This window comes from Alcanivorax sp., from assembly GCF_002733835.1.
In the GTDB taxonomy this organism is placed as follows: Bacteria; Pseudomonadota; Gammaproteobacteria; order Pseudomonadales; family Alcanivoracaceae; genus Alcanivorax.
The window spans coordinates 113,863-170,090 of record NZ_NVWY01000004.1 but is presented as its reverse complement, the minus strand read 5'-3'; the positions used below and the strand labels follow the sequence as shown (position 1 = coordinate 170,090).

Annotated in this window: 54 protein-coding genes and 4 tRNA genes (2 of these 58 only partly in view); 40 read left to right on the top strand and 18 right to left on the bottom strand. The window is 58.4% G+C overall.

The window, feature by feature from the left end; genetic code table 11:
- Positions 1-894, bottom strand: partial view of a tRNA 2-thiouridine(34) synthase MnmA gene (mnmA, locus tag COA55_RS04025; protein ID WP_290500732.1) — the 5' portion only. 201 nt of this gene lie to the left of the window's left edge; only the first 894 of its 1,095 coding nucleotides appear in the window; the start codon lies at positions 892-894; its stop codon lies beyond the left edge, outside the window.
- Positions 895-900: 6 nt separating this feature from the next.
- The gene (locus tag COA55_RS04020) at positions 901-1,368 is read right to left on the bottom strand and encodes an NUDIX hydrolase (RefSeq protein ID WP_063519457.1); all 468 of its coding nucleotides are present in this window, start codon (positions 1,366-1,368) and stop codon (positions 901-903) included.
- 129 nt (positions 1,369-1,497) lie between these two features.
- Between COA55_RS04020 and moaC the strand changes: the two genes are divergently transcribed.
- The 3 genes from moaC to COA55_RS04005 are packed head-to-tail and all read left to right on the top strand — an operon-like array spanning position 1,498 to position 2,706.
- The gene (moaC, locus tag COA55_RS04015; RefSeq protein WP_063518667.1) at positions 1,498-1,980 is read left to right on the top strand and encodes a cyclic pyranopterin monophosphate synthase MoaC; all 483 of its coding nucleotides are present in this window, start codon (positions 1,498-1,500) and stop codon (positions 1,978-1,980) included.
- 1 nt (position 1,981) lies between these two features.
- Positions 1,982-2,236: a molybdopterin converting factor subunit 1 gene (moaD, locus tag COA55_RS04010; RefSeq protein WP_063518668.1), complete on the top strand. Its 255-nt coding sequence runs from the start codon at positions 1,982-1,984 to the stop codon at positions 2,234-2,236.
- Positions 2,233-2,706, top strand: a complete 474-nt coding sequence (locus COA55_RS04005) for a molybdenum cofactor biosynthesis protein MoaE (RefSeq protein WP_290500731.1) — start codon at positions 2,233-2,235, stop codon at positions 2,704-2,706. The genes moaD and COA55_RS04005 overlap by 4 nt, the downstream gene beginning before the upstream one ends.
- On the opposite strand, the gene COA55_RS04000 is transcribed toward COA55_RS04005, so the two are convergent.
- Positions 2,609-3,232, bottom strand: a complete 624-nt coding sequence (locus COA55_RS04000) for a pseudouridine synthase (protein WP_082872461.1) — start codon at positions 3,230-3,232, stop codon at positions 2,609-2,611. The two genes, COA55_RS04005 and COA55_RS04000, sit on opposite strands and share 98 nt — an antisense overlap.
- Positions 3,233-3,441: 209 nt before the next feature.
- Between COA55_RS04000 and COA55_RS03995 the strand changes: the two genes are divergently transcribed.
- Complete coding sequence (locus tag COA55_RS03995; RefSeq protein WP_290500730.1) at positions 3,442-5,664, top strand: NADP-dependent isocitrate dehydrogenase; 2,223 nt, start codon at positions 3,442-3,444, stop codon at positions 5,662-5,664.
- Between the two features lie 286 nt (positions 5,665-5,950).
- Positions 5,951-7,213: an NADP-dependent isocitrate dehydrogenase gene (icd, locus tag COA55_RS03990; RefSeq protein WP_290500729.1), complete on the top strand. Its 1,263-nt coding sequence runs from the start codon at positions 5,951-5,953 to the stop codon at positions 7,211-7,213.
- 57 nt (positions 7,214-7,270) lie between these two features.
- Here icd and COA55_RS03985 read toward each other — a convergent pair whose 3' ends face one another.
- The gene (locus COA55_RS03985; RefSeq protein ID WP_290500728.1) at positions 7,271-7,525 is read right to left on the bottom strand and encodes a cold-shock protein; all 255 of its coding nucleotides are present in this window, start codon (positions 7,523-7,525) and stop codon (positions 7,271-7,273) included.
- Between the two features lie 271 nt (positions 7,526-7,796).
- Here COA55_RS03985 and clpS point away from each other — a divergent pair, with 271 nt between their 5' ends.
- Both clpS and clpA read left to right on the top strand, forming a co-directional pair.
- Positions 7,797-8,153 carry an ATP-dependent Clp protease adapter ClpS gene (gene clpS, locus COA55_RS03980; protein WP_063521726.1) on the top strand — a complete coding sequence of 119 codons (357 nt, stop codon included), beginning with the start codon at positions 7,797-7,799 and terminating at the stop codon, positions 8,151-8,153.
- Positions 8,154-8,186: 33 nt separating this feature from the next.
- Entirely contained in the window at positions 8,187-10,451 is a 2,265-nt protein-coding gene (clpA, locus tag COA55_RS03975; RefSeq protein WP_290500727.1) for an ATP-dependent Clp protease ATP-binding subunit ClpA, read from the top strand.
- Between the two features lie 127 nt (positions 10,452-10,578).
- Here clpA and infA read toward each other — a convergent pair whose 3' ends face one another.
- The 4 genes from infA to trxB form a co-directional block, all read right to left on the bottom strand.
- On the bottom strand, positions 10,579-10,797 hold the full coding sequence (infA, locus tag COA55_RS03970) for a translation initiation factor IF-1 (protein ID WP_007149029.1): 219 nt from the start codon (positions 10,795-10,797) through the stop codon (positions 10,579-10,581).
- Positions 10,798-10,897: 100 nt separating this feature from the next.
- On the bottom strand, positions 10,898-11,626 hold the full coding sequence (locus COA55_RS03965) for an arginyltransferase (RefSeq protein ID WP_063521722.1): 729 nt from the start codon (positions 11,624-11,626) through the stop codon (positions 10,898-10,900).
- Positions 11,627-11,654: 28 nt separating this feature from the next.
- Entirely contained in the window at positions 11,655-12,383 is a 729-nt protein-coding gene (gene aat, locus COA55_RS03960) for a leucyl/phenylalanyl-tRNA--protein transferase (protein WP_290500726.1), read from the bottom strand.
- Between the two features lie 19 nt (positions 12,384-12,402).
- Positions 12,403-13,350 carry a thioredoxin-disulfide reductase gene (trxB, locus tag COA55_RS03955; protein WP_290500725.1) on the bottom strand — a complete coding sequence of 316 codons (948 nt, stop codon included), beginning with the start codon at positions 13,348-13,350 and terminating at the stop codon, positions 12,403-12,405.
- Between the two features lie 352 nt (positions 13,351-13,702).
- On the opposite strand from trxB, the gene COA55_RS03950 reads away from it, so the two are divergent.
- From COA55_RS03950 to cysG, 6 genes are all read left to right on the top strand, one after another.
- Entirely contained in the window at positions 13,703-16,021 is a 2,319-nt protein-coding gene (locus tag COA55_RS03950) for a DNA translocase FtsK (RefSeq protein ID WP_290500724.1), read from the top strand.
- Between the two features lie 9 nt (positions 16,022-16,030).
- A complete protein-coding gene (gene lolA / locus COA55_RS03945; RefSeq protein WP_290500723.1) occupies positions 16,031-16,660 on the top strand; it encodes an outer membrane lipoprotein chaperone LolA in 630 nt (209 codons plus the stop codon).
- 57 nt (positions 16,661-16,717) lie between these two features.
- Positions 16,718-18,049, top strand: a complete 1,332-nt coding sequence (locus COA55_RS03940) for a replication-associated recombination protein A (RefSeq protein WP_063519158.1) — start codon at positions 16,718-16,720, stop codon at positions 18,047-18,049.
- Positions 18,049-18,456 carry a CrcB family protein gene (locus tag COA55_RS03935; RefSeq protein ID WP_290500722.1) on the top strand — a complete coding sequence of 136 codons (408 nt, stop codon included), beginning with the start codon at positions 18,049-18,051 and terminating at the stop codon, positions 18,454-18,456. Before COA55_RS03940 ends, COA55_RS03935 begins: the two co-directional genes overlap by 1 nt.
- 63 nt (positions 18,457-18,519) lie before the next feature.
- Entirely contained in the window at positions 18,520-19,809 is a 1,290-nt protein-coding gene (gene serS, locus COA55_RS03930) for a serine--tRNA ligase (RefSeq protein ID WP_063538755.1), read from the top strand.
- Positions 19,810-19,937: 128 nt separating this feature from the next.
- The gene (gene cysG / locus COA55_RS03925; RefSeq protein ID WP_290500721.1) at positions 19,938-21,323 is read left to right on the top strand and encodes a siroheme synthase CysG; all 1,386 of its coding nucleotides are present in this window, start codon (positions 19,938-19,940) and stop codon (positions 21,321-21,323) included.
- 20 nt (positions 21,324-21,343) lie between these two features.
- Here the strand turns inward: cysG and COA55_RS03920 are convergent, their stop codons facing one another.
- From COA55_RS03920 to COA55_RS03900, 5 genes are read right to left on the bottom strand one after another with little or no spacing between them, the layout of a single operon-like run.
- Positions 21,344-22,333 (bottom strand): glycosyl transferase family protein, encoded by a 990-nt coding sequence (locus tag COA55_RS03920; protein WP_290500720.1) that lies wholly within the window; start codon positions 22,331-22,333, stop codon positions 21,344-21,346.
- 57 nt (positions 22,334-22,390) lie between these two features.
- Entirely contained in the window at positions 22,391-22,645 is a 255-nt protein-coding gene (locus tag COA55_RS03915; protein WP_063518623.1) for a hypothetical protein, read from the bottom strand.
- Positions 22,646-22,969, bottom strand: a complete 324-nt coding sequence (locus COA55_RS03910; RefSeq protein WP_290500719.1) for a hypothetical protein — start codon at positions 22,967-22,969, stop codon at positions 22,646-22,648. It lies immediately after the preceding gene.
- On the bottom strand, positions 22,962-23,333 hold the full coding sequence (tusD, locus tag COA55_RS03905) for a sulfurtransferase complex subunit TusD (protein ID WP_063518964.1): 372 nt from the start codon (positions 23,331-23,333) through the stop codon (positions 22,962-22,964). The genes COA55_RS03910 and tusD overlap by 8 nt, the downstream gene beginning before the upstream one ends.
- Positions 23,333-24,016 carry a Bax inhibitor-1/YccA family protein gene (locus COA55_RS03900; protein ID WP_063518968.1) on the bottom strand — a complete coding sequence of 228 codons (684 nt, stop codon included), beginning with the start codon at positions 24,014-24,016 and terminating at the stop codon, positions 23,333-23,335. The genes tusD and COA55_RS03900 overlap by 1 nt, the downstream gene beginning before the upstream one ends.
- A gap of 224 nt (positions 24,017-24,240) precedes the next feature.
- Here COA55_RS03900 and COA55_RS03895 point away from each other — a divergent pair, with 224 nt between their 5' ends.
- Together COA55_RS03895 and COA55_RS03890 are read left to right on the top strand one after the other, a co-directional pair.
- The gene (locus COA55_RS03895) at positions 24,241-24,924 is read left to right on the top strand and encodes a hypothetical protein (protein ID WP_290500718.1); all 684 of its coding nucleotides are present in this window, start codon (positions 24,241-24,243) and stop codon (positions 24,922-24,924) included.
- 103 nt (positions 24,925-25,027) lie between these two features.
- Positions 25,028-25,115: transfer RNA gene (locus tag COA55_RS03890), tRNA-Ser, on the top strand.
- Between the two features lie 101 nt (positions 25,116-25,216).
- Here COA55_RS03890 and COA55_RS03885 read toward each other — a convergent pair.
- The 3 genes from COA55_RS03885 to COA55_RS03875 are packed head-to-tail and all read right to left on the bottom strand — an operon-like array spanning position 25,217 to position 28,199.
- Positions 25,217-26,260 carry an ArsA family ATPase gene (locus COA55_RS03885; protein WP_290500717.1) on the bottom strand — a complete coding sequence of 348 codons (1,044 nt, stop codon included), beginning with the start codon at positions 26,258-26,260 and terminating at the stop codon, positions 25,217-25,219.
- A complete protein-coding gene (locus COA55_RS03880) occupies positions 26,260-26,526 on the bottom strand; it encodes a cory-CC-star protein (RefSeq protein WP_063518967.1) in 267 nt (88 codons plus the stop codon). Before COA55_RS03880 ends, COA55_RS03885 begins: the two co-directional genes overlap by 1 nt.
- On the bottom strand, positions 26,526-28,199 hold the full coding sequence (locus tag COA55_RS03875) for a carbon starvation protein A (RefSeq protein ID WP_063538990.1): 1,674 nt from the start codon (positions 28,197-28,199) through the stop codon (positions 26,526-26,528). Before COA55_RS03875 ends, COA55_RS03880 begins: the two co-directional genes overlap by 1 nt.
- Between COA55_RS03875 and COA55_RS03870 the strand changes: the two genes are divergently transcribed.
- From COA55_RS03870 to COA55_RS03765, 22 genes are all read left to right on the top strand, one after another.
- The gene (locus COA55_RS03870) at positions 28,186-28,323 is read left to right on the top strand and encodes a hypothetical protein (RefSeq protein ID WP_156501300.1); all 138 of its coding nucleotides are present in this window, start codon (positions 28,186-28,188) and stop codon (positions 28,321-28,323) included. The two genes, COA55_RS03875 and COA55_RS03870, sit on opposite strands and share 14 nt — an antisense overlap.
- A 149-nt stretch (positions 28,324-28,472) precedes the next feature.
- Positions 28,473-29,126, top strand: coding sequence for a UvrY/SirA/GacA family response regulator transcription factor (gene uvrY, locus COA55_RS03865; protein WP_063520781.1), 654 nt, complete (start codon positions 28,473-28,475; stop codon positions 29,124-29,126).
- 72 nt (positions 29,127-29,198) lie between these two features.
- Positions 29,199-31,031 (top strand): excinuclease ABC subunit UvrC, encoded by a 1,833-nt coding sequence (gene uvrC, locus COA55_RS03860; protein WP_290500716.1) that lies wholly within the window; start codon positions 29,199-29,201, stop codon positions 31,029-31,031.
- A gap of 93 nt (positions 31,032-31,124) precedes the next feature.
- A complete protein-coding gene (pgsA, locus tag COA55_RS03855) occupies positions 31,125-31,730 on the top strand; it encodes a CDP-diacylglycerol--glycerol-3-phosphate 3-phosphatidyltransferase (protein ID WP_290500715.1) in 606 nt (201 codons plus the stop codon).
- A gap of 95 nt (positions 31,731-31,825) precedes the next feature.
- Positions 31,826-31,901: transfer RNA gene (locus tag COA55_RS03850), tRNA-Gly, on the top strand.
- Positions 31,902-31,955: 54 nt separating this feature from the next.
- Positions 31,956-32,029 (top strand) — tRNA-Cys (locus COA55_RS03845).
- Between the two features lie 132 nt (positions 32,030-32,161).
- Positions 32,162-32,248 (top strand) — tRNA-Leu (locus tag COA55_RS03840).
- Between the two features lie 295 nt (positions 32,249-32,543).
- The gene (locus tag COA55_RS03835; RefSeq protein WP_290500714.1) at positions 32,544-36,233 is read left to right on the top strand and encodes a response regulator; all 3,690 of its coding nucleotides are present in this window, start codon (positions 32,544-32,546) and stop codon (positions 36,231-36,233) included.
- Between the two features lie 60 nt (positions 36,234-36,293).
- A complete protein-coding gene (locus COA55_RS03830) occupies positions 36,294-37,157 on the top strand; it encodes a protein-glutamate O-methyltransferase CheR (protein WP_063520039.1) in 864 nt (287 codons plus the stop codon).
- Positions 37,158-37,170: 13 nt separating this feature from the next.
- Positions 37,171-37,653 (top strand): response regulator, encoded by a 483-nt coding sequence (locus COA55_RS03825; RefSeq protein WP_063520038.1) that lies wholly within the window; start codon positions 37,171-37,173, stop codon positions 37,651-37,653.
- Between the two features lie 32 nt (positions 37,654-37,685).
- Positions 37,686-38,231: a chemotaxis protein CheB gene (locus COA55_RS03820; RefSeq protein ID WP_290500746.1), complete on the top strand. Its 546-nt coding sequence runs from the start codon at positions 37,686-37,688 to the stop codon at positions 38,229-38,231.
- A 7-nt stretch (positions 38,232-38,238) separates the two neighbouring features.
- Positions 38,239-39,375, top strand: coding sequence for a response regulator (locus tag COA55_RS03815; RefSeq protein WP_290500713.1), 1,137 nt, complete (start codon positions 38,239-38,241; stop codon positions 39,373-39,375).
- A gap of 33 nt (positions 39,376-39,408) precedes the next feature.
- Positions 39,409-40,881: a type II secretion system ATPase GspE gene (gspE, locus tag COA55_RS03810; protein WP_363969496.1), complete on the top strand. Its 1,473-nt coding sequence runs from the start codon at positions 39,409-39,411 to the stop codon at positions 40,879-40,881.
- A 15-nt stretch (positions 40,882-40,896) separates the two neighbouring features.
- Positions 40,897-42,114, top strand: coding sequence for a type II secretion system inner membrane protein GspF (gene gspF / locus COA55_RS03805; RefSeq protein ID WP_063538996.1), 1,218 nt, complete (start codon positions 40,897-40,899; stop codon positions 42,112-42,114).
- A gap of 9 nt (positions 42,115-42,123) precedes the next feature.
- Positions 42,124-42,549 (top strand): type II secretion system major pseudopilin GspG, encoded by a 426-nt coding sequence (gene gspG / locus COA55_RS03800; RefSeq protein WP_063521411.1) that lies wholly within the window; start codon positions 42,124-42,126, stop codon positions 42,547-42,549.
- A gap of 1 nt (position 42,550) precedes the next feature.
- Positions 42,551-43,273, top strand: a complete 723-nt coding sequence (gene gspH, locus COA55_RS03795) for a type II secretion system minor pseudopilin GspH (RefSeq protein WP_290500712.1) — start codon at positions 42,551-42,553, stop codon at positions 43,271-43,273.
- Positions 43,270-43,650, top strand: coding sequence for a type II secretion system minor pseudopilin GspI (gene gspI, locus COA55_RS03790; RefSeq protein WP_290500711.1), 381 nt, complete (start codon positions 43,270-43,272; stop codon positions 43,648-43,650). The genes gspH and gspI overlap by 4 nt, the downstream gene beginning before the upstream one ends.
- A complete protein-coding gene (gspJ, locus tag COA55_RS03785) occupies positions 43,647-44,306 on the top strand; it encodes a type II secretion system minor pseudopilin GspJ (protein ID WP_290500710.1) in 660 nt (219 codons plus the stop codon). The genes gspI and gspJ overlap by 4 nt, the downstream gene beginning before the upstream one ends.
- Positions 44,297-45,358, top strand: a complete 1,062-nt coding sequence (gspK, locus tag COA55_RS03780; protein ID WP_290500709.1) for a type II secretion system minor pseudopilin GspK — start codon at positions 44,297-44,299, stop codon at positions 45,356-45,358. Before gspJ ends, gspK begins: the two co-directional genes overlap by 10 nt.
- A gap of 131 nt (positions 45,359-45,489) precedes the next feature.
- Positions 45,490-46,629 carry a type II secretion system protein GspL gene (gene gspL / locus COA55_RS03775; protein ID WP_290500708.1) on the top strand — a complete coding sequence of 380 codons (1,140 nt, stop codon included), beginning with the start codon at positions 45,490-45,492 and terminating at the stop codon, positions 46,627-46,629.
- A complete protein-coding gene (locus COA55_RS03770) occupies positions 46,626-47,144 on the top strand; it encodes a type II secretion system protein M (protein ID WP_290500707.1) in 519 nt (172 codons plus the stop codon). The genes gspL and COA55_RS03770 overlap by 4 nt, the downstream gene beginning before the upstream one ends.
- 40 nt (positions 47,145-47,184) lie before the next feature.
- Entirely contained in the window at positions 47,185-48,468 is a 1,284-nt protein-coding gene (locus COA55_RS03765) for a hypothetical protein (RefSeq protein WP_290500706.1), read from the top strand.
- On the opposite strand, the gene COA55_RS03760 is transcribed toward COA55_RS03765, so the two are convergent.
- Positions 48,460-50,142: a CocE/NonD family hydrolase gene (locus COA55_RS03760; protein ID WP_290500705.1), complete on the bottom strand. Its 1,683-nt coding sequence runs from the start codon at positions 50,140-50,142 to the stop codon at positions 48,460-48,462. The genes COA55_RS03765 and COA55_RS03760 overlap by 9 nt on opposite strands.
- Before the next feature lie 47 nt (positions 50,143-50,189).
- On the opposite strand from COA55_RS03760, the gene COA55_RS03755 reads away from it, so the two are divergent.
- The 3 genes from COA55_RS03755 to COA55_RS03745 all read left to right on the top strand — a co-directional run bounded on the left by COA55_RS03755 (position 50,190) and on the right by COA55_RS03745 (position 53,884).
- Positions 50,190-50,939, top strand: coding sequence for a DUF1461 domain-containing protein (locus tag COA55_RS03755; RefSeq protein WP_290500704.1), 750 nt, complete (start codon positions 50,190-50,192; stop codon positions 50,937-50,939).
- Positions 50,940-50,990: 51 nt separating this feature from the next.
- A complete protein-coding gene (locus COA55_RS03750; protein WP_290500703.1) occupies positions 50,991-53,018 on the top strand; it encodes a PEP-utilizing enzyme in 2,028 nt (675 codons plus the stop codon).
- Between the two features lie 68 nt (positions 53,019-53,086).
- Positions 53,087-53,884 carry a DUF2189 domain-containing protein gene (locus COA55_RS03745; protein ID WP_290500702.1) on the top strand — a complete coding sequence of 266 codons (798 nt, stop codon included), beginning with the start codon at positions 53,087-53,089 and terminating at the stop codon, positions 53,882-53,884.
- Between the two features lie 57 nt (positions 53,885-53,941).
- On the opposite strand, the gene metH is transcribed toward COA55_RS03745, so the two are convergent.
- Positions 53,942-56,228, bottom strand: partial view of a methionine synthase gene (metH, locus tag COA55_RS03740; protein ID WP_063518942.1) — the 3' portion only. It continues 1,415 nt past the right edge of the window; 2,287 of the gene's 3,702 nt are visible here — the last part of the coding sequence; the start codon falls outside the window, past its right edge; it ends in the stop codon at positions 53,942-53,944.

The following is a 56,228-nucleotide window of genomic DNA, read 5'->3' as shown; positions in this document are numbered from 1 at the left end:
TTCCAGGGCGACCCATTGCATGGGCGCGCTGGTCAGTTCCCGGCTGTAGAGCAGCGGGTGGTCCGTGCCTTGTACGGCGATCAACACATTGCGATCCAGATCCTTGCCGGCCACGTACCAGGGGGCTTCGCTGGCACTGGCCAGGCCGCCAATGCCCAGCCCCTGGCGTTGGCCCAGGGTGTAGTACATAAGCCCGTCATGTTTGCCGATGACGTTGCCGTGGTCATCCTCAATGGTGCCGGGCTGGGCAGGCAGGTACTGCTCCAGGAAATCCTTGAAGCGGCGCTCACCGATAAAGCAGATGCCGGTGGAGTCTTTCTTCTTGTGGTTGTCGAAGCCTTTTTCTTCGGCAATGCGGCGAACTTCCGGTTTTTCCAGATCTCCCAGCGGGAACAGGGTGCGGTCGAATTTCTGGTAGTCCACCGCATGCAGGAAATAGGTCTGGTCCTTGTTGGTGTCCACCGCGCGCAGTAGCTGCGCTTTGTCGCCATGGCTGACCTGGGAGTAATGCCCGGTGGCGATGTAATCCGCGCCCAGGGTGATGGCGTGATCGAGGAATGCCTGGAACTTGATTTCCTTGTTACAGAGGATGTCCGGGTTGGGGGTGCGCCCGGCCTTGTATTCGGCGAGAAAGTGGGCGAATACGCGATCCCAGTACTGCTCGGCAAAATTGGCAGTGTGCAGCTCAATGCCCAGTACGCCGGCCACCTGCATGGCGTCGAGCAGGTCTTCCCGGGCGGTGCAGTAGTCGGTGCCGTCGTCCTCGTTCCAGTTCTTCATGAACAGGCCTTCGACCTGATAACCGGCATCAATCAGGCGGGCCGCAGCCACGGAGGAGTCCACACCGCCGGACATGCCGACGATCACACGAGTGTCTTTGGGGGCCTTACGCATGGCAAATCATCCTCTCTGCAGAGGCCAGGGGTGCTGATAAATGCTGTCCAGGGGCAGTCGTCGCCCGGACAGGTAATCATCCAGGCATTTTTCCACCAGGGCGCTGCGGTGCTGGTGCCGACGGGCGCGGAATTCATCCGGGGTCAGCCATTCGGCTTCGAGAATGCCGGTATCGAGCTTCTGTTTCGGGTCGTGGCTGACTGGCCGGGCCACGAAGCAGGTGCGGTAATAGACACCGGCGCCCTTGTGGGGCTGGAAGATATACCAGCCGAGCAGGTCGGTAATGTCTACCTGCCAGGCGCTTTCTTCGAGGGTTTCGCGGTAGGCCGCCTGCATCAGGTTCTCGCCGAACTCCACATGGCCCGCGGGCTGGTTCAGCACTTCCTCGCCCTTGCTCATTTCTCGGACAAACAGGAAGCGGCCGTCTTGTTCGACTACGCAGGCCACAGTAATGTGCGGCTCAAAGCTGTTCATAGCGTATCCTACCGGACAGGAAGCACCGGTTGCCGTCATGGGCCGGGGGCGATGCTTCATTCAATTCTGGAAAGGCGGGAATGGTAGCGCAGCGGCGCCACAGACAACAGAGCGGAGACACCTCTGAACATGACAGATCAACGATTTACCCACCTGGATGACAGTGGCCGGGCCCAGATGGTGGATGTCACCGACAAGGACAGCACCCAGCGTACCGCCACTGCGCAGGCGCGGGTGCGCATGCAGCCGGCCACGCTGGAAATGATACTGGGAGGCAAACACCCCAAAGGTGATGTGCTCGCCACCGCCCGAATTGCCGGCATTCAGGCGGCAAAGAAGACCTGGGACCTGATTCCTCTGTGTCACCCGCTGTTGCTAACTGGTGTCACTGTTACCATCGAACCGGAAGGAGCGGATGCGCTGTGCGTGCAGGCAACCTGCAAGCTCAAGGGCACCACTGGCGTGGAGATGGAAGCCTTGACCGCCGCATCAGTGGCCAGCCTGACGCTCTATGATATGTGCAAGGCGGTGGACCGGGGCATGGTGATTGAATCCGTGTGCCTGCTGGAAAAATCCGGTGGCCGCAGTGGCCAGTTCCGTCGGGAGGATTAAGGTGATCGAGATACGTTTCTTTGCTGCTCTGCGTGAGCGGGTGGGCAGTGACAGCCTGACGGTCACGCCGCCGGATGGTGTCGACACGGTGGCTGCCCTGGTCGCATGGCTGGCCGACGACAAGGCGTCGGTGGCCGGTGCGCTGGAGGCGACACCCCGCTATATGGTGGCGGTGAATGAGGTGCTCAGCCAGGAGCAGGCGGCGGTTCGGGATGGCGATGTGGTCGCCCTGTTCCCGCCGGTGACCGGCGGATGAAGGTTCATGTGGCCGTCACGGACACGTCGCTGGTGCCGGCGCAGCCGTACGGCTGGCTTCGCGACGCGGGTCTCAGCGGCGCCATGGTGCAGTTCAGTGGCCAGGTGCGCGATGAGCAGGGCAGGGTGGAGGCGCTGCATCTGGAGCATTACCCGGGGATGACGGAGGCAGTGTTGCGCACCATTGTCGATCAGGCTGGCCAGAAATGGCACCTCAATGGTGCCTGGGTGGTGCACAGAGTTGGCACCATGATGGTGGCTGATGACATCGTGCAGGTGGCCGTCAGTGCCCCGCATCGACAGGATGCGTTTGCGGCCTGCGCCTTTATCATGGATCTACTGAAAACCCGCGCGCCGTTCTGGAAGAAGGAGCTTATCGGCGGCCGCTGGGTTTGGGTCGAGGCCCGCCAGAGCGATGACGAGGCCGCCGCTGCCTGGCTGCAGGCGGCTTCGGCGCGTGAACCGTCATAGCGCGCCATTCTCCAGGGGCGAGAGCCTCAAGGTTCCAGTCGCCAATCTGCCAGCGAACCAGCCGCAGGGTGGGGTGGCCAATGGCTGCGGTCATTCGTCGCACCTGTCGGTTTCGACCTTCGTCTATGGTGAGCTTGAGCCAGCTATCCGGTACGGTTTTCCGCAAGCGGACGGGTGGATTGCGTGGCCATAACGCGGGCGGCTCGATCAGTTCGACCTTGGCCGGGCGCGTGGGGCCATCCTTCAGGGTGATGCCTTGGCGTAATTTTTGCAGTTCCTGCCCCCCGGGCCTGCCTTCCACCTGAACCAGATAGGTTTTGGGAAGCTTGAACCGCGGATCGCTGATGCGTGCCTGCAGGGCGCCGTCATCGGTCAGCAACAACAGGCCTTCAGAATCCCAGTCCAGTCGACCGGCCGGGTATACGCCGGGCATCGGCACGCACTCGCGCAAGGTTCGCCGGCCCTGGTCGTCGCTGAACTGGGAGAGGACCTGAAACGGTTTGTTAAGTAAGATCAATTGCGCCATGGGGTGAGTATCGATGACTGTTGCTGGTCTGCGGTTGCTACCGCTTGTCCTAACAAGGCTAAACGGTCGGTGCTATACTCGCCAGCTTATGCAGAATACAGTTTTATTCGGAGGGAGCACTCCTGTTGGGTGCCCGCTGATCTGACGGCCAAAAGCCGACTGATATCAGGCGGAAAGCTCTACCAATACAATTGGGACCTTGTAATTCTATGACCACGCCTAAAATTATTTACACCATGACTGACGAGGCGCCTGCGCTGGCGACCTATTCCTTTTTACCCATCATTGAAAAATTCACTTCGATCGCTGGCATTGAAGTTGAGAGCAGTGATATTTCCCTCGCTACACGCATTCTTGCCAGCTTTCCTGAATATCTGACCGACCAGCAGAAGGTGAATGACACCCTGGCCGAACTGGGTGATCTGACCCAGGATCCGGAAGCGAACATCATCAAGCTTCCCAATATCAGTGCTTCCATCCACCAGCTCAGAGCGGCCATCGCCGAACTTAACGAGCATGGCTACCCGGTGCCGGAATACCCGGATGAGCCGCAAAGCGAGGAAGAGGAAGACATTCTGGCCCGGTACACCAAAATTCTCGGCTCTGCGGTGAACCCGGTGCTCCGCGAAGGCAACTCCGACCGCCGCGCCCCCATTGCGGTTAAAAACTATGCCCGCAAGAACCCCCATAGCATGGGCTACTGGAGCCCGGCTTCGCGCACCCACGTGGCACACATGCGTGGCGGCGACTTCTTTTCCCATGAGACCTCCTCGACGATAGAAAAGGCCTGCAAGGTGCGCATCGAGTTCGAGGACGAAAACGGCACTGTGACGGTCAAAAAACCGGAACTTCCGCTTCTTGATGGCGAAGTCATTGATGCCATGTACATGAGCAAGAATGCGCTCAGTGAGTTCTTTGACAAACAAATCGAAGATGCCAAGAACACCGGCATGCTGTTCTCACTGCACGTTAAAGCCACCATGATGAAGGTCTCTCACCCCATCGTGTTCGGGCATGCGGTACGGCGCTTCTACAAGGAGCTGTTCGACAAGCATGGCGATGTGCTGGAAGAGATTGGTGCCAACCCGAATAACGGCTTGAGTCACATTTACCAGAAAATCGAAGAATTGCCGATTTCCCAGCGCCTGGAGATCGAAACCACGATCCGCGCCTGTTACCTGCATCGCCCGGAACTGGCCATGGTTGATTCCGACCGCGGCATTTCCAACCTGCACGTCCCTTCCGACGTTATTGTTGATGCCTCCATGCCGGCCATGATTCGCCAGGGTGGCAAGATGTATGGTGCCGACGGCAAGTTGAAAGATACCAAGGCGGTGATTCCGGAAAGCACCTACGCCACCATCTACCAGGAAGTCATCAACTTCTGCAAAACCCATGGGGCCTTTGATCCCGTTACCTGTGGCTCGGTACCGAATGTGGGCTTGATGGCGCAGAAGGCAGAGGAGTATGGCTCCCACGACAAGACCTTTGAAGCCAGTGAAAAGGGCACCATGCGCATTGTGCGTGAGGACGGTGAGGTGTTGCTGACTCACGATGTGGAGAAAGGCGATATCTGGCGCATGTGCCAGGCCAAGGACCTGCCCATTCGTGACTGGGTGAAACTGGCCGTGGTTCGTGCCCGGCAAAGCAACACTCCGGCTATCTTCTGGCTGGACAAGGAGCGGGCCCACGATCAACAGATGATCCGAAAGGTTCGCAAATATCTCAAGGAACACGATACCGAAGGCCTTGATATCCGCATCATGTCTCCGGTTCAGGCGATCCGCTACACCATGGAGCGCATGATCCGCGGCAAAGACACTATCTCCGTCACGGGGAACGTGCTGCGTGATTACCTGACCGACTTGTTCCCCATTCTGGAACTCGGCACCAGTGCCAAGATGCTGTCCATCGTTCCCTTGATGGCTGGCGGCGGACTCTACGAAACCGGTGCTGGCGGTTCGGCCCCCAAGCATGTGCAGCAATTCCTGGAAGAGAATCACCTGCGCTGGGACTCGCTGGGCGAATTCCTGGCGCTGTCGGTTTCCATTCAGGAGCTGGGCGAGAAGTATGGCAACAACAAGGCCAAGGTAATCGCAGCGGCTCTGGACAAGGCCAATGAGCAGTATCTGGAGCAGAACAAGTCACCGTCACGGAAAGTCGGCCAGCCGGATAACCGGGTGAGCCATTTCTTTGTGGCCATGTATTGGGCCCAGGCGCTGGCCGCACAGGATGAGGACGCAGAGCTGAAGGAAACCTTCACGGCTATTGCCGCTTCGCTGACGGAAAACGAAGAGACAATCGTCAACGAAATGGTGGCCGTGCAAGGCTCGCCCATTGATATCGGCGGTTACTATAATCCCGATTTCAGCAAGGCTTCGGCCGCTATGCGGCCCAGTGCAACCTTTAACGGCATACTCGAGAAGCTCTAGCCAGGCTGTGTCTGACCTGGTGAAGCGTACAGCTGTTGAGTCATGTGGCCTTGGAGGGAGTGTTTCTCCTGGTCACAAGGCACAGCAGATGTGTGCTTCAGGGCTTGCCCGGTAAGGCGTTTCAGCGACCCTTGCCACCGATCCCCGTGGCCGGGCGTTCCCCGTTCCCCACGTCCCTTGCAGTCAATCTCTCAAGTGCCAAACCGATGCTCCACCCTGACTTTGGCTCGATGCTATACTCGCGAGTAGAGGCCGAATTCGCTTTTATTCAGAGGGAGAAGTGTAGATGGGATACCAAAAGATCACGGTTCCTGCAGACGGTGACAAAATCACGGTTAATGCGGACCTGTCCCTGAATGTCCCCAATCATCCGATTATTCCTTATATCGAAGGGGATGGCATTGGTGTCGACATTTCACCAGTGATGATCAAGGTGGTTAACGCTGCCATCGAGAAAGCCTACGGCACCAAGCGTGGTATTACCTGGATGGAAGTTTACGCCGGGGAAAAAGCCACGGTCGTATACGGGCCTGACGAGTGGCTGCCCGAGGAAACCCTGGAAGCCCTGCGGGAATTCACCGTGGGCATCAAGGGCCCATTGACCACTCCGGTGGGCGGCGGCATCCGTTCCCTTAACGTGTCCCTGCGCCAAGAGCTCGACCTGTACACCTGTATGCGCCCGGTGCGCTATTTTGAAGGGGTTCCCAGCCCTGTTGTTCATCCCGAACTTACCGACATGATCATCTTTCGTGAGAACTCGGAAGATATTTATGCGGGCATTGAGTGGGCGGCGGACAGCCCGGAAGCCACCAAACTGATCCGTTTCCTGCGTGAGGAAATGGGGGTTACCCAGATTCGCTTCCCGGAAGGCTGCGGGATCGGCGTCAAGCCGGTGTCCCGCGAAGGGACCCAGCGGCTGGTGCGCAAGGCGATCCAGTATGCCATCGATAACGACAAGGATTCGGTTACCCTGGTGCACAAAGGCAACATCATGAAGTACACCGAGGGCGCCTTTAAGGATTGGGGCTATCAGCTTGCCGGCGAGCGTTTTGGCGCTGAATTGCTGGATGGCGGACCCTGGATGACCATGAAGAATCCCAATACCGGCAAGGAAATCATCATCAAGGATGTGATCGCCGATGCGTTTCTGCAGCAGATCCTGATGCGCCCGGCGGATTACAGCGTGATTGCCACCCTGAATCTGAACGGCGATTACATTTCCGATGCGCTGGCAGCGGAAGTCGGCGGGATTGGTATTGCGCCGGGGGCCAATATTGGTGGTTCCGTGTCGCTGTTCGAGGCCACCCACGGCACCGCGCCCAAGTACGCCGGGCAGGACAAGGTCAACCCTGGTTCACTGATCCTGTCTGCGGAAATGATGCTGCGCCACATGGGGTGGAGCGATGCGGCTGACCGGATCATCAACGGCGTGGAAGGCGCGATTGCAGCGAAAACGGTGACCTACGACTTCGAGCGACTGATGCCGGACGCGACACTGTTGACCTGCTCAGAGTTTGGGAATGCGGTGATTGAGCATATGGGCGCCTGAGGCGCCCGACGGGCTCAACAGCTGGCTTGCAGTATGAGCCAGCCGGGCAGGGAAGGGTCAGGAGAGTGTCGTCTGATCTTCAGTGACGCCTTCTTCGTTACTGGCTTCTTCGTTGGCGCGCAGGTTGACGGCATGGAAGCCCTTGTTGGCCGGTTGCACCTCGTACTCCACGGGTTGCCCGGCTTTCAGGCTTTTATAGCCGTCCATCTGAATGTAGGAATAGTGGACGAACAAGTCTTCGCCCCCTTCGTCCGGGCGTACAAAACCGTAGCCCTTGGCGTTGTTAAACCACTTTACTCGTCCCGTTGCCATGGTCCTTCCCTCTGCCTATCCAATGGCGATTATGTTTATTTTTATCCTCGGGCTGCCGGCTGCGGTAAACTGGCACCTGAGTCTATTGTGCAACTTTTAAACATGCACAGCAGGGTGTCAACCCCGTGAAATCATCCCGGTGAATTGATTTGCTGCGGGGGATTGAAAAAACACCGACCACCCATCATTTCTTCATTGCCTGCTGACGCCAGCAGGGTTACAACGGTTTTGAGGCTTTATGAATTGGCATCAACAAGATTGGCATCCGGTAATGATTGACGAAACAGGCGCGCTACGTTGTGGGCCGGCAGACTCCCCCTCAGACCCGGACCGACACGGTGATATGGCCGTGGAAGAGGCCAAGCCGAAGCTGAAACCGCCATCCATGTACAAGGTGTTGATGTTGAATGATGACTACACGCCGATGGATTTTGTGGTAGAGATACTGGAAGACTTCTTCAATCTGGGCCGTGAGCAGGCCACCCGTGTCATGCTCACCGTGCACACTGAAGGAAAGGCGGTGTGCGGGGTCTATCCCCAGGACATAGCCGAAACAAAAGCCACGCAAGTGGTGGAATACGCCCGGGAGAATCAGCATCCGCTGATGTGTCAGGTGGAACAGGCCTGATGCCCTTGCGGGCCCATGCAGTGAGGTAGCCTTATGCTCAGCAAAGAACTTGAAATGACGCTTAACGAGGCGTTTCGCCACGCACGTGGCCACCGTCATGAGTTTATGACCGTGGAGCATTTGCTGCTGGCGCTGCTGGATAACGAGGCGGCCGTCGAGGTCCTGCGTGCCTGTGCCGCAGACCTGGATGAATTGCGTGATGCGTTATCCCAGTTTATCGAGGACTCAACACCGCTGTTACCGGATACCGATCCGGAGCGCGACACCCAGCCCACACTGGGCTTTCAGCGGGTGTTGCAGCGTGCGGTATTCAGTGTGCAGTCTTCCGGCAAGAAGGAAGTGACCGGGGCCAATGTGCTGGTGGCCATCTTCAACGAACAGGAAAGCCAGGCAGTCTATTTTCTTAACTGTCAGGACATTCACCGCCTGGATATCGTTAACTTTATTGCCCACGGTATTTCCCAGATTCAGGATGCAGAGCCGTCCATCGAGACCGAGCAGGACATGGAAGCGGGCGCGGAAGGCGCCCCGGCCAGCGCGCTGGACAATTACGCCACCAACCTGAACGAAATGGCCCGTGAGGATCGTATTGATCCGCTGGTGGGGCGTGCGTTTGAAATTGAGCGGGCGGCGCAGATTCTATGCCGTCGCCGCAAGAACAACCCCTTGCTGGTGGGTGAGCCCGGTGTCGGTAAAACCGCCATTGCCGAAGGGCTGGCTCGTATGATCGTGGAAGGGCAGGTGCCCGAGCCGTTGCTGGATGCGGTGGTGTATTCATTGGATCTGGGCGCGTTGCTGGCCGGTACCAAGTACCGGGGCGATTTCGAGAAACGCCTGAAAACCCTGCTGGCAGAACTGAAGAAAGAGCCCAACTCGATTCTCTTTATCGATGAAATTCACACCATCATCGGAGCCGGTGCGGCCTCCGGCGGGGTAATGGATGCCTCCAATCTGCTCAAGCCGCTGCTGGCCTCCGGTGAGCTGAAATGCATGGGGTCCACCACGTTCCAGGAGTACCGGGGCGTGTTCGAGAAGGACCGGGCCCTGTCACGTCGCTTCCAGAAAATCGATGTGGTTGAGCCGTCCGTGGAAGACACCGTGGGGATTCTCAAGGGGCTGAAAAGCCGTTTTGAGGCTCACCATGACGTGAGCTACACGGATGCGGCCCTGAAAGCCGCTGCAGAGCTGAGTGCCCGCTACATCAACGACCGTTACCTGCCTGACAAGGCCATCGACGTGATTGACGAAGTCGGTGCCTGGCAGCGCCTGCGCCCGGAAGACCTGCGCAAGCACACCATTGAGGAAACCGACGTGGAGGACATGGTGGCCAAGATTGCCCGAATTCCTCCCAAGCAGGTGTCGTCCTCCGACAAGGAGCTGCTGCGTAACCTTGAGCGCGACCTGAAAATGACCGTATTCGGCCAGGATGAGGCCGTCGATACCATTTCAGCGGCGATCAAACTGTCCCGTGCGGGCCTCAAGGGCGAGCACAAGCCCATCGGCAGCTTTATGTTTGCTGGCCCCACCGGGGTGGGTAAAACGGAAGTGAGCCGTCAGCTGGCCCGGGCACTGGGCGTGGAACTGGTGCGCTTCGATATGTCCGAGTACATGGAGCGACACACCGTGAGCCGCCTGATTGGCGCGCCTCCCGGCTATGTGGGCTTCGATCAGGGCGGTTTGCTTACCGAAGCCATTACCAAGACGCCGCACTGTGTGCTGTTGCTGGATGAAATCGAGAAGGCGCATCCGGAAGTGTTCAATATCCTGTTGCAGGTGATGGACAATGCCACGCTGACCGACAACAACGGCCGCAAGGCGGACTTCCGCAATGTGATCCTGATCATGACCACCAACGCCGGCGCGGAAGTGCTGAACAAGCGTTCTATCGGCTTTACCGAGCAGGACAACAGCACCGACGGCATGGAAATGCTCAAAAAGGTCTTCACGCCGGAATTCCGTAACCGTCTGGATGGCACCATTCAGTTCCTGCCGCTGACCAGTAAGGTGATTCTGGGTGTGGTCGACAAGTTCCTGGTGGAACTGCAGGCCCAGCTTGATGAGCGCGGTGTGGTGCTGAATGTGGATGATGCGGCCCGTAACTGGTTGGCCGAGAAGGGCTACGACAAGGATATGGGCGCCCGGCCCATGGCGCGTCTGCTCCAGGAAAAAATCAAGAAACCGTTGGCAGAGAAACTGCTGTTTGGCGAATTGGCTGGTGCCGGTGGGCAGGTCAATATCACCGAAAAAGACGGGGAGCTGGTGCTTTCCGTGGAAGCGGCCACAGCGGAGCCCGCGTAAACAGAAGTGGCGGGCGCCTTTCTTTTACGAAAGGCGCTCCGCTCGTTTTCCATCAACGCACAGACAACAAAAAAACCCGGCAATGCCGGGTTTTTTTGTGGGTGTATTCGGCCGGAGCCGTTCCGGGTTATTTCATCCGGAAAGTGATGCGTCCCTTGGTGAGGTCATAGGGAGACATTTCCACTTTTACACGATCCCCTGTGAGGATGCGGATATAGAACTTACGCATCTTCCCGGAGATATGGGCCGTAATTACATGACCGTTGTCCAGCTTCACACGAAACATCGTGTTGGGCAGGGTATCAACGATGACACCTTCGAGTTCGATTTGCTCTTCTTTCGCCATCCAACAAATACCTTGGGTTACCGGCTATTAGCGACGCGCAATTGTGCCGTAAAAGGGCCTTGGCTGCAAAAGAAGTTGGAAAAAGGCTTGGGTCGAGGGCTTAACCCCCGGAATTACTGGGGGCGGTGTGCTCTTTCCAGCTCCCGCTGGCGAGAATTTCCAGGGGCTGATACTGGCTTTTGTAGCTCATTTTCTGGCATTGACGGATCCAGTAGCCCAGATACAGGTAGGGAAGTTGTAATCGTTGGCATTGTTCGATTTGCCATAGCAACGCCATGACCCCCAGGCTGCGCTCAGGCAATGTGGGGTCAAAGAAGGTGTACACTGCGGAGAGGCCATCATTGAGCTGGTCGGTGACGGCTACGGCGACCAGCTTGCCTTGCTGGCGAAACCCGTAGAAATGGGTGTCTGCCCATTCGCAGGTAAGAAAATTGGTGAACTGCTCTTCCGAAGGCGGATACATGTCGCCATCGCCATGGCGGTCATTAATGTAGGCCGCATAAAGCGCGTATAGCTCGCGACTGAAACGGGCGGGCTCGCGGTTCACTGCCAGATCGGCGTTGTTTTTGAGGATGCGACGATGGCGGCGGCGAGGGTGGAAGTCATCCACTCGCACCCGGGCCGGAATGCAGGCATTACAGCTGTCGCAGTGGGGGCGATAGAGATAATTGCCGCTGCGGCGAAACCCCAGCAAGCTCAGTTCGCTATAGAGCTCTGGTGACAGCTGGGCCTGGGGGTCCACAAACAGGGTAGACGCCTGGCGGTCTTCCAGGTAGCTGCAGCTATGGGCGGGTGTGCGAAAAAAGCGCAGCGTGGACAAGTCAGTCATGGTGTAAGTGTAGCCCAGGGCAGGAGGGCTAAAAAGCCTCACATTCGGCTTGCAGTGCGGCCCAGTCAAACGGACGGTCTGGCCAGGGGGTGGGCACTGGCTGGGCTGGCACCCAGTCCTCAAGGCAGGTTTCAAAGTCGTCACGGTCGATCATCTGTGCCCCCATGGACATGAGGTGAGGGTTCTCGATCTGGGCATCAAGCAGGCGGATATCCAGTGCACGGGCCAGGTTGCGTAGTGCCACCAGTGCCACCTTGGAGCCGTTGCGCTGCGGGGAAGCCATGGATTCACCAAAGAACATCTGGCCAAGCTGAACGCCATAGAGGCAGCCGGCCAGCGACCCGTTTTGCCAGATTTCTACGCTGTGGGCATAACCTTGCTGATGCAGTTGGCAATAAGCCGCGATCATTTCTTCGTTGATCCAGGTGCCCGGTTCGCCCTGGCGGGGGGCTGCGCAGGTGCGCATGACTGCTTCGAAGTCGCGGTCAAAAGTAATGGTGAAATCCGCCTGGCGGAGATGTCGGGACAGGCTGCGGCTGACATGTAACTGGTCCAGCCGGATCACGCAGCGCGGTGCCGGGCTCCACCAGAGGATGGGCTGGGTGTCGGCGTTGTACCAAGGGAAGATGCCGGCGGAATACGCCCGTAAAAGGGTCTGGGGGTGAAGATCCGACCCGGCAGCCAGCAGGCCGTCCGGGTCGGTGAGGGCGAGCCGGGTATCAGGGAAAGGATCCCCGGGGTCCAGCCATGGCACCATGTGGTGGCCCTCCGGTCTATCAGTCGTTCAGGTTGTCCAGGAAACGCTCGGCGTCCAGCGCGGCCATGCAGCCAGCGCCAGCGGAGGTCACTGCCTGGCGGTAGATATGGTCCGCCACGTCGCCGGCCGCAAATACCCCTTCCACGCTGGTGGCGGTGGCGTTGCCTTCGGTGCCGCTGGCGATCTTGATGTAGCCGTCTTTCATGTCCAGCTGGCCGGCGAAAATATCCGTGTTCGGCTTGTGACCGATGGCAATGAAGACACCTTGTAGTTCAAGGTCTTTGCTGCCTTCACCCTTGGTGGACTTGATGCGCATGCCGGTGACACCGCTGTCATCGCCAAGCACTTCTTCAAGGGTGTGGTCCCATTCCACGGAGATATTGTCTTTGGCGAGCAGCTTGTCCTGCAGGATTTTTTCCGCGCGCAGGCTGTCACGACGGTGTACCAGGGTCACATGTTCGGCAATGTGGGACAGGTACAGTGCTTCTTCGACAGCCGTGTTACCGCCACCGATTACCGCCACCTTCTGGCCCTTATAGAAAAAACCGTCACAGGTCGCGCAGGCAGACACGCCTTTGCCCATAAAGGCTTCTTCGGACTCCAGCCCCAGATACATGGCGGTGGCGCCGGTGGCGATGATCAGCGCGTCACAGGTGTAGGTGCCGTTGTCGCCCTTGAGGACGATCGGGCGCTGCTTGAGATCCACGTCGTTGATATGGTCGTAGACCATTTCCGTATCGAAACGCTCGGCGTGCTGCTGCATGCGCACCATCAGGTCCGGCCCCTGCAGGCCTTCCACATCACCGGGCCAGTTATCCACTTCGGTGGTGGTGGTGAGCTGGCCGCCAGGCTGGATGCCGGTGATCACAACCGGCTTGAGGTTGGCACGGGCGGCGTACACAGCCGCAGTGTAACCCGCCGGGCCGGAACCCAGAATAATCAGCCGATGGTGCTGCACGTCGCTCATGTGTTACTCCAGTAAATACGTGGGTTGGGCAGGTGATCGGGCGCGCTATGCCGCGTCCGGCCTTGCGACTCCAACTGTGGGGGCAAGGCCTGCACATTCAAGGCAGTGAAAACTACCGTAAAACCGGGTCGTCGTGAAGCCTGATCATGGGCTATTAGTGCGATAGGAAGAGGTGACTGCCCGGGTTGAGAGCCGCAGATTGCGGCTATTTTGTGCGATAATGCCGTGCGCTCGGGCACACCGGGAGGGGCAAAGCTGGCCGCCCCCACTGTGATTGACTACAATCGCAATAATTTCAATCCGTTATCAGCTATTCTTTATCCAATAGTTTGACTTTATTGAGGGGCAAGGCGTGAGTAAAACGGTTGCCGGGCAAGGACAGTCCGGGTTTTCCCGCCATCTCAAACGTGGTTTGGTGGAAGGCATGGTCATTGCGCTGATCGCCTTTTCCCTTTACCTGCTGCTGGCGTTAATCAGTTTCGATAGCCGCGATCCCGGCTGGTCCTATGTGGGCAATGTGGATGCAGTACGCAATGCCATGGGCCGGGTAGGGGCGTTCAGCGCCGATCTGCTGCTGGGCCTGTTTGGCTATATGGCCTACCTGTTTCCGGTGCTGCTGGGCTTTTGGGCCGGCAAGGTGCTGCGCGAGCGCCATGCCGGACTGCCGGGGAGCTGGCCGTTGTTCAGCTTGCGACTGGTGGGTTTTATTCTGACCATGCTGGCGGGCACGGCGCTGTCGTACATGCATTTCACCGTGGGCGATACGCTGCCGGAAGGCGCCGGGGGCATTCTCGGCCATGAAGTTGGCGATGCCTCCCTGGCCGGGTTCAACCCCCTGGGTGGGACCTTGATGATGGTGGCGTTGTTTTTGATCGGCGTGACCATCTTTACCGATTTGTCCTGGATCGCGCTGGCTGAAGGCCTGGGCGCGCTGGTGCTTGGCGCCATCGAAAAAGTGCCTGCCTGGTGGCAAACGCGTAAACGTCAGCGCGAAGAGCAGCGGCAGAAGAAAGAAGCCCATGAGAGGCGCGCCAAGGTCATTACCGAGGCGAAGAAAAAGGCAGAAACGCGAACCCCGCCCAAAATCGCCAAACCGGCCAAGCCGGTGGAAAAAAGCGCCCGGGTTCAAAAAGAAAAGCAGCAGAAACTGTTTACCACGGAAGTCTCCGGTGAGCTGCCCCCGGTGGGCCTGCTGGATGCGGTGGAAGAATCCAAGGGCGGTTATTCCGAAGAGGCCCTGGAAGGCATGTCACGCCTGCTGGAAATCAAGCTCAAGGATTTCAATATCGAGGCGGAAGTGGTGGCAGTGCAGCCCGGCCCGGTGATTACCCGCTTCGAAATTCAGCCGGCAGCTGGTATTAAGGTTTCCAAGATCACCAATCTGGCCAAGGATTTAGCTCGCTCCCTGGCAGTGATCAGCGTGCGGGTAGTGGAAGTGATTCCCGGCAAGACCACCGTGGGGATCGAGATTCCCAACGAGCAACGGGAAATGATCCGCTTCACCGAAGTGATCGGCACACAGATGTTTGATCAGGCGCCGTCGCCCCTGACCATGGCGCTGGGCAAGGATATCTCCGGCGGCCCGGTGATGGCGGACTTGGCAAAAATGCCCCACTTGCTGGTGGCGGGTACCACCGGTTCCGGTAAGTCCGTGGGCGTGAACGCCATGTTGCTGTCCATGCTGTTCAAGTCCAGCCCGGACGATGTCCGCCTGATCTTGATCGATCCCAAAATGCTGGAACTGGCGGTCTACGATGGCATTCCGCACCTGCTTACCCCGGTGGTTACCGACATGAAAGAAGCGGCCGGTGCGCTGCGCTGGGGTGTGGGTGAAATGGAGCGTCGTTACCGGCTGATGGCCTCCATGGGGGTGCGGAATATCTCCGGTTATAACCGCAAGGTGGACGACGCCAAGAAGAAAGGCGAGCCCCTCAAGGACCCGCTGTGGAAGCCGGATGACCCGATGAATCTGGATGAGGAGGCGCCGCTGGCCGAGCACCTGCCTTACATCGTTATCGTCATCGATGAATTCGCCGACATGATGATGATTGTGGGCAAGAAAGTGGAAGAGCTGATCGCCCGTATCGCCCAGAAAGCCCGGGCGGCAGGTATTCACCTGATTCTCGCCACCCAGCGCCCGTCCGTGGACGTTATCACCGGCCTGATCAAGGCCAACGTGCCGTCGCGTATCGGTTTCCAGGTGTCGTCCAAAATTGACTCCCGCACAGTACTGGACCAGGGCGGGGCGGAGCAGCTGCTGGGCCATGGTGACATGCTTTATTTGCCCGGCGGCACCAGTGTTCCGGAACGTGTTCACGGCGCCTTTGTCTCAGATGAAGAGGTGCACCGGGTTTGTGACGATTGGCGCAAACGCGGCGAGCCCAATTATCTGGAAGAAATTCTCGATGGTGGCAGCGACCTCAATGCACCGATGCCAGGTATGGAAAGCGCCAGTGAGGGCGGCGATGACGAGAATGATCCGCTTTACGATGAAGCGGTGGCCATCGTCACCGAGTCCCGACGGGCGTCCATTTCCTCTGTGCAGCGGAAACTGAAAATTGGCTATAACCGTGCCGCCCGCCTGGTGGAAGCCATGGAGATGGCAGGGGTGGTCACCGAGGCCGGCAACAATGGCCAGCGCGAAGTCATCGCGCCGCCGCCGGTCAAATAAGGAGTTTGAATGAAGAAGTTGCTGTTGAGCCTGGCGCTGGCGCCTGCTGTCCTGTTGGCCCCTACCGCATGGGCGGGTGCCACCGATGATTTGCTGGATCGCCTGCAAACCCTTAAGTCCATGAAAGGCGAGTTCGAGCAGGTGGTGCTGGATCAGGGCGGCACGCATATGCAGGAAGCCACGGGCCGTTTTCAGGTGGCCCGGGGGAACCAGTTTTACTGGCTCACCGAAACGCCTTATGAGCAGATGGCTGCGTCCGACGGCGAAACCGTCTGGGTTTACGACAAGGACCTGGAGCAGGTGGTGGTACGCCCGCTGAGCCAGGATCTTGGCCAGACCCCGGCCCTGTTGTTTGGTGGCAAGCCTGCCGATGTGGCCAAGGCGTTCAGTATTTCCGAGCGTGATAATCAGGGGGGCGAAGTCACTTACCGGCTTACCCCCAAAGGGCAGGACCCGCTGTTCGATCAGCTGGATGTGACCTTCAAGGGCGACGAGCCCGCGTCCATGCGCTTGCAGGACGCACTGGGCCAGCAGACCGTCATCGACTTCAAGACCCTGACCCTGAACGGCGGCATCGATAGCAGCCTGTTCCACTTCGAGCCGCCTGAAGGCACGGATGTCATTCAGCAACAACAGTAATCGAGGGTAACGGCCGGGATGCTCCGGCCGCAGCCCGGTCACCAGTAGGCGTTTTCCATGAGCGATCTTTTTGCCGCCGATGCCGCCCAGCAGGCTCAGCCCCTGGCGGCGCGCCTGCGACCTGCCCACCTGGATGACTATGTAGGCCAGCAGCACCTGGTTGGCGAGGGCAAGCCGCTGCGTCAGGCCCTGGACCGGGGGCAGCTGCATTCCATGATTCTGTGGGGCCCACCGGGCACCGGCAAAACCACCCTGGCACTGATCATGGCGCAAACCGTGGATGCCGCGTTTATTACGCTCTCTGCGGTGCTGTCCGGGGTAAAGGATATTCGGGCCGCCGTTGAGCAGGCCCAGATTCGCCTGGGGCAGGGGCGTCGCACGGTCCTGTTTGTGGACGAGGTGCACCGCTTCAACAAAGCCCAGCAGGATGCCTTCTTGCCCCACGTGGAAGAAGGCACCATCACCTTCATCGGCGCCACCACCGAAAACCCGTCTTTTGAGCTCAACAACGCACTGTTGTCGCGGGCGCGGGTGTATCGGCTTCGAGCATTGGCTCCTGACGATCTCAGCGGTTTGTTGGGCCGTGCACTGCAGGACCCGGCTCTTAACGGTATGCAGCTGGATGCTGATGCCCGTGAGTTGTTGCTGAACTACGCAGATGGTGATGCCCGGCGGCTGCTGAATATGCTTGAAGTCGCGGCAGATCTGGCGGATCAGGATGCACCGAAGATTGATGCAGAATTGATGCGCGAGGTGTTGCGTGATGCGGTGCGCCGTTTCGACAAGGGCGGCGACCTGTTTTACGACCAGATCAGCGCCATGCATAAATCCGTACGCGGCTCCGACCCGGATGCGGCTCTGTACTGGTTCGCCCGCATGCTGGACGGTGGTTGTGACCCGCTCTACCTTGCCCGCCGTGTGGTCCGCATGGCCAGTGAAGATATCGGCAATGCCGACCCGCGAGCACTGACGCTCTGCCTGCAGGCCTGGGATGTGCAGGAGCGATTGGGGAGCCCGGAAGGGGAGCTGGCTATCGCTCAGGCCATCGCCTACCTGGCGGTTGCCCCGAAAAGTAATGCGGTCTACAACGCCTATAATCAGGCCCGCGCGCTGGTTCGTCAGCAGCCCACCGACGAGGTGCCCCTGCACCTGCGCAATGCGCCCACCCAGCTTATGAAAGACGAAGGCTTCGGTGCCGAGTATCATTATGCCCACGATTTCCCCGAGGCCTTTGTGGCCGGGGAAAATTACTTTCCGGCAAGCCTGCAACATACCCGTCTCTATGAGCCGGTGAATCGCGGGCTTGAAATCAAGGTGGCAGAAAAACTGGCCCGCCTGCGTGGCCTGAATGCCAGTAGCGACTGGACCCGTTACGGGAAGGGGAAATAATGTCGGTATCAGCGATCACGGAAGGAGGCATGCTGCCCTGGATTGCAGTGGCCTGTGGCGGTGCTATCGGCGCCTGTCTGCGTTTTGGCACCACCTTGTGGGTGGGCGTCCCGGTGATGCCAGCCTGGCCCTGGGCCACCTTCAGCGTGAACCTGGCAGGCAGCTTTCTGTTCGGGTTGCTGGCGATCATGATGGCGAGCCTGCCAGTGGGTGATGTATGGCGGCTGGCCTTGATGACCGGCATGCTCGGCGCCCTGACAACCTTTTCCACCTTTTCGTTTGAGCTGGTGCGGATGGTGGAAGCCAGGGCTTTCTCGCTGGCGGCGGGCTATGCAATGGCGTCGGTGACGGTCTGTCTGCTGCTTGGCATGGCAGGTCTGGCACTGGGCCGACTGGTTTTTGAATAACATGGGGACGTTGAATGTTTAAACGTTCAACTCAGCCTTTTCTGATTTTGGAGTAAGAGAAACATGCTGGATATTCGTGCCCTGCGGCAGGACGGTGAAGCGATCAAAACGGCGCTGACCAAACGCGGTTACACCCTGGATCTTGACGCATTTGCGTCCCTGGATGCCAAGCGCAAGCAGGCAGACATCCGTTCCCAGGAGTTGCAGGCCGATCGCAAGAAAGCCTCCAGGCAGGTGGGCGAACTGATCAAGTCCGGCATGGCGGTGGAAGATGCCAAGTCGCAGGTTGCAGAAACCCTGCAAACCATCGATGCAGAGCTGGATCGCGAAGTGGCGAGCGCCAAGGCGATTCAGGAAGAAATCCGTGAATTTCTGATGGGGATTCCCAATGTGCCGCAAGATGCGGTGCCGGCAGGTAATGACGAAGAGGACAACGTGGAAGTGCGCCAGTGGGGCACACCGAAAACACTGCCGTTTGAACCCAAAGATCACGTGGATGTGGGCGAAGCCCTGGACGGCGGGCTGGACTTCGAGCGCGCGGCCAAACTGTCCGGCGCCCGGTTCTCCGTGATGAGCGGCGGGTTGGCTCGCATGCATCGGGCGCTGATCGATTTCATGCTCGACATGCACAGCGATGAGCACGGCTACCAGGAAGTCTATGTACCGTTTCTGGTCGGGCCGGAAGCCCTGCGCGGCACCGGGCAGCTGCCTAAATTCGCGGAAGACCTGTTCAAGATGGAAGGGGAGCGTGAGCTGTACCTGATCCCTACCGCCGAAGTGCCGGTGACCAATCTGGCGGCGGACGAGATTCTTGAAGCGGACACCATGCCGCGCCGCTACACCTGCCACACGCCGTGTTTCCGTTCCGAGGCGGGCAGCCACGGCAAGGACACCCGCGGCATGATCCGCCAACACCAGTTTGAAAAAGTGGAGCTGGTGCAGATGGTGCGTGCAGAGGAATCCGATGCCGCTCTGGAAGCGCTCACCGGCCATGCCGAAGCGGTTTTGCAAAAACTGGATCTGCCTTACCGGGTGGTGATCCTGTGTGGCGGAGATTTGGGCTTTTCCTCGTCCAAAACCTACGACATCGAAGTCTGGCTGCCGAGCCAGCAGCGCTATCGGGAAATCTCTTCCTGCTCCAACTTTCAAGACTATCAGTCGCGCCGTATGCAGGCCCGCTGGCGTAATCCGGAAACCGGCAAGCCAGAATTGGTACACACTTTGAATGGGTCTGCCCTGGCAGTAGGGCGTACGCTGGTGGCGATTCTGGAGAACTATCAAAACGAAGATGGTTCCGTGACCGTGCCGGAGGCATTGCGTCCCTACATGAGAGGTCTGGAACGCCTGACGTAAGGCTGTTCTGGCGCAACGGCGGCGGATGCGGCAATGGGTGTTCGCCTATGGCAAACCTGTAACGAAGGGGTTCTGCCGTTTGCGCCAGGCGTAATGCATCTGGTGTCCGGCGTTTACCGGGAGCAAGCATGGAATTTTTACCGATCAGTTGGCGTTTGCAGGGCAAAGTGGCTCTGCTGGCTGGCGGCGGCGAAGTGGCGCTGCGTAAAGGGCGCCTTCTGCACCGTTCGGGTGCGGTAGTGAATGTGGTTGCCCCGCAAGTGTGCGATGAATTGCGCGCTATTGTGGCGCAGAGTGGCGGCGCCTGTATGGATCGTGTGTTTGCGAGCACGGATCTGGATGGGGTTGCGCTGGTCATTTGCGCCACGGACGATCGCAGCACCAATGCCGACATTGCCCGCCAGGCGCAACAGCGTGGTTTGCCCGTCAATGTAGTCGATGATCCGTCGCTGGGCGATTTCATCTTTCCTGCCATCGTGGATCGCTCTCCGGTGCTGATCAGTATCAGCTCCTCCGGCGCCTCGCCGGTACTGGCGCGTAAGCTGCGGGCCCAGCTGGAATCGTCCTTGCCTGCCCGTTGGGGGAGGCTGGCGGACCTGATGGCCCGCTTCCGTCAGCCCCTCAAAGAAAAACTCGATAATATCGGCGCGCGGCGCCTGTTCTGGGAGCAGACCCTGGATAGCCCGGTGGTGGAGAAAGTGCTGGCTGGCAAGGACAGCGAAGCGGAAGCCATGCTGGCTGCGGCCATTGAATCCGCTGATGCGGCCTGCCTGAGTCGGGGTGAGGTCTACCTGGTGGGTGCAGGTCCCGGTGACCCGGACCTGTTGACGTTCCGGGCGTTGCGCCTGCTGCAGAAAGCCGACGTGGTGCTGTACGACCGCTTGGTGGGCAAGGGTATCGTGGATCTGGCCCGCCGGGATGCGGAGTTGGTGTACGTGGGCAAGGCCCGCGATAAACACGCGCTGCCCCAGAACAACATCAATGAATTGCTGGTCCATTATGCCAAGCAGGGCAAGAAGGTGTGCCGCCTCAAGGGCGGGGACCCGTTCATCTTCGGCCGGGGTGGCGAAGAAATTGACCTGATTGTGGCTGAGGGCATCGACTTCCAGGTGGTGCCGGGCATTACCGCCGCCAGTGGTTGTGCTTCCTACGCCGGTATTCCACTGACACACCGTGATCACGCCCAGTCCGTACGCTTTGTGACCGGCCACCGCAAGGATGGTTCGGTGGATCTGGATTGGGAGCATCTGGTTGGCGAGCACGAAACCGTGGTGTTCTACATGGGGTTAGTGGGCTTGCGGGAAATCTGCAGCCAGCTGATCGCCCATGGCCGTGCGGGTGATACGCCGATTGCGCTGGTGTCGCGGGGCACGACCAATCTGCAGGAGGTGATTACCGGCACCCTGAATCAGCTACCGGACGATATCGAAGGGCGGGAGATCCACGCGCCCACATTGATTATCGTTGGCAGCGTGGTCAGCCTGCATCCCAGGTTTGGTTGGTTCAAACCCTGAAAAGCGTAATCCGACATCGGTTAAAGCCGTGTCTTATCACGGTTTTCCCACAGTGCTGCGGCGTCTTTGCGCGCACTCTCCAGAGAGTCTGCCTTGTCGAGGCCCCACAGGGCTACGGCCACGGTATGGATAACGGCCTGTTCGCCGTATTCATCACGGCTTTCGCCGCGCCATACCCGCAGAATTGTGTCCGCACCGGGATCGCCCGGTGGCGTTTGCCGGGGCAGGGCGTTGTCGATCACGGCACTTTCCAGTGGCTCGCCGTGACGGATGCCCTGGATTTGCGTGCGTGCATCCGGGCGGATTTCCAGCTCGCCGCCTTCGCCCTTGAACAGGAGCAGGTCCCGATCACCGGCCAGTGTTGCGGCCCCTTGATGCAGTTCGATATAAGCCGGGTGGAAAACGCTCTGCATGGACAGTGGTGCCCGGGCAGGGTTGAGGCTGCGGGCCAGGGTGTTGATTGGCGAGCGCAGACCCAGGAAGTAACGCAGCGTGAGCATCCGTGCCAGTGGCGGGCAGAACTGTTCCAGGGGCAGGTAGGCCAGCCCCTGTTCCTCAAGGTGTGCGTGCGCTTCGGCGACGGTTTGCGCAACGGGCAGGCCCAGTTGCGGCAGAAGCTGATCGGTATACACGCGATTGGGCGTGTGCGCCGGTCCGCCATGGAGAAAAGTGCGGATGCCGTTGCTGGCCAGTAGCACTGTTGCCAGCAGGTACCAGGGGTGGTGCTTTTTCTTGCCGGCATAGCTGGGCCAGTCCAGTTCCACATGGGGCAGCTCGGCAAGGGCCTGGTAGCAAGCGGGTCGGCAGGCATCAAGAAACCCGGCCAGCTCATCCGGGGTTTCTTCTTTTACCCGCAACAGCATCAGGAAAGCGCCAAGCTGAATATCTTCCACGTTTCCGTCGAGGATGGCCTGCATGGCCTCGCGGGCTTCTTCGCGGGTGAGGCTGCGGCGGGCGCGTTTGCCGCGGCCCAGGGTGCGAACGAAAGGCGCAAAAGCATGTTCAGTCATGATTCCATCTCATCGGGTTTAAGGCGTGTTGCGTGAAGCATGGTACGTGGAAGCGTTTCAATACCAGCTGGTGCACGGGCCGTGTTCGGCGATCAGTGCGATCAGACCCGCATGATCTATCACCGGCAGGGCACTGTCCGGGAGTTGTAAGGATGAATGCGTCAGCAGGTAGCCATCTCCTTTCAGCTCCAGCTGTGATGCAAGTAACAAGCCTGCATCGGTGAAGACACAAATGTCGCCACGGGTGTAAAGCGCCGAGAAGCGCTGGTGCGTGTTGTTATCGTCAGGGGAAAAGCCAAGCAGGTGCAACATTCAGAACACCAGAATCTGATCGCATTGGGTGCGTAATGATAGCAGCTCATCATGCCCGAGCGGGTCGGCGCTCACCGGGCAGGGTGTGGGGGGGGCGTTTTCCTCGCGTCCCGGTTTTTCGGTCACGCAGCGCACACCGAAGTCTGCGAGCTGCATCAGGGTGTCGTTGGGGCACAGTTTCAGCGTAGCGAGAGCCGGGGGCGTAAGCCACAGGGTGGTGGCCTGTCCGAACGCTGCACCGGTGAGCAGCATGTCGAGCATCTCCTGGAACTGGCTGGAAAAGGGTTGGCTGCCGGTGGCGATGTAGAGGGTATGGTTAGCCAAACTGAATCACCTGATCGCTGCTGATGAGGGCCTCCGCCCATTGCCCCAGTCCCGCAAGAGAGAAGCCTTCCGCCAGCGTGTTGTCCGTGTCGGTGGCGACAATGCCCCGACGCTGGGCGGCGCCCACACAAACCACGGCATTCACATCATGACGGGCAAGCCAGTGCTGCCACTGCTGGGCGGCATTGGCTTGGGTGCCATCACCGGTCCAGGCATGACGGTTCGCCAGATGCACGGCATCCCGGTAGAAGAACAGGCAGTGGAGTTGGTGATCGGGGGTGTCGAGAAGGGCTTGAGCAGTATGCAGGGCGGTCAACGCGGCGGCGGAATCCGCCGCCGCGTTGACCAGTAGCGAGAATCGCATTAATCGTTGCCGCTGAGAGCTGTCAGCAGGTGCAACAGGGACATGAACAGGTTGTAGATGGAAACGAACAGGGTCACCGTCGCCATGATGTAGTTGGTTTCACCGCCGTGGATGATGGCGCTGGTCTGCCACATGATCAGCAGGGAGGACAGCAGCACAAAGGCAGCAGATACCGCCAGGCTCAGCGCCGGGATGGCGAAGAAGATGTTGGCGATGCTTGCCCCGAACGCCACCAGAATACCGATCATGATGAAGTTGGTGAGGAAGCTGAAGTCCTTGCGGGTGACCAGGGCAATGGCCGACATGGCCACGAAAATACCGGCAGTGCCAGCCAGAGCGGTGGTTACGATCTCCATGCCGCCGGGGATCTGGGCGTACATGTTAATGATCGGGCCGGTGGTGAAACCCAGCCAGCCAGTCAGGCCGAAGACAGCCAGAATGCCCCAGGCACTGTTGCGAAGCGCGTTGGTGGCGAACAGCAGACCAAAATAGACACCGATGGTCAGCCAGACGTTAACGAAACCGATGTTGCTGGCCATGGCAAACCAGGACGCGCCGGTTGCCACAACGAGTGACAGCCCCAGCAGCATATAGGTGTTTTTCAGTACCTGGGCCGCGCGCTCCCCGGAAACGGCAACACCGTGCTGGTGGGGGGCGGAGTAGGGGTTGGTCGGGTTATTCATGATATCACTCATCCTTGCCAATTGTTCCTGTGATCATAAGGGCGAGGAGGCCAAAATCAAGCGTTAAACCGGCTTTTCGCCATGAGAAAGTGCCTGGTCATCCCGTGGGGATCATTGGCGACCATGGATGTGCACTTTTGTGACCCTTATCTCGGGATGGCGAGGCAAGTACATAATACTATTTTCGTACTGAAAATACCTGAGTCTGAGCTGAGGGGGGCCTTATGAGCGCATTATCGCTGGCTGCCACTGAAAGTGAGCAAATCGAGCTGGCAGCGGTACAGAATCGGCATTCGTTGTACAGCGATTTGCTTCAAGTGCCGGACCTGGCATCGCGTCGCCATGAGCTGGTTTTTGAACAGAAAAACCGGCTGCTGGGCCGCTACCGCCGGATCGTTCTGTTCAATGGTCGCTACCTGGAATGGACGGAGCAGCGGGGGCGGCGCGAAGTAACGCGGATCATCAATCTGGCGTTTCTGGCAGGCTCGCCAAGTGCTTATCGTGAAATTGCCTGGCGGTCCCTGAGTGTTGCCCTGCTGGCACTCATTGTTGCCGGGCTCCTGTTGGCTGTGGGGCAGGCCGTTGCCGCGCTGGCAGCGCTGGGGATGTCCTTGCTGGGTGTGGGGTTTTGCCTGCGGGGCTCGTCCCGGCGCCTGCTGTTCTATACCCGTAACGGGCGGGTGGTGATGTTCGATCTGTTTGATCAGCGTGGAGACAGAAAGCGTTTTGCAAAGGTGGTTGGTGCGCTGCAGCTACGGGGAGAGCGGGCCTGGGCCCTGTTGCCCGACAGCAAGGAGCGGCTGGCGGCAGAAGTGGCAGAGCACCGCCGGCTGATGCAGGAAGGGGCTATCAGCCAGGCGCAATACGAGCGTGCCAAGCAGCGCATCTTCCGTTGTTATTCCGATTGAGCTGAACGGACCTACTTAGCGGTCAAAACTCAACCAGTCGTGCGCGGTATTGTGGCTTCGACGTTGACTGGCCTTATTGCTCATGTATTATTGCTGCCACCTTGGAGGGGTGGCAGAGTGGCCGAATGCACCGGTCTTGAAAACCGGCGACGGGAGACCGTCCGTGGGTTCAAATCCCACCCCCTCCGCCAAATAAAAAGCCCGCACTTGATGAGTGCGGGCTTTTTTTGTGCCGCTCTGCGGCCGCGACACGGTTCACGCAACACGCAAGCAATACACTTGTGGTTGAAGCTCAGTGATCCCCATTGCCGAGCAATCCTGCAAATACCCGGATTGCCTCCAGTCCCTGAATGTCATCTTCCTGCAGTGGCAAGTCCTTGCGAGGCAACGCGCCCAAAGCGTGTGCCAGCTCATCCATGTGCCGTTGCTGGCGTGCATGGCGGGCTGCGAAAAACGCGCTGTCTGTGGCATCCGGCAGCACCCGGTTAACCACGGCCCCCGCCACCGGGATGCCATTTTCTGTCAGGGAGGCAACGGCACGTTGCGTCTCGAGAATGGGCAGCCGTTCAGGCGTCAGCACAAAGACAAAAGCGGTTTGCACGGGGTCGGACAGCTGGCGGCGGGCGCGATGGAACAATCGCTGACGGGCGATCAGTGTATCGGCCACTTCCTGGCTGCGTGGGTCCAGGCCTGCGGTGGCATGGTTGGTGGGATCTTGCAGGGGGCTGTCCACACTCTTGTCTGGTGTCAGGTGGCCTAACACCTGGCCCAGTTTGCGGGCCTTGTCGCTGTGACGCAGCAGGCCCTGGGTCCAGGCGGCCATGACTTCCGGCAGGCTTAGCAGCCGCAAGGTGTGGCCGGTGGGTGCGGTATCGAAGATCAACAGGTCGTAGTCGCGGCTATCGACATCAATCAGCCGCGAGATGCGCTCCAGCAACGCGGCTTCCTGCGCACCGGGGGACTGACGGCTGAGGCGTAACTGCTTGTCCAGCTCGCGGAATTGGTCTGGAGTGGCAAAGCGGCGCATCTGGGCGCTGACCCGGTCCAGGTAGGCCTCGACTTCGTCATCCGGGTCCAGCTCCAGGGCGGTCAGTCCCGGCGCCAGACAAGTGGGCGAATTGCCGATGGGGCGGTTAAAGGCGTCCGCCAGGCTGTGGGCCGGATCGGTGGAGACCAGCAACACCTTGCGGCCCTGGTCGGCAGCGCGGATGGCCAGGGCGGAGGCGGTGCTGGTTTTGCCCACGCCGCCCTTGCCGCCCACCATAAGCAGGGTGCGGGAGGCGAGCAGGGCATCCAGATCAAGCTCAAGCTGTGCGGTGGTGTCGGTGTCAGCCATCAGCAGCAGCGAAAGTGATCAAGGGGGGAGCGCTCCATGCCCATGCGGGTGTGCCATTCATGAAAGCGCTCCATTAGCAGGGGCTGCAATTCCAGTGTGCTCCAGGCTGCCGGGTTGGGAACCCCCATCATTTCCGAGAAGACCAGCAGCATGAACAGGTCCTCTTCATCCCGTTTGGCGCGGGCAATGGCGGCGCGATAGGGGGCGTTGTAGTACTGCGCCCCGAGATCGCTGATGCGTTTGAGCCATTGTGCCGGCGTTGCCATTACAGAGGCTCCGGTGGCGCTTTGAAGGCGCGCTTGAGGGCTGCGGTGCACTCCAGCGTAACCAGCAGGGCCGCCACCAATACAACAAGGTCCAGCCCCAGGAGGAACCAGTCTTCCTTCTCGTAGAAGCTTTTCAGCTGCATCAGCAGGGCAAACAGGGTCATCACCAGCAGGAAAACCAGCGGCGCCAGGGTATAAATGGCCGGACGTCCGCGTTTCACCAGCATGATGGTAATCACCAGCAGGGTGAGGCCGGCGAGCAATTGGTTGGTGGTGCCGAACAACGGCCAGATCAGCAGGCCGCCGGAGCCATCGGCACCGCCTGCCCCAAACGCCAGCAGAAGGCAGCTGACTACGGCCAGTAGCGTGGCGGGCAGAGGCCGCGTCATCCATTTTTGCTGATAGATTTCGCCCCATTCCTGGAAAATATAGCGCTGCAGGCGCAGACCGGTGTCCATGGTGGTGCCGGCAAACAGGGCCGCCATCACGGTGAGCAGGGTGGCGGCAACGCCCACATCCATGCCCATGCCATTGGCAAGAATATTGGCGCCACCATCCACAAAGGCGGTCAGGCTGCCCTGACCAAAGGCCGTGTATACCGCCTGCCAGTCAGCCAGGGAGGCAAAACCGGCGGTGGCGGCAATGATGGCTGCCAGTGCCAGTGCGCCTTCGCCCACAGCACCGAAATACCCTACAAAACGGGCGTCTGTCTCCTTGTCGAGCTGTTTGGAGCTGGTGCCGGAGGCGACCAGGCCATGGAAGCCGGAGATGGCGCCACAAGCGATGGTGACAAACAGAAGCGGTAACAGGGAGGGCGTGCCGGCAGGAACGTCACTGTTGATCATCGGCGCAACAACCTGGGGGTTACCGAGCAGGACAGCACCGTAAAGCAGGATCAGGCCAACGAACAATTGCAGGCCGTTGATGTAGTCGCGGGGCTGCAAGAGCATCCAGACGGGAAGCAGTGAGGCCACCGCAGCATACGCAAACAACATCAGTATCCAGCTGGCGTTTGCCGAAAGCCCCATGACTTGATCGGGCAGGGTCACGGGAACCATGGGACCCACGTAAATCAGGCTATACAGCGCCGCCACACCGAGCACAGATACCAGGCCAAGACCAATGACCCGGCGATAGATGAGCTGGCCAATCACCAGTGCTACAGCAATGGCGCCCCACACCGGGACGACCGCGCCGGGATTATTAATGAGCAGTTTGGCAATGACGACGCCAAACACAGCGTTCACCATTAACAGCACCAAAAAGATAACAATCATGAAGACAGTGCGTGCGCGACTGCCGACGACTTCGCCAGTGAGTGCGCCAACAGATTTGGCCCGGTTGCGGACGCTGGCCCACAGGGCGCCGCTGTCGTGTACGCCGGCAAAGAAGATCGTGCCGAAGACCACCCAGAGAAAGGCGGGCAGCCAGCCCCAGATAACGGCAATGGCCGGACCGACAATCGGCGCTGCACCGGCAACAGAAGTGAAATGGTGGCCCCACAGCACATACCGGTTGGTGGGCACGAAATCCACGCCGTCTTCAAATTCGTGGGCCGGGGTGCGGAAATCCGGGTCCAGTCTGTAGATCCGTGATGCAATAAAGCGGGAGTAGACGAAGTAGCCGGCGGCCATGCCACCCAGCCCCAGCAGGAGCAAAATGATTGCGCTCATGGGTTGCCTTTTGTCATTGTTGGCGACGTTGTTAGCCGTGTTGATCAGCGGCCAGCTGGATGCTGGCAATGGTGCCTATATGGTTCGCTTTTTTGACTGGGCGGTCAACGCGACTAAAGGCTAATGGCGCCAACGTAACAGGACGTGGAAAACCGTGTCATCGTTTGTTAACAGCGCCCTATGCACGCCTGTGGACAAACGGTATTCTTGTGTCTACAAATCATCAGAAAAAAGAACATTGACGGGTAAAGGAACTACCCGGGGGATGCAGTAATGATCAAAGTATTGGTAGTGGACGACCATGATCTGGTCCGTACCGGCATTGCTCGTATGCTGGACGAAGTGGATGGCCTGCGGGTCGTCGGTGAGGCAAATTCAGGTGAGCTCGCCGTGCAAATGGCCAGAGAGCTGGCACCGGAAGTGGTGCTGATGGACCTGAAAATGCCAGGGATCGGAGGGCTTGAGGCCACCCGCAAACTGTTACGCGTTGACGAAGGTGTCCGCGTTATCGCTGTCACAATGTGCGAAGAAGAACCGTTTCCCTCCCGCCTGATGAAAGCCGGTGCCGCCGGTTACATGACCAAGGGTGCCGACCTGGAAGAAATGGTGCGTGCCATCAAGGTGGTGGCTACCGGCCAGCGTTATATCAGCCCGGAAATCGCTCAGGCCATGGCGCTCAAGCCCTATACCGGTGATGAGGGGTCGCAGCTGGATATGCTCTCCGAGCGCGAACTGCAGATCATGATGATGATCGTGAATTGCCACAAAGTGCAGGATGTGGCCGACAAACTTTGCCTGTCACCGAAAACCGTGAACACCTACCGGTACCGTATTTTCGACAAGCTGGGTGTGACCAGCGATGTGGAAATGGCGTTGCTGGCCGTGCGTCACGGCATGCTCGATGCGGTAGAAAACACAGCCCCCTGATTGCCGCTTCGCTACAGGGGGAAATCATCAGGGCAGGGCTGATACACTTTCTGTTTGCCAACCTGTTTTGAGATGTCCCCCTTGTCTGATTTCGATGCCAAACATTTCCTCACTCACTGTGCCCGAAAGCCCGGCGTTTACCGTATGCTGGACGGGGACGGGGGTGTTTTGTATGTGGGCAAGGCGCGTAATCTTCAGGCGCGCCTGAACAGCTACTTCCAGAAGAATGTATCCAGTGCGAAAACCCGGGCACTGGTCGGGCGAATTCGTGATATCCAGACAACGGTGACCGGCAGTGAGGCGGAAGCGCTGCTGCTGGAGCAGTCGCTGATCAAGGAGTTGAAACCTCCTTACAACATTCTTCTGCGCGACGACAAATCCTACCCGTATATCCGTATCACCAGCGCCGACCGTTTTCCCCGCGTCACCTTTCATCGCGGTACACGCCGGGCTGGCAGCCAGTACTTTGGCCCCTATCCCAGTGGCGGGGCGGTACGTGAAGCCCTGTCGTTGATCGAGAAAGTGTTCCAGGTCCGCAATTGTAGCGACAGCTATTTCCGTAACCGCACCCGTCCCTGCCTCCAGCACCAGATCAATCGTTGCACGGCACCGTGCGTAGGGCTGGTGAGTGAAGCCGATTATGCGCGCCAGGTAAAAATGGCGGCGGATTTCCTGGATGGACGCAGTCGGGAAGTGGTGGAGCAGCTCAGTGCCGATATGGAGGCGGCATCCCTGGCGCTGGAGTTCGAGAAAGCCGCGATCCTGCGGGACCAATTGGCCGCCATTCAGTCCGTGCAGCAAAAGCAGTACGCGGAAACCGGGCAGGGTGATCTGGATGTGGTTGCGATTGAAACCCGCCATGGCCTGGCCGTGATCGAAGTGCTGATGATTCGTGATGGCCGCATCCTGGGCCACCGAACCTTTCGTCCGGATACCCGGGGAGAGGAAGATAGCAGCGAAATTCTTGAAGCCTTTCTCTCGCAATATTATTTGGGCGACAGGGAAGACCCGGTCAAGCCGCAGGAAATCCTGCTGAGTATGGATATTGCGGGCGCTGAAGCGTTGCAGCAGGCACTGGAAAGCCAGTGGGGCAAGAAAGTCCGGCTGGCTTGGCGGGTGCGCAGTGATCGTGCCGCCTGGATCACCATGGCGCAAACCAACGCCCAGCAGTCCATGGCGGCCGAACTGGCGGCACGCGAACACATGGAGGCTCGCTTTCTGGCCCTGGAAACGCTGCTGGAAAGCAGCGATCCGGTGCGGCGTATTGAGTGTTTCGATATTAGCCATACACAAGGCGAGAAAGCCGTGGCGTCCTGCGTGGTGTTTGACCAGCAAGGGGCGCGCAAGCAGGAGTATCGCCACTTTAATGTGAACCCGGCGGCTGGCGGGGATGATTACGAAGCCCTGGAAGAAGCGATTCGGCGCCGCTATCAGCGCGTGCTGAAAGAGCAGGGCCGGTTGCCGGATCTTCTGCTTATCGACGGCGGCAAGGGGCAAATGCAGCGAGGCTGGAAGGTTATTCAGGAGCTGGAGCTGGAAACCCGGGTGCGGGTAATGGGGATTGGCAAGGGCCCCAGCCGACGGCCTGGATTCGAAGCGCTTTATCTACCCTGTGGGAAGGAAATGGTCCCTGGCCCGGCGGATTCCGCACTGCATCTTTTGCAGCAGGTCCGCGATGAAGCGCACCGGTTTGCCCTGACCGGACACCGTGCCCGCCGTGGCAAGGCACGCAAGCAGTCCACGCTGGATGAAATTCCCGGTATCGGGCCCAAGCGGCGCAAGGCGCTGTTGACCCATTTTGGCGGTCTGAAGCAGATGCGCAATGCATCCGCCAGCGAGCTGGCCCGGGTGCCGGGAATCAATGCCCAGATGGCGCAGACACTGTACGACTGGTTTCATCAATAGCATGTTCAGTTTTTGATCTGAAAATCGGAAATGAGTCATAGCCGGCTTTCCGCTATACTGGTGGCTTATTTTCATGGCCGGTAGTTCCTCCCTATGCAGAAAGTGCACCCCATCCTGAATTTGCCGAACATCCTCACCCTGATTCGGGTGCTGGCAATTCCCGTGCTGGTGCTGGTTTTCTACCTGCCATTTCACTGGAGTGATGTTTGCGCGGCGTTGCTGTTCCTGGCGGCGGGCGTCACCGATTGGCTGGATGGCTATCTGGCTCGCAAGCTTAATCAGACCAGTCCCTTTGGTGCCTTTCTGGATCCGGTGGCAGACAAGCTGATTGTGGGCGTGGCGCTGGTGATGCTGGTGCAGATTCACGCCACCGCCTGGCTGGCAGTGCCGGCCATGGTGATCGTATCCCGGGAAATTACGGTTTCGGCACTGCGCGAATGGATGGCTGAACTTGGGCAGCGGGCAAAAGTGGCGGTGAGCCAGCTGGGCAAAATCAAGACAGTGACCCAGATGACAGCCATTACCTTGCTGCTGGCGCAAAAACCAGACTTTACTGCGGGTGGTGACATCATCATGAATCCGTGGTTGTGGCTCAGTTATGGGTTGCTGTACCTGGCCACGGCATTCACCCTGTGGTCCATGGGCTCGTATCTTCGTGCTGCGGCGCCGCAATTGCTCAAAAGTCAGTCAAAGTCCTGAAAAGTCAGAAAAAACACCCGATGCCGGGTTGACACCCGAGGGGTGATGAGTAGAATTCTTTCCCGCAACGAAGCGTGTCTTCGCTGCGGAAAAAAGCGGGAATAGCTCAGCTGGTAGAGCACAACCTTGCCAAGGTTGGGGTCGCGAGTTCGAATCTCGTTTCCCGCTCCAAGATTCTGAAAGCCTCGGTTATGCCGAGGTTTTTTCTTGGTGAAACAGTTAAATGGCGCGGTGGCAGAGTGGTCATGCAGCGGACTGCAACTCCGTTAACGCCGGTTCGATTCCGACCCGCGCCTCCAATTACCGACCCACACGGGCGATGAAGTGACAGGCACAGCTTGAGTCGTCATTTCAACAGAAAGATAAATAGAAACAGTCGCTTAACCTGTCCCTGTTTTTATTTCACGCTTAACGCGCACGATGATCTTCCTGCGGGTATGGTGAAATTGGTAGACACAACAGACTTAAAATCTGTCGACCATTAGGTCATGCCGGTTCAAGTCCGGCTACCCGCACCAACTTCTCTTGCTCCTCTTCTCTTATTACACCGCGCCGGCATTCAGCCTGTTGACCCATTGTGCTCGTCTGCCGGGTGGCTAGATTTAAGGCACCGCCCGGCATCAGCTTTGCGCGCTTACCAGTGCATTTTATTGCGCTTTCTTTGTCGGTTTGGCCTGTTTTATCCCTGAAAAATCAGCTTTCTAGCCTGCGCTATTCATGTGATTTATTGCCGCTTTCTGTCAGTTTCTGGTAGCCTCACACTTTAGTCTTAGCCCTGCAAAGGGGCCTGGATAACAACAAGCCGGAAAAGGCATGAGGGCTATCTCAATGAACTGGTTCCAGAACCTGTCCGTGCGGCTGAAGATCTTGTCTGTAGCCGGGCTGGGGATTGTGCTGTTTGTGGTCTACGCGGCCTACAGCTTCTACATCGCCGAAACCAATATCGATCATCTCAAGCGGATTGAAAGCCAGGACTTCCCGGTTCTTGAGTTGATCAATGCGAATAATGTGGATTTTATCGCTATTAGCGAGTCCTACATCGCGGCCATAACCCAGGCGGACCCGGACCTGTTGGAAGAAGCTCAGTCCAGGGCGGCGGCCTTCGAGCAGCGGCTGGGTGACATTCGACGCACCGATCCAACGCTTTCCGCTGGTGTGGAAGAATTGCGGCGCAATTTTACCGCCTATATCGACGAAGCGACGGCGCTGGCCCGCAGCCTGATTACCAATAACGGTTCGTCGGATGATCTTTACCAGCGTATAGGGCATGTCAGAGCCCTGCAGGATACCTACGAAGGTAACCAGAAAGCGTTTGAGCAACAGCGTTACGAAGCGTTTCGTGACACCCTGAACAAGAGCCGTTCAGATAATCTGGGTACCCAGAAAATCGGGCTCTTCCTCGGGTTGGTGGCGTTCACCTTGTTGGCACTCATCGCCTTGCGCGTGACCCGGGCCATTACCCTGCCGCTGGAAGGCGCGGTTGATGCGGCAGACAACATTGCCAATGGCAAGTGGGATACCCGTATCGAGAAAGGCGGCCGGGATGAAACCGGCCACTTGCTACACGCTATCCGTAAAATGCGCGATGCTTTGGTGGCGCGCCATACCGAAGATCGTCGCCAGGAAACGGTGAAGAACCATCTGGCTGAGCTGAATAACCGCATGCGCGGGGAGATGGGATTCGAACAGCTTGGCAATAACATGCTGAGTTTCCTGGTGCCGGTGGTTGAGGCGCAGGTGGGTGCATTTTACAGCTATGATCCGGACACGCAGTTGCTCACCCTGAGCAGTTCCTACGCCATGCAGCGGCGTAAACATCTGGCCAATGAATTTCGTCTGGGGGAGTCCCTGGTGGGGCAGTGCGCACTGGAGCGCAAGAGCATTCTGCTGGAGCAGGTGCCGGATGATTACATCAGCATTGCGTCCGGCACCGGTACCGGCCAGCCGCGCAATGTGATGGTGATGCCTATTGTCCACGAGGACGAAGTGAAAGGCGTGCTCGAAATCGGCGCGTTCCGGGACTTCAGCAATGATGACCTGGCCTTTATGGAGCAGTGCGTGGCCGTCATTTCCGTGTCCTTGCACAGTGCGCAAAGCCGTTTTCGTCTCGCGCTCATGCTGGAGCAGACACAGTCCCAGGCTGATGCTCTGGAGCGGCAAAAAACGGAAATGGCCCAGGCCAATGAAGACCTGGAAGAGCAGGCCATGGAACTGTCTGCCTCCGAATCTCGCCTGCAGCAGCAGCAGGAAGAGCTGAAAGCCATCAACGAAGAGCTGGAATCACAAACCCAGGCGTTGCGGGCATCTGAAGAAAGCCTGCAGGCCCAGCAGGAAGAGCTGCGCGTTACCAATGAAGAGCTTGAGGCTCAGGCGCGGATGCTGACGGAGCAGAAATCAGAAATGGCGCAGAAGAATGACGAGCTTGAGCTGCTGCGCCATGAACTGGAAGACAAGATTCGCGAGCTGGAGATGTCTTCCCGTTATAAATCCGAATTTCTGTCGACCATGAGCCACGAGCTGCGCACACCGCTCAACTCGATTCTGATCCTGTCCAATGCCCTGGGGCAGAATAAACGCGGCAACCTGGAGGAAAAGCAGGTAGAGCACGCCCAGGTTATCCATTCTGCGGGCTCGGACCTGCTTAGCCTGATCAATGACATCCTCGATATTTCCAAGATCGAGGAAGGCAAGATGGATGTCATCATTGACGACCTGTCGCCACCGGAAATCGTGGAGCACTTCCGCCGGAATTTCGCCCACGTTGCCGAGAGCCGCAATCTGGATTTCAAGGTCGAGCTTGGTGATACGTTGCCTGAGCACTTCTACACAGACCGTCAGCGTCTTGAGCAAATCATCAAGAATTTGCTTTCCAATGCACTGAAATTCACCGAGCAAGGATCGGTAACGCTGAGTATCACGCAACCGGATGCTTCCGAAGCGTTGCCTTCGCGCCACCTGGTACCGGGGCAGACGCTGAAGTTTGCGGTGATCGATACCGGCACCGGAATTGCGGATGAAAAACAGAAGTTGATTTTCGAGGCCTTCCAGCAAGCCGATGGCACCACCAGCCGTAAATATGGCGGCACTGGCCTGGGCCTGACCATTTCCCGTGAGCTGGCGCGTTTGTTGGGCGGGGAAATCGGCCTGCATAGCGACGGTGAAGGGCAGGGCGCTACCTTTATGCTCTATTTGCCCGTTGGCAGCGCCGATGCGCTTGAAATCAATAATGCCGCAGCCGGTCATGCCGACGAAGACATCGGCAGCAACGCGGAAGCCCATACCGCGTCGATGACACCGCTGGATACCAATGGCGACGATTTCGTGGTCCGGGAAAAAACCGTGCTGATTGTCGAAGACGACAAAGAGTTTGCCCGGGTTCTGGTCGAGCTGGCATCGGACTACGGCCTGGAAGGCCATATCTGTCACGACGGTGAGGATGGGCTGGAATATGCCAGCCATTACCGGCCCAGCGCGATTATTCTGGACATTGGCCTGCCGGGTATCGATGGCTGGGAAGTCATGGAAAAGCTCAAGGCGGACCCGCGCACCAAGGACATCCCGGTGCACTTCCTGTCCGGGCGTGATGAGCGCAAGAAGGCGCTGGAACTGGGGGCGCTGGATTTCATGACCAAGCCAGCCAATCAGGACGACATTCTCTCTGCTTTCGCCAAAATTGAAGGCGCTATCGAAACCAATGTGCGCCGCCTTCTGGTGGTGGAAGACAGTGAAATCCAGCACGAAAGTATCCGTGAGCTGTTCGACCAGAAAGGGGTTGAAATCACCGCTGCAACTAGCGGCCAGCAAGCACTGGATGCCCTGCAGAATACCGTGTTCGACTGCATGATTCTGGATTTGACACTACCGGACATGAGCGGTTTCGAGCTGCTGGAAAAGCTCCATGCCAGTGACGACTACGACAGTGTTCCCGTGGTGGTTTATACCGGCAAGGACATGACCCGCGAAGAAGAGGCGAAACTGCGCAAGTATGCGGACCGTATCATTCTCAAGACGGAACGCTCCCACGAGCGACTGCTCAACGAAGCGTCCCTGTTCCTGCACTGGCTGGAATCCACCTTGCCGGCCAATCGCCGCCTGACTGCGGAATCCATCGAGCATCGCGATGACATTTTCGAAGGCAAGCAATTGCTGCTGGTGGATGACGACATGCGTAATATCTACGCGCTGTCGGCGCAGCTGGAAGAGTTGGGTTTTGCCATCAGTATCGCCAATAATGGCCGCGAGGCGCTGGAATCGCTGGATGAAAATCCCTCCATCGACATTGTGTTAATGGATATCATGATGCCGGAAATGGATGGCTATGAAGCCATGGGGCGGATTCGTGAACAGGCTCGTTTCAGCAAGCTGCCGATGTTGGCGTTGACGGCCAAGGCCATGAAGGATGACCGCGCCAAATGCATTGAAGCCGGGGCCAATGATTACTGCTCCAAGCCCATTGATATGGCGAAGCTTACCTCGTTGCTACGGGTCTGGCTGCACAAGTAGTGGGCGCAAAACGTGCCCGCAGTCACTTTATGAAGACAGGAACCGTGGCGGAATAGCGTTATGGCTGAAACATACCCGATCGACGATGACGAAGTTAGTGTCGAGGACATCGAAATTCGCCTGTTACTGGAGGCGATTTACCAGATGTACGGCTACGACTTCCGGTCCTATAGCCGCGCTTCCATGCGTCGGCGGATCATGCATCGCCTGACCATGTCAGGCTTTGCGTCGATCATGGAAATGACCGACAAGGTTCTGCGCGACCGGCCCTTCTTCGTCACGCTGCTTAACGACCTGACCGTGAACGTGACAGAGATGTACCGGGACCCGGATTTTTACCGCGCCTTTCGTGAAGACGTGGTGCCGGTTCTCAAGACCTTTCCTTTTATCAAGATCTGGCACGCAGGCTGTTCAACCGGCGAAGAGATCTATTCCATGGCGATATTGCTGGAGGAGGAAGGGCTCTACGACCGGGCCATGATTTACGCCACGGATATCGACAAGAATGTGTTGGCGTCGGCCAAAAAGGGCATTTACTCCATTGAGGCGGTCAAACAGTATGGTGACAACTACCGGCGTGCCGGTGGCAAGCATTCCCTGTCTGATTATTTCACTGCGCGTTATGACAGCGTAATCATGGAGCAGCGGCTGAAACGCAATATCGTTTTTGCCGATCATGATCTGGCAACGGATCAGGTTTTTGGTGAAATGCACGTTATCCTGTGCCGAAATGTTTTGATCTACTTTGACCGGCCTCTGCAGGAGAGGGTGATCAGGCTGTTTAGTGAGAGCCTGGATATGGGCGGCTACCTGTGCCTGGGAACCAAGGAAAGCCTGCGGTTCAGCGGCCAGGAAGACACGTTCGATGTTATCAACAAGCCGTTGCGCATTTTTCGCAAACGGCAGTTTCCACACCACGCATGACTAGAGACAACCGATGATTGAGCAGAAACTGCTATTGGTGGATGATCAGCCGGCCAACCTGGTGTCGCTTGAGGCAGTCCTCGAAGGGGAGGGGCGAACCCTCCTGAAAGCGCACTCCGGGCAGGAGGCGCTGAAAATTCTGCTTAAGGAAGATATTTCCCTGGTGCTGCTGGACGTGCAGATGCCGGGCATGGACGGTTTTGAAGTGGCCGAGCTGATGCGCCAGCGCAAGGACACCCAGACCATCCCCATTATCTTCGTGACGGCGATTAGCAAGGAAAAGAAGTACGTTTTTAAAGGGTATCAGGCCGGGGCCGTGGATTATCTGTTCAAGCCCCTGGATCCGTTGATCCTCAAGAGCAAGGTGGATTTTTTTCTGGGGCTGGACAAGCAGCGCCGTGAACTGCAAGCCAAACTCAAAGAAGCACAGGCACATCGGGCCGCCTATGAAGCAGGCAAGACCCGGGGTGAGGAGGGCAGCGGCCACTCATCGTGAGCACTTGCAAGGGAGCAGTCAGGGCAATCGTGATGGGCGCGTCTTGGGGTGGGCTGAATGCCTATACGCGCATTCTGTCCGCGCTTCCTGAGGATTTTCCGTTGCCGATCATGTTGGTCCAGCACCAGCATGCCAGTGCGGACAACCGCATGCCATGGCTGTTGGCCCGCTACTGTGCATTGCCAGTAATCGCCCCGGAAGACAAGGAGCCCATCCTCGGCGGGCATGTTTATGTGGCGCCGCCGGGCTACCATATGTTGGTCGAAGAGGATCAGACACTGGCTTTCTCTACAGGAAGGCCTGTACTCTTTTCCCGGCCGGCCATAGACGAATTGTTTTACTCTGCCGGCGCGGTTTATGGCCGCCACTTGTTGGGCGTGATCCTCACGGGGGCCAATGAAGACGGCGCCGCAGGCATGGAATATATACACCGTAGAGGCGGAGTCACCATCGCCCAGTCACCGGTGAGCTCGGAAGCACCCACAATGCCGGAAGCGGCAATAACAACAGGTGCGATTTCCAGGGTACTCGATCTTGAGGCAATCGGGCCCTTTTTGGCGGAACAGGTTGCAGGGTAGTAAGCCTATGAAACAGAACATTTTGGTTGTGGATGATCACAGGGAAAACCTGATCGCGCTGGAAGCGATTCTGGATGCTGATGGCCGTAATCTGGTCATGGCCCAGTCGGGCAATGAGGCCTTGTCCCTCGCCCTGAAGCACGATTTCGCGCTGGTACTGCTTGATGTGCAGATGCCGGAGATGGATGGGTTCGAAGTGGCCGAACTCATGCGCAAGAACAAGAAGACCCGCCACATTCCGATCATTTTCGTTACGGCGATCTCCAAAGAGCAGAAATATGTCTTCAAGGGCTACGAATGTGGCGCTGTGGATTATTTGTTCAAACCCATCGACCAGAAAATACTGGAAGCCAAGGTCAGTGTTTTCCTGGAACTGGATCGCCAGCGGCGCAAGTTGCAGCAGGCCGTGGTGCAGATGAAGCGGCTCAAGGACGAGAACGAACGCTTGCTTCACGCTCTGGGTGAAGCGCTTATCGGAGCCAATGCCGAGGGCAAGGTCACCTTTTGCAATGAGGCGGCTTGTGCCCTGCTGCGACAGAACCGTGATGCCCTGGTTGGCAACGATATCGCGGAGCTGTTGTTCAATGACGATGCCGGCAAGTTGCGCTGGAGCTGGGACGACTCCCCGTTGCGAGATGCCTGCCTGCAGGGCGAAAGCTGGAAAAACGAGCACAGTTTGTACACCGCAGACGAGGACGGATTGTTGGCCTTGTCGGTGCGTGCCAATGCCATTACCGATGATACGGGGAACGTCACCGGCGTGGTGGTGGTACTGCGTCCTGCCGATGACGAAAACGATGTTAAGGACAGCGCCCGCGACCACCGCCGCAATCCGCGCAAGAAACTGTTCCGCGAGATGGTAGTGTTTGATCGCAGCACCGGTGGTAACGTGGGGCGGTTGATGAACCTGAGCGTGGATGGCTTCAAGCTGTTTTCCCGCCGGGAACTGCCGCATGGCGAACAATTGCAGTTGGGCATGGTGCTCCCAGACCAGATAGCGGGTGTGAATACGGTCAGTTTCGACGCCCGGGTGGTCTGGGCTGAAACCCTGGATGCTCCGGGCGAGTATCAGGTGGGCTTTCAGTTCCTGACGTTGAATGCGGTCACCCGTGATGTGGTCGAGAACCTAATGGACAAGTATTGAGCTATGACTGAGCACCTGGAGATGCCAGACAATATGGAGCTTCCTCCGTCGCTGCTGCCTTACGGCTTCGCGCGGCGCTATGGTGTCCTGTTGCGTGAGCGTGATGGTCACAAAGAGCTGTGCCACCGGCAGGATGTTTCCGTGGCCGCCCTGGGGGAAGTGCAGCGCCATATCGGTCGTCTGCCCCGGCTGGTGCCCATGGATGACACCGCCTTCACCGCAGCCATGGCGATCACCTATGAACAGCAACGCGGCGCGGCGGCGGAAGCGGCGGATGATCTGGAAGGGCTCGACCTGGCCAGCCTGGCGGACTCCTTGCCAGAAACCTCGGATTTGCTGGAGCAGGAAGATGATGCTCCCATCATCCGGCTGATTAATGCCTTGCTGCAGGAAGCCATTCGCGAAGATGCGTCGGATATCCATGTGGAAACCTTCGAGCGCCGCCTGGTGGTGCGCATGCGGGTGGATGGTGTGCTCCGCGAAGTGCTGACCCCGAAACGGGAGTTGGCGCCGTTGCTGGTGTCGCGGATCAAGGTGATGGCGCGAATGGATATCGCCGAAAAGCGGATTCCCCAGGATGGCCGGATTTCCCTGCGCATTGGCGGCCGGGACGTGGACGTACGGGTATCCACCATGCCCGCCAGTAATGGTGAGCGGGTGGTGCTGCGGCTGCTGGACAAGCAGGCCGGACGCCTTCAGGTGTCCCACCTGGGCATGGGGGACACCTGTGATGCCCACATGCGCGAGCTCATCCACAAGCCCCATGGCATTATTCTGGTCACCGGCCCGACTGGCTCCGGTAAAACCACCACGCTTTATGCCTCGCTGACCGAACTCAACGACAGCTCACGCAATATTCTCACGGTGGAAGACCCCATTGAGTATCAGCTTGAAGGCATCGGCCAGACTCAGGTCAACACCAAGGTCGACATGACCTTTGCCCGCGGCCTGCGCGCCATTCTGCGCCAGGATCCGGATGTGGTCATGGTGGGTGAAATCCGGGATCTGGAAACCGCTGAAATTGCGGTGCAGGCCTCCCTCACCGGTCACCTTGTTCTGTCTACCCTGCACACCAATACGGCGGTGGGGGCGGTCACTCGTTTGCAGGATATGGGGATTGAGCCGTTTCTGCTCTCCAGCTCCCTACTGGGCTCGTTGGCCCAGCGGCTGGTGCGAGTCCTCTGTGATGATTGCAAAACCCCGTACCAGGCCAGTGCCAGCGAGTTGGAAATGCTGGGCCTGCCGGCCAATGAAAGTTGTACGCTGTATCACCCTAATGGCTGTGAAGCCTGTAATAATCAGGGATACCGGGGCCGTACCGGGATTTACGAACTGGTGCTGGTGGATGACACCCTGCGCCAGTTGATCCACGACCGCGCCGGCGAGCTGGAACTCAACCGCCATGCCCGGACACTGACCAGCGGCATTCGTGAGGATGGCTGGCGCAAGGTGCTCGGCGGACATACCAGTGTAGAAGAGGTCCTGCGGGTGACCCGCGAGGACTAACGGGACAGCAGCCGCATGCCAGCATTCGAATACCGATCCCTGGATCACAGGGGCAAAATCAACAAAGGTACACTGGAAGCCGACAGTGCCCGCCAGGTTCGCCAGCAACTCCGTGACAAGGGCTGGGTTCCCCTGGAGGTTAACGAGGCCAGCGATACCAACAGCCAGGGGATGGGCCGTTTTGCCGGCTCCGGCAAGATCAATGGTGCCGAACAGGCGCTGATTACCCGCCAGCTGGCCACACTGCTGAAATCCGGCCTGCCGGTGGAGCAAGCCTTGTCAGCGGTTTCCAAGCAGGCTGCCAATGACCGCATTGAGCGGATTATGCTGGCGGTGCGTGCCAAGGTCCGCGAGGGCTACAGCCTGGCCCGCAGTTTCGAATCCTTTCCCCGCGCTTTTCCGGAAATGTACCGTGCCACGGTGGCCGCCGGTGAGCAGAGTGGTCACCTGGAGCAGGTGCTGGAGCAGCTCGCCGATTACCTGGAAACCCGGCATGACACGGGGCGTTCCGTGGCTCAGGCGATGATTTATCCCGCCTTTATCATGGTGTTTGCCTCCATCGTCATCATGCTGATGATGACCTTCGTGGTGCCCAAGCTGGTGGCTGTTTTTGAAGGGCGGGACCAGGCGCTGCCGCTGCTGACCCGTATTGTCATGGCCATGAGCGACTTTGCCCGTGGTTGGGGCTGGCTGGTGGTGTTACTGATCGTGGTCGGTGTGGTGATCTTCATGCGTGCCATGCGTGATCCACGCTTTCGGTTACGGGTGCATCAACGGCTGGTGAATATGCCTTTGGTGGGCACCATGCTGCGTGCTGGCGACAGTGCCCGGCTGGCCAGCACCCTGGGCATTCTTGGTCGCTCCGGTGTACCGCTGGTGGATGCCCTGTTTATCGCCGCCCAGGTGGTGGGTAATCTCGCGGTTCGTAATGCGGTCAAAAACGCCGCCGCCAAGGTTCGCGAGGGCGGCAGCCTCAGTCGTGCCCTGGATGCCAGCGGTTATTTTCCGCCCATGCTGGTGCAGATGATTGCCAGCGGTGAGGCCAGCGGTGAACTGGACAATATGTTGACCCGGGCTGCGGATTATCAGGAACGGGAACTGAGTAGCACGATCAATACCATGGTGGGGCTGCTCGGCCCGATCATGTTGCTGGTGATGGCGGGGGTGGTTGTAATGATTGTCCTGTCGGTCATGCTGCCGATCATGCAAATGAATAACTTACTAGCCGGTTAAGGTGAAAGAATGAAAGCAAAGCGTGCCATGTCGGGGTTTACCCTGCTGGAAATTATGGTGGTGGTGGCCATTATTGGTCTGTTGGCTGCGGTGATTGTGCCCAACGTGATCGGGCAGGGTGAAACCGCCAAGGTAGATCTGACCAAAGCCAATATGGGCAAGATCGTCCAGCAGCTGGACCTCTACAAGTTCAACAATGGTAGCTACCCCACCAGTGAAGAAGGCCTCAACGGCCTGGTGGAACGCCCTAATTCAGCCCGCAAATGGCCGGATGGTGGCTACTTGCCGAAAGTCCCCCTGGATGCCTGGAATAACGACTACGTTTACATCAGCCCCGGGGTTGAAGGGCCGTTCGATCTGCTGTCCATGGGCGCCGATGGTGTTGAGGGCGGTGAAGGCTCCGACGCGGACATCAATTGGCGCGACGTTCAGTAACATGCGCTTGCCCCGCACGCTGCAATCCGGCTTTACCCTGCTGGAAATCATGGTGGTGGTGGGGCTGATTGCGTTGCTGAGCGCCGTGGTGGTTAGCCAGGGGAACTGGGCTTCCGACGACCGGCAGCTGGAGCAGGAGTCTGCCCGCCTGAAGGATACCCTGTCACTGCTTAACGAGCGCAGCCTGTTCTCGGGGCAGCTGCTGGCGCTGCGTCTGCGCCATGATGGCTGGGAGCCCCTGGCCTACGACATCGCCGCTGCTGATTTTCTGCCCATCGAGGACACTGCACTCAAGCCCCGCCAGATTCCTCCTGCCCTGGAGTTGGTGTGGCAGCTGGATGAACTGGCTGATGAAGAACAGGCGAGCCTCAGTCAGGTTGCCGAGACCCTGGTCAAGAAAGACACCTCGCTGGATTTAGGTGAAGACACCGTGGGCGAGGGTGGCGAGGCAGAGGCGCGCCAGCGGGACAGCAACAACGAGTCCGGGGAAGAGGGAGAAGACGAAAAGGCGTTTCCGCAGATTTTCTTTTTCCCCAGCGGCGAAGTGTCTCCTGTGACCCTCGCCATGCAGAGCCAGGATGATCTCGACCAGGTGCAGCGCTGGCAAATTTCGGCTCTCGGGCAGATTACCGATCCGGACCGTGAGCAGGACGATGACGACCAGCAGGACAAACAGGAGTGGCTGGAGCAGCGTTCAAGAATGATAGAGGACGTGCAGGAATGAAGCGGCAGGGTGGCTTTACTCTGGTGGAAGTGCTGATTGCTGTCTCCATTCTGGCGCTGGTCATGGTGGTGCTTGGTCAGACCATGGGCTCCACTGCCCGGGCGTATAGCAACATTAATGAAACCCACCTGGGTTTTCTGGTGGCCTCCGACAAGCTGGTGGAAATGCAGGTGTATCAGCAATGGCCTTCTACTGGCGAATCGGATTCCACGGTGACCCGCAACGGGCGTGAATGGTGGATCAATACCCGTGTCAGTGAGGGCCCTTACCCGGACACCCGGCGTGTGGATATCGAGGTGGGCATGATGCAGGGCGATGATGAGGGGCAACTGGCTTATCACCTGGCCAGCCTGATTGGCAAACCGGCGTCCGGATGATGGAAGTTCTCCATCCGTATTCTTCCAGGCGCCTGGCGCAGCGGGGGTTTACCCTGCTGGAGATGGTCATCACCATCGCCATCTTCGCGTTCATCTATGTCTGGGTGGCCAGTTTTCTCGGCAGCGCCCTGCAGGGCCGTGAACAACTGAAAGACAGTGCCGATGAAATGGAGGGCACCCAGCGCGCTGTCACCTTTCTTACCCTGGATTTCGAGCAACTGATCAGTCGTCCGGTCCGCGATCCCTACGGCGACCCGCAACCGGCCATTCTGGGCCGTGATAATTATGTGGAATTCACCCGCCTGGGCTGGTCCAACCCTTTTGGTCTGCGTAAACGCAGTGAGATGCAGCGGGTGGTCTATACCCTTGAAGATGGCACCTTGTTCCGCCGTTACTGGCCGGTGCTCGACACCAATGTGGCCACTGAGTATCAGGAAGATGTGCTGCTGGATCACGTGGAGCGCTTTACTGTCCGCTACCTTGATTTGACTCCCCAGGGGGAGTGGCAGTGGCTGGAGCTGTGGCCGGATGTGGCCATGGCGGCCGTTCCAGTCTGGCAGCAGCGTCTGCCAAAGAGTATCGAGCTGGAAATCGAGCTGGAAAACGGTGACATCGTGCACCGTTTCTACCGGACCGTGGTGAACCCATGGAGTTGATACTGCGCAGGCGTAATGGCGTCGTGCATCAGCAGCGAGGAATGGCGCTGGTGATCGTGCTTTTACTGCTGGCCCTGTTGACCACCATTACCGTGGAGGTACTGTTTCGCCAGGATCGTTTTCTTACTCGGGCGGACAACCTGCTGCAATGGGACAAGCGGTACCAATATGCCATGGCGGCGGAAGTGGTGGCCCAGCAGGGGCTGATCGATGACCTGCAGGATGACCAGAACAATAACGCGCTGGTTGATGACTGCGTGGAAGAGCAGTGGGCAGTACAATTACCGCCCACCCCCTATGAAGACGCCATGCTCAGCGCCAGCGTCCAGGATCTACAGGGGCGTTTTAATCTCAATTGGTTGATTACGGCTCAAGGCGATGCCTTTGTTCGCGATCCAGAGGCGATTGACCGGCTTACCCGGCTCATCGAACTGACTTTCCCCCAGGAAACAGACGCGTCACGACTGGCCAACGAAATGGCGGATTGGCTGGATTCCAACAATATTGTGGATGGGGTCGAAGGGGCGGAAGACGCGGATTACCGTAACCGCCGGACTCCGAACATGCCGGCGGCCCATGAATCGGAAATGCGTGCCTTGCTCAGCTTCCAGGTGGCCAATCAACCCCAGGACAGCATGGTCTGGGGGCTGTTTACGGCGCTACCGCTGGGAACTACATTGAATGTGAATACGGCGCCGCCCCAGGTGCTGGATGCGGTGCTGGGCGCAATAGCGGGTACCGGCGCAGTAGAAGCCATTGTCAAAGCCCGCCAAGAAGAGCCGATTACAACCGTGAGTGATCTGATGCAGCTTGCTCCTTTGAGCGCCCTTGACGCCGACGAAAAGCAGGCAGTTAGCGACCTTCTGGGCGTTAGCAGTGAATATTTCCAGGTGATGGTGGACGTGGAAGTAGACGGCCAATTAAGCCGATTGGTGAGTCGCTTGCGCCGGCGTAGCGGTAATGATGCGTCTACCGAGGTCTTCAGCCGGCAGGTAAGCCCGCTGCTGACCCCGCTCGAACCGGCCTGCAATCCCTTCTACAATGCCCAGTAAGATGCCCAGTAAGATGCCCAGTAGGCGCAATGGTCAGTAACGACACTGTGGAATGATGCTCGCCTTGGTACACTGAGCCAGCGGCACATGCAGTAATAACAACGCAGATAACAACGAAAGGACACAGCAGCGTGGCAGATGCTCCACTGATTTATTTAAGCGGTGCAGGGGGAACAGAGCCGGATCTTGAAATTCCGGTGCTGTTGCAGCGCAACGCAACCGATGACGTACAGGCCATTAGCCTGCGTGATGCGCTGGAACAGTGTGCCGGCCAGACCCTCCATGTCATTATCAGCGTGGCCTTTGCCCGGCTAACCCATGTTTCCCTGACTCGCAAGCAGGCGCGCCATTTACAGCGTGTTCTGCCGTATCTGCTCGAAGAGCAGATGCTGGACAGCCCGGAATCGCTTTGGTTTGTCTCACGCAAAGGGGCAGGGGACGACTACGAAGTGACCGCCATCGCCCGTGAGTTGATCAGCCAGCTTGAACAGTGGGCTGCTGAGCAGGGAGCTGTACTCGGCTCGCTTCAGGTAGATGCCGAACGGTTACAGGGCCAGGCTCCTCTGATTGCGGAACTGGATGGTGGGCAGGTGCTATTAATGGCAGACCGGGACCGTTGTCTGGTGGTGGATGCCGACCAGCGTGACGGCATGCAGGCGCTATTTGGTGACAGCCTTGCCGACGCCACCGTTTTATCCGGCACTGCGGCGTTTCTGGATGCACTGCGCGGTGGCGCTGGCCAGGAACTGCTGACCGGCCCGTATGCACCGAAACAAAAAAAGGGTAGCAACACGGCGTTTGCGCCCTGGAAGCCCGTCAGCATTCTGGCCGCAGCTGTGTTTGTGTTGGCCCTGGTGGCGATCTGGGTACAACAGTGGCGTTATGAGCAGGCTGCGCAGGCGGCCTTTGCCGATGCCAAAGCCCTTTACGAGCAGCTGTTTCCCGGCGACAAGGCGACCACGGCCCTGAGCCGCCAATTCCAGGGGCGGCTTTCCCGCCTGGGAAGTAGCAGTGAAGGCGGGCAGGCCCGTTTTTTTCCGCTTCTGGGGCCGGTGGCGCAAGTGTTGAAAGAGATAAAGGTTGAGCCCAAGCGGCTTCAGTATGATCAGCGCGATAACACCTTGCTGCTGGATGTGGGCGCCAAGGATTATGCCCAGCTGGAACAGCTTCAGAATGCGTTGAAGAAGCAGGGCGCGAGAGCCTCGATTGCCAACTATCGCAATGGTGCCCAGGGCGTCAGCGCTCGTATCAAGGTGGAGCAGCCAGGATGAGTAATACGGCGGAACTGAAAAAACTGGCGGCACAACGGCGCGACCAGGCCGTGAATTGGTATGAAAGCCGGGAACCCCGTGAACAACGCGTCTTGCAGGTGTTGGCTGCCGTGGCTTTTCTGGTGGTGCTGTACTGGTTGATCTGGGCGCCTTCGGTGGCAGCGCGGGACCAGGCCAGGAATCGCTTTGTCACCAATCAGCAAACACTGCAGTGGATCCAGGATAACCGCAGCGCTGTTAGCGCCGCCCAGCGAGGCGATACATCAACAGCCAGGCCGACCGGAAACTGGACCGGCAATGTGAGTCGCAGCGCCGACCAGTTTGGCCTGACATTGAAAGGGTTTTCTCCCGATGGCAATCGGGCGGTACGAATCCAGATGGAAGATCAGGTGGCCTCACAAACGGTGCTCTGGCTGCAATCCCTCCAGCAAGAGGGCGTGCAGTTGACCAATCTGGAAATGACGCCGGGTGAGAAACCGGGTACCGCCACGGTGCGAGCGACGCTACAAAAGTAGTCGCCACACAAGCATAAACAACCAGGTAGCAACCATTACTATGACCCTACGCCTGTTTCTGGCGCTCGGCCTTTTTATTCCGGCACTGACCGCCCAGGCAGAATGCCGCTTTGATCCACTGGATCGTGGCCGGGTGGTTAAACTCTCCGGGCAGGACGTTCCCGGCGCCCAGGGTAAAACGCTGGATTCCCTCTCGGTCATGCGGGTAGAGCAGGGCCGTTTTGTGCCGGTGCCTTACCAGTTCGATGAGCTGGATGAGCACGGCATGGTGTGGTTTGAGGGGAGTCAATTCGCCATGATCGGCGAAGCCGGGCATCTGGATGCGGCAGATCAGCTTTTGATGATGCTCACGGATGCGGGCCCGCAGGCACCAGCTACGCTTCGTCCCGCCCGGGGAACTATCGTTGCCGATATCGCGGTGGCGAATAATTGCCATTTCTATCTGGTCGAAGGCAGTAGACAGCGCAGCCAGGATTATTACGTCGCCCACGACGTCGATAGTGGCATGACGCGCACGGCGCTTTATGAGCTGAACGTGGAGCCGGAAAACGAACTGAACTGGCTCTATCTCGGTTATCAGGGCTACCAGGGGGAGGGCTCCATCATTGATACCCTGAAAATGCGCATGAGCGCCGGGGTGCTCTCGCGCTTTACCCGGATGTCACTGGATAATCATAACCTGCGCCCCAAACAGGTTGGGCATTTGATCGGCCCAATTCGATCAGTCATGCATTTACGTACCAAGGTGGTGCTGGCCGGTATCCCGGTGATGACGATTCAGGTTCAGGCCATGCGTTATGCCGCCCATTACGAAGCGCATACCTTTGCGCGCATCCCGGAGCTGTATCGCGCCACCCTCAAGGACCCGGAAGTGGCGGTGACCGTTGACGGTAATGGGCAGATCGGGGCAAAGGTCTATACCGCCCGGTTCGCGGATAACCCGGTTACGGTTGACGGAAAGAAGGATGTTGATGATCAGGCTTTTGCCGGCCAGCAAATCAGCATGGAAGAAAACTGGATTCTCTTTGACAGCCGCAAACAGTTTTCACTGCTGACAGCCATGACGGTACCGGATGAACTACTGAAGACGCGGGTGGAATTGATCTATGAAGATGACCGTGACCTCAAGGTAGAGCCGGAGCAGTTCACCGGTCAGTTACCCAACCTGGGTTACTCCCTGCAAGGCTGGCCGGAGCCGCAGGAATTGCGCTTTACGGTCAGCCTGTATTTTGACGAAGGCCTGCACGGCATGGAGGCGGGGGCCTTTGCACAGCAGCGAAGCGCTGCCGTGCCTTACGCAGTCAGTGAGCCGGTATCAGAATGAGCGATCCGGCTTCAGCGAGAGAACGTCTTCGCGGGTGATCGGCAGCCAGACATCCCCTTTGATGCTGGCATTGCGTGCGAGAAACGCAGAATTCAGCGGGAACTGGGAGGTGAACCCGTAGATCACCAATCCGATACGATCGCCAGCTTTCAGTGGTTGGCTGACCGCAGGTAATTCCAGTTCATAAATGCCTTTCTCCGGCAGAGGCGTGAGCTGTTCACTGGCCACATGGACCCGGCGCCGGTTGGCATGTTGAATCCCCAGGCCCACAAAAACGGGCATGCTTTTCCCGCCGGAAGTCCCTCCCAGATTAAGTTCAATGCGCGGCTTGCCGAGCAAGACTTCGTCATCACCACGGGCGATATACATGGGCACGAACTTGGGGCGCCCAAAGCCGCCATTGGGCTTCATGTCACGCAAATCGGCGCCGGGCCACATGGCACGGAACAGGTCCGTGCCGGTATCTACGCCGACCATAAGCCATTCAAAAGCGCCGGCCAGTGGTACGGTCACCTTGGTGCGGGGCAGAGCGTACTGCGTGCTGTTGACCGGCAGCCCCTCATCCAGGGCGATACCGCGGTCTTCAGTGACATTGATGCAATACTGTGGCACGCGGCTCTCGCCGGCCTGCAGCTTTTCATCCCACCAGTTCAGGATGGTATCCACTGCCGTTTCACTGTAATCACCGCAGTGCACCATGTCGTCGGTCTGATAGAAGGGCAGCCAGCCACGCCATTGCTGCATGGGCCAGGGCATAACGTGGCCTGCCTGCATGCCGATGATACGGGCATCGCGCCCTTGTTCCTGCCAGCACTCATAGTTGCGCTCTGCCTGCTGGAACGGAAACATGGTGTCGGTGAACCCCTGAATAAACAGGGCATCGGCGTGTGGCGATTTGCCCTGGTCACAAAAAGCGGCGGGGCTGCGCTGGTACATCAGGTCCTTCAGATCCTGGTTGACGGTGCCATCGAAGGCGCTGCGCCACGGGTCCGAAAACATCACGCCCACATCGAAGCCACTGTTAATGCCTCCAACGCCCAGCAAAACAGCGCCCCAGGCGCTGCGAAACTCGCCGTTCGGAGCAATACTGTTCATGTCGTGCCAACCGGTGAGCGGCACGAGCGCCTGCAGGCGCGGTTCGGTGAAGGCGGCCAGCGTCTGCAAGCCGGCACCGTAAGACTCGCCAATCATGCCGATGGCGGGCTGACCGTCAGGCATACGTTTGACGCCGGGAAGGTGGCCCAGTGACCAGTCGATCACATTACTGAGATCCGCGACTTCAAAGTCCGGGTCCATCATGTGCACGTGGCCATCGGACTGCCCCCAGCCCCGCTGGTCGTAGAAGACCACCCAGTAACCGGCTTTCCACGCCGCGATGGCGGCTTCACCGGTGAGGATGGATTTGCCGTAAATTGACATGGGGCGCTTCGCGCGGAAGCCACCAAAACCGTGAGTGGCGATAATCAACGGGGCGCTTTCCCCGGCCTGAAGCTCAGGCTGGTAGACGGTGGCTGCCAGTTTTTTGCCGTCCCGGGTCGGGATGCGCACCTGGTAATAATCCTGTTTTTGCGCCTGGATCGTGCGCGGCGCATTGGTTTGAGGCAGGGTGGTGGTACAACCCGATAACACAAAAAAGCCCGTCAGCAGGGCTATCGACATGAAGAGCGGTCGCATGTGGCTACGTCCTCTGTTTATTATTCTGTTATTACTGTGAGGGTGTTATGAAAAAAACGGCTCAACCAAGCCAGGTCGCGGCCACTTTAGTGTGGTTCTTTTATGTTGTCATTGTTGTTTCTTTGGCTGTGACGCTGTGTTGGGCATTTTATAGCCAGTCGAACTATGGCTACCGCTTCTGGTATCAACAACTGGATATTGGCCAACATATACAAATTTATGGCCCTCAGAATCGCTTTAAATCCGGGTTTGAACAATTGCCCCCCGAGCAACACTGGCAGGCATTTGAGCAAATTCGTGATGCCGTGCATAACAGCGGGGCGGGATTGGCTGATATTTATTACCAGCCACCGGGGAAGAATCCACGCCCGTTACTGCACAATGCTGAAGTGCAGCATCTTCAGGACGTGGCCGATTTTATTGATCTGGGGCGTGTGCTCTTCTGGGTGTTGTTGGCCTTGTGGTTGCCGCTCGCCTGGCTTTGCGTCTGGCTTAAAGCACCACCCATGCGCTGGCGGCTTGGCATTACTGTTTTCACTGTGGGGGCTGTGTTAGCGTGGTTCCTGATTGCCGGCCCGACCCAGGTTTTTTATCAGTTTCATCTATGGATTTTCCCCGCTGACCATCAATGGTTTTTCTATTGGCAAGACTCACTGATGAGTACGCTGATGAAGGCCCCGGTATTGTTTGGCGGGATCGCGGCGGTAATCGCTCTGGGGGCATTGCTGCTCACGCCGGTCTTGTACAGGCTGGGCCTGTGGGGTGTGCGACGGCTTGCGCCGCAGGGGTGGCGCTAAAGAATCCGCCGCGTATATAACAGACCAATTTCGACCAATAAGAAACGGCTCATGAGCATTGAAGTACTGACTGCCGATGTTGAGGGTGGCGAAAATCTGCAGCGCTGGGCTGCCATGGGGTTACCAATCCCGCCCAGCTGGCGCATTGACCGCAGCGTGGTGGCAGACAGTTCTGCCGCGTCGCTGACTCACCAATTACGCGCCTTGCCGCGCATGTTTACCGATGACCGTTATTGGGTGCTTCAACAGGGGCCCATGAATGCGGATTCACGCCGGGAAAGCCTGTTGAATCTGGATTCGGATGAATCACTGGCGGCGGCATTGCGGAGCATTTTCGATCGCGAGCCTGGCCCGGACCATGTGGTGATCCAGGCACTGCCGCGGCAACAGGCTGCCGGGGTGTTGTTCACCCGCCACCCGCTACGCCAGGACCTGCCACACATGGTGGTGGAGGGCGTGGTGGAGGGCAGCAATGAACGTCAGCGATTGATTTTCGATGACAGCGGGCGACTGGTGCATGCGTCGCAGGCCGCACTGCCACTAAGCCAACAGGTTGATGAATCCCAGCTGCGACAACTCCACACCAGGCTCAAACAAAATTTTGACCGTCCCCAAGCCGGTGAGTGGGTGTTTGATGGCGAACAGCTGTGGCTATTGCAGACGTTGCCGGTGGGCTCGCTCCCCGAACCCAAGGAAGCCTGGACGCGACGTGCCGGAGTAGGGCTGTTTAATCAGGTAGAAACGCCGCTGTGGTACACCCTCGCGGGCCGTTGGCTGAAAGCAGCTTTCTGGGAGCCGCTGGTCGAACAGGCCGGCTGGAGCCGTTTGGCCAAGGTCGAGCCTTATCGGCGCCAGCACAGCCACATCTATACCAATTGCGCGTTTTTTCGCGAACTCCAGCAACAACACAAAGGCGCAGCACGCTTTGTGCCCCCGGCCTGGCAGCAGCTTGAAGTCCATGATGAGGCAACACCAGTGCGCTTGCGTTCGCGCCTTGCCGACACCGTTACCCAGTGGCGCCACCGGTGGATGCTGACGCAGTTGTCCCTGGATATTCTCCACTGGAAAGAGCCGGACGTTACCCGTGAAGCGCTATGGCGGGCTTTTATGCGACTGGATGCCATGGGAGAGGCGCTCAGTCGGGTGGACGGTGAGCTTGCCTATCTGACCCTCGCCGATGCCCTGCCTCGCTATGGGGCGCCGTTACCGCTAGCGCTGCTGGTCACCCCCGCTGAATTGCAGGCAGTGGAAGCATTGGCCCGGGGGGATCTTGAGGTGGTGCGAGAGACCTCGCTGCGCCCAGGTGCCGACCCGGTGCACGCGCCATTAAATGAAGGCCCGGCCCAGGCGGCTACCCTGAATGGCTTGCAACAACCGGGGATAGTCAGCGACGGGCAACTGGCTCAACCGAGTGAGCAGGACGCCAATGCGTTGCGTATGGCGCGTACGGCACGGGGCCTGCGTTTTGCCATCGGCAACCGTCTTCGCCGTCTGCTGCGTTCCATGGGGGCTATCGTGGTCGAGCAGGGCATGCTGCAGCACCCGGATGATATCTATTTCCTGTATTTTGATGAGCTCTGGCAGCTGTGGATGGGGCAAAAGCTGCCAGCCAGTGCAGGCAGAGAGGTCATTGGTGACCGTAAACTCCGTTATCTGGATGATGGCTTGCAAGGCGCACCGGACTGGAAGATGGATCAGGTGGGTTATGGTTTCGGCGGCGGGCAGCGCCTCAGCCCATTGTTGCGCGGCTTGCCATTGGTTGATGGTTCTGCGGAAGGGCCGATCCGGCGGGTATGCAGCGCCTGGTGCCTGAACAAGATCCAGCCCGGCGATATCGTGGTAGTGGATCAGGTGGAACCCGCATGGCTGCCCTGGCTGGTACAGGCGGCGGGCCTGGTGATTGCCGAGCAGGATCCGGCTAACGCCGCCGCCAGCCTGGCGGTGACCTATGGCATTCCTGCCATCTGGTCTGCCAGTGATGTCATGCATAGCGTGCAGGACAATCTGCAGGCAACCCTGGATGCCACCCAGGGCCAGCTTGATGTCGCTCCGGTTATGGATGACGATAACGCCAGCTAGGACGATCGGGCTGGAAGGCGAAAAGTGCAGGGCTCACGTGTTGTTCTTGTCCCACAGAGGCAGGTTCCATGAAGCAACCACCGAATCAGGAAGAAGACACTCGCCCGTTTGTGGCCCCATGCCACACGGTCGATACCCGCGCGCCACTGCGCTGGCTGCGCAAGGGATGGCGGGACTTTCGGGCGGCGCCGGGGCCAAGCCTGGTGTATGGCGGCATCATGTTCGTCATCAGCTACCTGATCAGTGCCGCCACTTGGTGGTTCGGTAATATGGGCCTGTATCTGGGCCTGCTTTCCGGCTTTGTCTTTCTTGGGCCGCTGTTGGCGCTCAATCTCTACGATATCAGCATCCAGCTGCAGCAAGGGCGCAAGCCCAGCTTGCTTGAGAGTTTACGGCAGGCGCGGGCCTGCATGGGTGACGCCCTTACCTTTACCGTGATTCTGGTAGTGGTGTTTCTGGTGTGGGCCCGGGCGGCGAATCTGATTTATATCTTTTACCCGGTTAATGAGTGGCACCTGGAGAATGTACTGCTGTTCTTCGGGGTGGGCAGCAGTGTGGGCGCCTTGTTCTGCGCCATCGTTTTCACCGCCAGCGTGTTTTCACTGCCCATGATCATGGATCGCAAGACGGACATGGTGACCGGGGTGATTACCAGCACCAACGCGGTGCTACGCAATAAACCGGCGCTGTTTGTGTGGGCCTGCCTGATTGGTGTTTGCCTGCTGGTGGGCTTGTTAACGGCCTACCTGGCGCTGGTGGTGCTGCTTCCGGTGCTTGGCTATGCCACCTGGCATGCCTACCGCGAAGTGATTGATGCCAGCGTATGGGAGCCGCGCTTTACGCTTCCTGCTGAGGATGCAGATTGAATGCGGGAACCGCCTTTCCGGCAACGATCCCCGCATTTCTCTGAACAGCCTGAGGGCCTAGTCCTCGTCCATGTAGCCCAGCAGGTGGGGCACCATCCGTTCGATCTCCTTGCGTGTCATGCCTTTGCGTGCGGCGTAGTCGTCCATCTGGTCCTTTGCCAGTTTGCCGGTGCCGAAATACTTGGCCTGTGGGTGGGAGAAGTACCAGCCGGATACAGCCGCAGTGGGCAGCATGGCGTAGCTTTCGGTTAGCGTCATGCCGGCATGGGTTTCCGGGTCCAGTAACTGCCACAGCAAGGCTTTCTCTGTATGGTCCGGGCACGCCGGGTAACCCGGGGCAGGGCGGATGCCTCGATATTTCTCGCTAATCATGTCCTGGTTGCTCAGTGCCTCATCGCTGGCGTAGCCCCAGTAGTCCTTGCGCACTTTTTCGTGCAGGCGCTCGGCGAACGCTTCCGCCAGCCGGTCAGCCAGTGCCTTGAGCATGATGGCGGAATAGTCATCATGGTCGGCTTCGAAGCGGGCGACATGTTCGTCGATACCAATGCCGGCGGTAACCGCAAAGCCACCCAGCCAGTCGGTGAGCCCGGTTTCCTTGGGCGCGATAAAGTCACTCAGGCAGAAATCCGGCTTGTCGTTCTTGCTTCGGTCCAACTGCTGGCGCAGGTGATGAAGGGTCATGAATGGCTGCTCATCACCCGGGTTGCGGTACAGCTGGATATCATCCATATCCGAGTTGGCCGGCCAGAAACCCATTACACCACGGGCAGTTAGCCACTTTTCTTCAATGATTTTCTCAAGCATTTCCCGGGCATCCCGGTAGAGCTTGGTAGCTTCTGCGCCGACCACTTCATCGTCGAGGATCTTGGGGAATTTGCCGGCCAGCTCCCAGGCACGGAAGAAGGGCGTCCAGTCGATGCGTTGCACCAGATCATCCAATGGATAATCGTCCAGCACCTTCAGGCCTTTCACCTTGGGCTCGGGCGGCGTGTAATCACTCCAGTCAGGCTGGAATCGATGCTCCCGGGCCTGATCAATGGAAATCAGGCTGCGGTCCACCTGCTGTTGTTTGCGCCGGACGCGCAGTGCCTCGTAGGTTTCCTTGAGTTCGGAGACAAAGTCGTCCTTGGCCGTTTTGGAGAGCAGCCTGGAGGCCACGCCGACGGCACGGGAGGCATCAGCAACATGGACCACGGCCTTGTCATAGGCCGGATCAATCTTCACCGCGGTATGAATGCGGCTGGTGGTAGCACCGCCAATCATCAACGGCAGGTCCATTTCCAGGCGCTGCATCTCGCTGGCCACATGCACCATTTCTTCCAGCGAGGGGGTAATCAGCCCGGAGAGGCCAATGATGTCCACATTTTCTTCTTTGGCTACCTCGAGAATAGTCTCGCAAGGCACCATGACGCCCAGGTCCACCACGTCATAGCCATTACATTGCAGCACCACGCCAACAATGTTCTTGCCGATGTCGTGCACATCGCCTTTCACGGTGGCCATCAGGATTTTGCCGTTGGCTTCATCCTGGGTGCCCAGCTCTTCCTTTTCCTTCTCCATGAAGGGCATCAGGTAGGCGACTGCCTTCTTCATGACCCGGGCGGATTTGACCACCTGGGGCAGGAACATCTTGCCTTCGCCAAACAGGTCGCCGACCACGTTCATGCCATCCATCAAGGGGCCTTCGATGACGTGAAGCGGGCGGGCGGCATTCTGGCGGGCCAGCTCGGTGTCTTCTTCCACGTAGTCGGCAACGCCTTTCACCAGGGCATGCTCAAGGCGCTTTTCGACGGCCCATTCACGCCAGGCCAGATCTTCCTTTTTGGCTTTCTCGCCGCCGCTACCCCGGTATTTCTCGGCAAGATCCAGCAACACTTCGGTGCCGTCTTCGTGGCGGTTGAGCACCACATCTTCCACTGCGTTGCGCAGTTCTTCGGGAATGTCCGCATAAATGGCCAACATGGTGGGATTGACGATCCCCATGTCCATGCCGTTTTTGATGGCGTAATAGAGGAACACTGCGTGGATGGCTTCACGAACCGTGTCGTTGCCCCGGAAAGAGAAACTCACATTGGAGACCCCGCCGGAAATCATGGCGTGGGGCAGGGTGCGCTTGATGTCGCCCACCGCTTCAATGAAATCCACGGCGTAGTTGTTGTGCTCTTCGATCCCGGTGGCAATGGCGAAGATGTTGGGGTCGAAAATAATGTCTTCCGGCGGGAAACCCACTTCTTCGGTGAGCAATTTGTAGGCACGGGTGCAAATTTCCACCTTGCGCTCACGGGTATCTGCCTGGCCTTCCTCATCGAAAGCCATGACGATCACGGCAGCACCGTAACGCCGC

Bases quoted from the DNA above. Each gene is read 5' to 3' on its own strand.
- COA55_RS04020 (WP_063519457.1), bottom strand. From the start codon at position 1,368: ATGAACAGCTTTGAGCCGCACATTACTGTGGCCTGCGTAGTCGAACAA.
- moaC (WP_063518667.1), top strand. From the start codon at position 1,498: ATGACAGATCAACGATTTACCCACCTGGATGACAGTGGCCGGGCCCAG.
- COA55_RS04005 (WP_290500731.1), top strand. From the start codon at position 2,233: ATGAAGGTTCATGTGGCCGTCACGGACACGTCGCTGGTGCCGGCGCAG.
- COA55_RS04000 (WP_082872461.1), bottom strand. From the start codon at position 3,232: ATGGCGCAATTGATCTTACTTAACAAACCGTTTCAGGTCCTCTCCCAG.
- COA55_RS03995 (WP_290500730.1), top strand. From the start codon at position 3,442: ATGACCACGCCTAAAATTATTTACACCATGACTGACGAGGCGCCTGCG.
- icd (WP_290500729.1), top strand. From the start codon at position 5,951: ATGGGATACCAAAAGATCACGGTTCCTGCAGACGGTGACAAAATCACG.
- COA55_RS03985 (WP_290500728.1), bottom strand. From the start codon at position 7,525: ATGGCAACGGGACGAGTAAAGTGGTTTAACAACGCCAAGGGCTACGGT.
- clpS (WP_063521726.1), top strand. From the start codon at position 7,797: ATGATTGACGAAACAGGCGCGCTACGTTGTGGGCCGGCAGACTCCCCC.
- clpA (WP_290500727.1), top strand. From the start codon at position 8,187: ATGCTCAGCAAAGAACTTGAAATGACGCTTAACGAGGCGTTTCGCCAC.
- infA (WP_007149029.1), bottom strand. From the start codon at position 10,797: ATGGCGAAAGAAGAGCAAATCGAACTCGAAGGTGTCATCGTTGATACC.
- COA55_RS03965 (WP_063521722.1), bottom strand. From the start codon at position 11,626: ATGACTGACTTGTCCACGCTGCGCTTTTTTCGCACACCCGCCCATAGC.
- aat (WP_290500726.1), bottom strand. From the start codon at position 12,383: ATGGTGCCATGGCTGGACCCCGGGGATCCTTTCCCTGATACCCGGCTC.
- trxB (WP_290500725.1), bottom strand. From the start codon at position 13,350: ATGAGCGACGTGCAGCACCATCGGCTGATTATTCTGGGTTCCGGCCCG.
- lolA (WP_290500723.1), top strand. From the start codon at position 16,031: ATGAAGAAGTTGCTGTTGAGCCTGGCGCTGGCGCCTGCTGTCCTGTTG.
- COA55_RS03940 (WP_063519158.1), top strand. From the start codon at position 16,718: ATGAGCGATCTTTTTGCCGCCGATGCCGCCCAGCAGGCTCAGCCCCTG.
- COA55_RS03935 (WP_290500722.1), top strand. From the start codon at position 18,049: ATGTCGGTATCAGCGATCACGGAAGGAGGCATGCTGCCCTGGATTGCA.
- serS (WP_063538755.1), top strand. From the start codon at position 18,520: ATGCTGGATATTCGTGCCCTGCGGCAGGACGGTGAAGCGATCAAAACG.
- cysG (WP_290500721.1), top strand. From the start codon at position 19,938: ATGGAATTTTTACCGATCAGTTGGCGTTTGCAGGGCAAAGTGGCTCTG.
- COA55_RS03920 (WP_290500720.1), bottom strand. From the start codon at position 22,333: ATGACTGAACATGCTTTTGCGCCTTTCGTTCGCACCCTGGGCCGCGGC.
- COA55_RS03915 (WP_063518623.1), bottom strand. From the start codon at position 22,645: ATGTTGCACCTGCTTGGCTTTTCCCCTGACGATAACAACACGCACCAG.
- tusD (WP_063518964.1), bottom strand. From the start codon at position 23,333: ATGCGATTCTCGCTACTGGTCAACGCGGCGGCGGATTCCGCCGCCGCG.
- COA55_RS03900 (WP_063518968.1), bottom strand. From the start codon at position 24,016: ATGAATAACCCGACCAACCCCTACTCCGCCCCCCACCAGCACGGTGTT.
- COA55_RS03895 (WP_290500718.1), top strand. From the start codon at position 24,241: ATGAGCGCATTATCGCTGGCTGCCACTGAAAGTGAGCAAATCGAGCTG.
- COA55_RS03885 (WP_290500717.1), bottom strand. From the start codon at position 26,260: ATGGCTGACACCGACACCACCGCACAGCTTGAGCTTGATCTGGATGCC.
- COA55_RS03880 (WP_063518967.1), bottom strand. From the start codon at position 26,526: ATGGCAACGCCGGCACAATGGCTCAAACGCATCAGCGATCTCGGGGCG.
- COA55_RS03870 (WP_156501300.1), top strand. From the start codon at position 28,186: ATGATTGCGCTCATGGGTTGCCTTTTGTCATTGTTGGCGACGTTGTTA.
- COA55_RS03875 (WP_063538990.1), bottom strand. From the start codon at position 28,199: ATGAGCGCAATCATTTTGCTCCTGCTGGGGCTGGGTGGCATGGCCGCC.
- uvrY (WP_063520781.1), top strand. From the start codon at position 28,473: ATGATCAAAGTATTGGTAGTGGACGACCATGATCTGGTCCGTACCGGC.
- uvrC (WP_290500716.1), top strand. From the start codon at position 29,199: ATGTCCCCCTTGTCTGATTTCGATGCCAAACATTTCCTCACTCACTGT.
- pgsA (WP_290500715.1), top strand. From the start codon at position 31,125: ATGCAGAAAGTGCACCCCATCCTGAATTTGCCGAACATCCTCACCCTG.
- COA55_RS03835 (WP_290500714.1), top strand. From the start codon at position 32,544: ATGAGGGCTATCTCAATGAACTGGTTCCAGAACCTGTCCGTGCGGCTG.
- COA55_RS03830 (WP_063520039.1), top strand. From the start codon at position 36,294: ATGGCTGAAACATACCCGATCGACGATGACGAAGTTAGTGTCGAGGAC.
- COA55_RS03825 (WP_063520038.1), top strand. From the start codon at position 37,171: ATGATTGAGCAGAAACTGCTATTGGTGGATGATCAGCCGGCCAACCTG.
- COA55_RS03820 (WP_290500746.1), top strand. From the start codon at position 37,686: ATGGGCGCGTCTTGGGGTGGGCTGAATGCCTATACGCGCATTCTGTCC.
- COA55_RS03815 (WP_290500713.1), top strand. From the start codon at position 38,239: ATGAAACAGAACATTTTGGTTGTGGATGATCACAGGGAAAACCTGATC.
- gspE (WP_363969496.1), top strand. From the start codon at position 39,409: ATGGAGCTTCCTCCGTCGCTGCTGCCTTACGGCTTCGCGCGGCGCTAT.
- gspF (WP_063538996.1), top strand. From the start codon at position 40,897: ATGCCAGCATTCGAATACCGATCCCTGGATCACAGGGGCAAAATCAAC.
- gspG (WP_063521411.1), top strand. From the start codon at position 42,124: ATGAAAGCAAAGCGTGCCATGTCGGGGTTTACCCTGCTGGAAATTATG.
- gspH (WP_290500712.1), top strand. From the start codon at position 42,551: ATGCGCTTGCCCCGCACGCTGCAATCCGGCTTTACCCTGCTGGAAATC.
- gspI (WP_290500711.1), top strand. From the start codon at position 43,270: ATGAAGCGGCAGGGTGGCTTTACTCTGGTGGAAGTGCTGATTGCTGTC.
- gspJ (WP_290500710.1), top strand. From the start codon at position 43,647: ATGATGGAAGTTCTCCATCCGTATTCTTCCAGGCGCCTGGCGCAGCGG.
- gspK (WP_290500709.1), top strand. From the start codon at position 44,297: ATGGAGTTGATACTGCGCAGGCGTAATGGCGTCGTGCATCAGCAGCGA.
- COA55_RS03770 (WP_290500707.1), top strand. From the start codon at position 46,626: ATGAGTAATACGGCGGAACTGAAAAAACTGGCGGCACAACGGCGCGAC.
- COA55_RS03765 (WP_290500706.1), top strand. From the start codon at position 47,185: ATGACCCTACGCCTGTTTCTGGCGCTCGGCCTTTTTATTCCGGCACTG.
- COA55_RS03760 (WP_290500705.1), bottom strand. From the start codon at position 50,142: ATGCGACCGCTCTTCATGTCGATAGCCCTGCTGACGGGCTTTTTTGTG.
- COA55_RS03755 (WP_290500704.1), top strand. From the start codon at position 50,190: ATGAAAAAAACGGCTCAACCAAGCCAGGTCGCGGCCACTTTAGTGTGG.
- COA55_RS03750 (WP_290500703.1), top strand. From the start codon at position 50,991: ATGAGCATTGAAGTACTGACTGCCGATGTTGAGGGTGGCGAAAATCTG.
- COA55_RS03745 (WP_290500702.1), top strand. From the start codon at position 53,087: ATGAAGCAACCACCGAATCAGGAAGAAGACACTCGCCCGTTTGTGGCC.